Source organism: Sphingobacterium tenebrionis (assembly GCF_037126265.1).
Lineage (GTDB): Bacteria > Bacteroidota > Bacteroidia > Sphingobacteriales > Sphingobacteriaceae > Sphingobacterium > Sphingobacterium tenebrionis.
Genome location: NZ_JAYLLN010000013.1, coordinates 1 through 57,671 on the forward strand (window position 1 = coordinate 1; position 57,671 = coordinate 57,671).

The window sequence follows — 57,671 nt, forward strand, 5'->3', positions numbered from 1 at the left end:
TGCCATATTGTTTTTTGGTTGCACCTTAAGATACAAAATCTTGAGGACAAAAAACAGAAAAACCCCGCCATTTTTTAATGACGGGGTTCTCTTTTAAGAGACCTTTTTAGACAGCCTCTTTCTTCTTAATTGGCCATGACCAACAAGGATAAAATAAACAAAATGTTATTCGAAATATTCCTTGATTCGCTCAAAGAATGATTTTTCGCTTTTTCCTGGTTGAGGTTTGAAATTCGCAGAATTCTTCAATTTCTCCAATAATTCCTTTTCCTCTTTATTCACGGTTTTTGGTGTCCAAACATTCACATACACCAATTGGTCTCCTTTATGGTAAGAATTCACTTCAGGAAGACCTTTTCCTTTTAAACGCAATATCTTTCCTCCCTGCGTTCCAGCATCGATCTTGATCTTGGCTTTACCATCGATTGTTGGGATCTCCACACTAGTTCCTAAAGCTGCATCAGCGAAATTGATATACAGATCATAGATCACATTGATACCATCTCTTTTTAGGGTCTCATGTGGTACTTCTTCAATCAGAATGATCAAATCTCCAGGAATACCACCTCTAGGAGCAGCATTTCCTTTCCCACTCATCGACAATTGCATTCCCTCGCTAACACCTGCAGGAATATTGATAGCAATGGTTTCTTCACCACGCTCTAGTCCTTCACCCTTACAGGTGGTACATTTTGCAGTGATTTCTACCCCTTCGCCATTACAGGTCGGACAAGTACTAGTTGTCTGCATTTGTCCCAATATGGTATTGGTCACTCTTCTTACCGAACCACTACCACCACAGGTATTACAGGTGTGGTAAGAACCTTTGTCCTTTGCACCAGTTCCTGTACAGGTATGACAAACTACCTGTTTATTAACTTTTACTTTTTTCTCAACCCCTTTGGCAATCTCTTCTAAGGTCAATTTTACTTTGATACGTAAATTTGTTCCCCGTTGAACCCGACGGCCGCCACGCGTGCCTCCGCCGCCACCAAAGAAACTTTCAAATGGATTTCCTCCACCAAATATATCACCGAATTGGCTGAAAATGTCATCCATATTCATGCCGCCAGCACCATAACCAGAAGCAGAATTTCCTGCATGACCAAATTGGTCATAACGTCTGCGTTTTTCTGCATTACTCAAAACCTCATAGGCTTCGGCTGCTTCCTTAAATTTATCTTCGGCTTCTTGATCACCCGGGTTTTTATCCGGATGATATTTGATGGCAAGCTTACGATATGCCGTTTTTATTTCTGTTACTTCAGCAGTCCGTTGGACACCAAGCACATCATAATAATCTCTTTTTGACATTGTTTTATTCTTATTGTCCTATTACTACCTTTGCAAAACGAATAACATTATCGTTCAATAGATAACCTTTTTCTGTTACATCGATTACTTTATCCTTCAGATCAGGAGTAGGTGCAGGGATCATGGTGATCGCCTCTTGATATTCAGGATCAAATGGTTGTCCAATGACATCCATTTCCTTCACACCCAATTGTTCCATGGTTTTACGGAATTTCGTATTCACCAATTCAACGCCTTGTTTGATAGGATCTTCGTTGGAAACATTTTTCATATGGTTTAGCGCTCTGTCAAAATCATCCATCACAGGAAGCAATTTGATGATTACATCCTTTCCGGCAGACTGCATGAGCTCTATTTTCTCTTTGGAAGTACGTTTTTTGTAGTTGTCAAATTCAGCCACCAATCGTGCATAACGATCATTGGACTCGGCTAATTTTTGGTTCAGGTCTTCAGCTTCAGCTCCTGTATTCTCCACGTTCTCCTCGAATTGATTCAATTCTTGGTCTTGAATATTTTCATTTTCGTTCATCATCAGCTTATTTTAACGTATTAGTAGGCGTGTCAACAATTATGTTGCCAACGCAAAAAATCCGACATGCTGTCAGTAAAAACTGGTTTTTACTGGCAATAATGTCGGATTTGAAATGGCTTGTCAGCCTTTATATCGATACATTGTCATGCAAAGAACCATCCGCGGTACGAAGGATTCTTGCAGGCATATTTCTTATGATCTGGTAATCATGGGTAGCCATCAAAACCGCAGTTCCGGAAGAGGCGATGTCTCTTAATAATAGAACGATCTCTTCGGAGGTTGACGGGTCTAAGTTACCTGTCGGCTCATCGGCTAGGATGATTTCTGGGTTGTTCAGAAGTGCGCGTGCAATAACTACACGTTGCTGCTCACCACCGGAAAGCTCATGCGGCATCTTCTTAAGTTTTGATCGCAATCCTACTTTTTCCAACACATCCAAAATCCTGTTTTCAATCAGACCTTTTTCTTTCCAACCTGTTGCTCTCAAAGCAAATTCAAGGTTTTTTTCAACGGTCCTATCATTCAACAAATGGAAATCCTGGAATACAATCCCTAATTTTCGACGTAAATATGGTACATCATTTTCATGAAGTTTTCTCAAATCAAAACCTGCTACCATACCTTCACCGCTAGCGATGTAGAGGTCGCCATAGATTATCTTCAACAAACTACTCTTTCCTGATCCCGATTGACCGATCAGATACAGAAATTCACCTTGTGCAATATCCAAATTCACATTGGACAATACCAGGTGCTTCTGCTGATAGATCTCGACATTCTTTAATTTGATAACCGTATTTGTTTCTTTCATATTGCTTATACGTCTATTTTCTTTATTTGGCCAAACGGCAGTTCCCGAACGATCTCCATGATGTATTCTGCTTTATCACCAAGGCCTATTTTATCTAATGATTTATCAGGTCGATCCACGCGGAAATAGGCAAGAAGGGTAAATGCATCATCTCGTAACTGAACATAATCCGGAATTTTTGCTACTCCTTTTACCTTAATAACATACATAATCGAACAAAAATATAATTTTTTATGAATTCATAACCATATAACGCCACAAAAACCAATTTATTGGTTTGCTTTCAAAAAAGCTAAGGTATCCACGCCGTCAGCATAATCATCCAAGGCAGGGTGTTGGCTTGCTCCAAATGGGAATACCGCAGCATCAACTTTTAAGTCTGTTTCTGCAGTCACACACTGAATCTCTTCTAAGTGATTTTGGATAAAGGATTCCACCTCCTTCAACTCTTTATAGCGTTCATAATGGATAACGGCCAGGGGAGAGGCCATAGCCTCATCTTCCTTGATCAACAAAAACCCGTTATCAAAATGTTCGTTACGATTGATCAGGTAGATGGATTTATTGAAATCATAGTTGTTGTTGTACTTAAAATGATCTTTAATCGGGGAGAAGCTCTCCAGCGATTCATATAATCGAGCAATATCATAATCCTCGGGAATAAAGATCTTGGAAACCGATCGACATCCTAAACCAAAATAATCGAAAATATCATTTCCGAGCTGGTTCAGTTGTTCTTTAGTCTCCCGACCCGTAATCACCGCAACAGAATTCCTGTTCTTACGGATGATATGTGGTTTTTTACCAAAATAATGTTCAAAATAACGAGAAGAATTGTTACTTCCAGTAGCAATGATCAGGTCATAGTTTTCCAAACGCTCCACCAGTTGAAAACGATTGGAGAAATCCGGTTCGATAGAAACCAAGATATCCAAAACAGCTTTCGTAATACCTGCATCTTCCGAAGAAGTTTTGATTTCAGCTTTAAAACCAGTGATCAGTACAGATAAGATATCATGGAAACCCACAAGCGGTAAATTTCCGGCCAACACCAACCCAACTACCTTATCGTTCTCATGATCTGGAAAACCTTGCAGCCATAAAGTCAATTTTTCCTCGGTCAGATTCTGTCCGATAGCCTTAGCCTGTTTCAAGACATTTTCTTTGCTATACCAAGGGTTCCTATTGGCTACTGAAAAGAGGAAAGGGGAGTTTTCAAAATCACTGGAAAGAAGATAATCGCCGAGTTTTACAAATGCTTGGATTCTTTGTTTTAATGTCAAAATCTTATTATTTAGAATTATTCTGTTATTATTTTGCCGTATATTTGCCATTAGTTTGTAAATAACTACCAATGTTATATACTTTTTGTTCAAAGTAAGTAGCTGAAGTAGTACCTTTGAAGACACAAAATTAGTTTATTATTTTATTGTAAGGACATAAATGGCAATTAAAATTACAGATGAATGTATAAATTGTGGAGCATGCGAACCAGAATGCCCGAACAACGCAATTTATGATGCAGGGGTTTCATGGAAGTTTTCTGATGGAACAGCTTTAGACGGAGTTATTGATTTTGGAGATGGTGTTACAATCGATGCTAACGAGTCGCAAGATGCTATTTCTAATGAAGTATATTATATTGTTTCAGATAAGTGTACAGAGTGTAAAGGTTTTCACGATGAACCTCAATGTGCAGCAGTATGTCCGGTTGATTGTTGTGTAGAAGACGAAGAAGTAGTGGAAACAGAAGAAGAATTATTAGCGAAGAAAGCCTGGTTACACGCTGAATAAGCTAGCTTATAATATTAAAAAAGAGCTGTTAATTAAAATAACAGCTCTTTTTTTTTATTTTAGATAAGGAAGAACATCTACTTCATGATATTTTGGAGATCGTTCCAGCCATTGTCTGAAAAACGCAGAATGGGTACCACCCATCAACAAAAACACGCGATCATCAGCTGACAAGGGAATCTTATTGAAATTAGAAAACATGATCAGGTTCCGTTCATAAAATTTAGCCGCTTCGAAAGCCCCTTCATTTCCTTCTGGGCTTGATGCATACAATAGCATATCAGCATTCACATTCATTAAAAAATCAAGATAAACCTTCGAATTGTTCATTTGAAAATGATCCATAACCGTAGGTTCCCTATTCAATTTCTCCATGTAATTCTTGGTGTTCTTTTCCACCAATTTCCAGTAGGCATTATAGGTGATGGAATCCGCTTTCGTTTCTAATTCCCCATATATCCTGTAATTATATCCCTTTTTATAATCTATACCATAGACTTTTTTTACACCGGACAACCTTCCGACCTCAAACGCTAATAATTCAATTTCACTAGGATGCTCGAATGTCATTTGGGGGTTTTTCAAGTACGCATCATACATGGCCTGCAAAGCCTCCGTTCGCGATGGAACATTTTCTAAAACTAGAACAGTTGGTTTAAAGGCAGCGAAGCGTTTAGCCAAAGCATGTACTTCTTTCACACGTTCAGGATCCTTCGGATTGAACGCTGTCCGAGTAGCATCACTGGTAAATCCCATATGAAAAGTGGCGACATTTAAAACCGGAATGGTTTTCTCAAATTTTGTTTGGAATGGAACCAATTGGGCATGAACCAATTGCTGGACAGTTAATAGCAAGATAATTAATAAGTATTTTTTCATTTGTAATGGATTAATGATCCAATTTTAATACAAACCTCCAGCTTATACAATTTATATCGACAAACCCCTTAGAAAAATCGACCAAGCGGATATTTTATGAAATATTGAATAGCTATCTTTATGAACTCAAAAGCCATCCATAAAGAAAGAGCAAAACAACTTGATAAATCAAAAGAATAAATACCAACCAGGCATTACTTTAAGAAAGGAAATTGTTATCAATATCCTTTTTTGGTTGATTTGGGCATATTTCAGTCTTTTGAAATGGACTGGAGACGGAATTGAACTCAAGTCGGTTGGGTTATTCCTAGCCACTTACTTTTTGGTGTTTTCCTCCACATTTTATCTCCACTACCTTATCGGCCTTCCGTGGGCATTTCGAACGTGGAGGGCATGGAAAATCATAGCGGCTATATTTGTTGGTATTATCTACTTCATGACCAGTAGATATCTACTTGAAGAAATCCTTATGCCGATTTTTGCTGGGATGAGGAATTATCATCCAAACACCACCTTTGGTTTTTATGCTATCGATAATCTCTATTATGCATTCCAGCCTATCATTTTAAGTACAGCGCTTTGGTTGATTCTTTATACCATCCGATTAATTTCCAAACAATCCAATTTGATTGAAGAAAATAAAAATACGGAGATTAAATTCCTGCGATCACAGCTAAATCCCCATTTCATCTTCAACAGTCTCAACAATATTTACTCCTTAGTTTATTTCAAATCCGAAAAATCCTTGCCTGCCATTGAAGAGCTCGGGAAACTTATGCGATATAATACCTACAACAGTGATAAGGAATGGATGGACATCGAGGAGGAGCTCCATTATATACACTCCTTTATCAGTCTGGAGACCCTAAGAATCTCCTCTGAAGATTGCATAGACCTGCAAGTAGAATTGAACAATAAGCAAATTAAACTACCAACCTTCACATTGATCACGTTTATTGAAAACGCCTTTAAGCACGGAGAAATCACCAACACAAGTCCATTAGTAATAAGCTTATTTACTGATGATAAAAGCTTACTATATAAAGTAAAAAATAAAATAAAAGATGGGGGCAAAGATCAGCAAAAAGGAATCGGCATTCAAAATTTAAAGAAACGGTTAGACCATTACTATCCTAATCAATACCATTTGATTGAAACCATCACAAATGGAGAATTTGAGGCTACACTAACAATAACATTCAGATGATGAAACCGATTCCATGTATTATTTTAGATGATGAACCAATGGCATATAAGCTTCTTGCTGATTATGCTGAAAAGCGACCTGAACTAAATCTTGTATACGCTGGTGATGATATTACCCATGCACTTTCTCTACTAAAACAAAATCCCGATCCTCATCATGGACAAGCCCACCCCTTAATTATACTGGATATTCAGATGCCTGCCATGAATGGCTTGGATATCATGAAATTATTGGGAAAGGATTATGATTTCATCATCAGTTCCGCTTATGCAGAATTTGCACTTCAGAGCTATGCTTTTACGGTGATAGATTATTTATTAAAACCCATTTCCCAGCAACGGTTTAATCAGGCGATTGACAAGCACCTCGCTTGGAAAACGCCTAAAACAATTCAAACCAAAGCATATATCCAATTCAGAGCCGACAGAAAGGACCATCGGATCGAACTATCCAAAATTGACTATATAGAAGGATTAAAAGATTACTTGATTATCCATTTTGAAGGACAAAAGTTGATGACCTTAGAAACGATGAAAGAAATGATGAACCGCTTGCCGGCAGAAGAATTCATCCGAATCCACCGATCTATTATTTTGCCGAAGAAAAAAATCAAGGCAATTGATGCCCATCAAGTCCAACATCATAATGGGGATTTCTTTCCTGTAGGGGAAACTTTCAAGGAAGAACTTTTCCGTTGGTTTAAATCCCTATAATCGGGAATAAAAGGCTTCGAAATTTGGTATGCCCACCAATTTTTTTATTTTTGTTCGTCTTTAAAACAAAATTTTAACAAAAGTAACCCCCATAAACCGCATGTCAAAAAAAGCAACGGGATATTTAATGCTAGTTACCATAGCATTAGCTTCAATTATTACCTTATTATACGAATTTAACATCGTAGCCGTTCCAGCAAGTGTTATGATGCTCGTCAGATGGATTACAGCTGCTGTATTGATTCTAAACGCAATTGTCCGTAAAGGATTAACCACCTGGATCTTAACCTGTATGGTCCTTGGTATATTTGTCGGATTAGATTTCCCAAATGTTGCTAAAGCGCTTCAACCCTTAAGCCAAGGCTTTATAAAACTGGTGAAGACCATTGTAGGACCAATCTTGTTTGCTACGTTAGTTTTTGGTATTGCGGGACATTCCGACTTAAAACAAGTTGGTCGTATGGCTTGGAAGTCCATGCTATATTTCTTCTGTGCCACCACCTGTGCTATTTTTATTGGTTTGGCGGCGATCAATCTTACCAAAGCTGGTGTCGGTATCGACATTGAACATATGCCACATGAGGAGCTACCTCAGACCTCCGGTATGTCTGAAGGCGATAAATTAGCCTTAAGCCATATCGACGAGAGTGCTCATGGCCTTTATAAATTCACATCCTTCTTCAGGGATACCTTTCCTGAAAACATCGTAAAGTCGGTTTATGAGAATAAGGTCCTACAAATTGTTGTTTTCGCCGTTATTTTCGGTATCGGATTGGCCATGGTGGAAGAGAAGAAACGAAAACCTTTTGTCGACTTTGCAGAAAGTCTCTCGGAAGCGATGTTTAAGTTCACCAATTTGGTCATGCTATTTGCACCAATTGGGGTTGGTGCGGCAATGGCCTATACCGTTGGACATCTCGGCGTGGATATCCTCAAAAACTTATTCATGCTCTTGGCGACCCTTTATTTAGCTTTAATATTTTTCCTGCTTATCATTTTGTTACCCGTGGCCTTATATCTCAAGGTACCGATCAAGCAATTTGTAAATGCCATCAAAGAGCCGGTTTCCATCGCTTTTGCTACCACAAGTTCGGATGCTGCCTTACCAAAGGCGATGAGCGCGATGGAGAAATTCGGGGTTCCAAGAAAGATCGTTTCTTTCGTAATTCCTACGGGGTATAGCTTTAACCTGGATGGAACATCCTTATACCTCTCTTTAGCTTCTATTTTTGTGGCTCAAGCAGCGGGGATCGATTTATCTTTTGGACAACAATTGATGATCGCCTTCACCTTGATGATCACTTCCAAAGGTGTTGCGGCCGTTCCTAGAGCCTCCTTGATCATTTTGATCGCTACGGCAGATCAATTCGGTTTACCGGTATTTGTTATTGCAGCCATTTTGGGTATTGATGAATTAATGGATATGGCCAGAACATCGGTCAACGTAATTGGTAACTGTTTGGCAACAGTTGTTGTCGCCAAATGGGAAGGTGAATTTGATGAAGCTGCTCCATTCCGAATGGACACTGACCCGGATGGTGTAGCAGAAATTGCCGAAACCATTGAGGAAGGTCCTGAAGGCGAAACAAGGACTTAATGAAAACATACTCATGAAATAAATCCTTTCACATACTGTTTGGTGATTTCATGCTTAGGATGGAGAAGTAATTCTTCGGTTTTACCGAACTCAATTACTTCTCCTTGATATAAAAACAGGATATAATCCGAGACCCTTCGGGCTTGCCGAAGGATATGGGTCACCAGAACAATTGTATACCGCTGTTTAAGATCCATCAGCAGGTTTTCAATGATCTGAGTGGAAATAGGATCCAGTGCCGAAGTAGATTCATCGCCCAGGATGATCTCTGGCTCAACCGCCAATCCTCTAGCCAAACACAGCCTTTGCTGCTGCCCAATAGAAAGCCTTGTCGCCGAAGAATCCAAACGGTCTTTCACCTCTTCCCAAAGTCCTACATTCCGCAATTGCTGCTCTACGATAGCTTTAAGCTTACCTTTATCCTTTTCGCCATGGATCTTGGGACCATAAGCAATATTTTCAAATATCGACATCGGAAGCGTAAAAGGTTTCTGCGATAGCAAACCCATCTTTTTCCGGATATGTGTCACTTCCGCATTCTTGGCATATATATCCTCTCCATTGACCAAAACAGAACCACTGATCTCCACATCCTTACTATCATCCAGCAGTCTGTTCAAGGTTTTCAATAAGGTGGTCTTACCACATCCAGAAGGCCCTATGATCGAAGTCACCGAGTTATTGGGGATGCTCAGGTTGATGTTTTTCAGGATTTCTTGCCCTTCCACCACAACATGCAGATCCTTGATCTGTATATGGGGTTGTTTCAGGCTGATTATGTTTGGTGTTTCTTCTGCTTGGAGGATAGGAAATGAGTACATAGCACAATAATTAAAATTAAAAATGTAAGGATCAACGCGGAGGCATAAGCCCGACCTTGCACCTCTGGGATAGGACTGCTCAGTTGGAAGAATATCGCCAAGGGCAGCGTGGCTGTTGGCTCATCTAAGTATTTGGGGATATTATCGGAATAGCCGGTGGTCAACATCACGCCGGCCACATCGCCAATAGCGCGACCAAATGCCAATAATAAAGCCGTGAACAAACCTGGTCTGATGTATTTGAGCATCACCTTAGCCGATTCCCAGCGGGTAGCTCCCAAGGATGCTGTCACATGTTTCAGATCTTGGGGGATGGTACGCAAAAGCTCGTCCAATGTTCTTACCACAATTGGAATGGTCAATAAGGTTATGGTGATTACTCCACCAAGAAGGGAAGCCCTGATCCCAAAGAAAACCATAATGCTAAAAGCAATTGCTCCATATACGATAGAAGGTATACCAAATAATACATCAAAGAGCAATTTGGAAAACCTGGAGATGGCTGTGCCTTGTCGCACATACACATGGAGGTATATCGCTATGGGAATCCCGATCAATGTTGCCAATATTGTAGATAATCCAGCCAGGTATAATGAACCGATAATCGCATTCAATACACCCCCAGATTTTCCCAGGTAAAATCCTCCCTTAGGTGTTTGAGAAATCATCTCCCAGGTCATATGCGGCAAACCCTTGTACAGGATCGTCCCTAAGATCAGAAATAAGGATCCGGTGATCAAAATGCCCGAAAGCTGCATGAGCAATTTGGCAATCTTTTCTTTTTGAAGTCTTTTCGAAATATTAGCCATAATTAATGTGGAGCTTCTAATTTATTTAATATCAACCTGGAAAGGAGGTTGAACCCAAAAATGATGATGAAAAGCAACAGCGCTGCAAACATCAATGCAGCATCGTATAGCGGGATAGACATCATCTCTCCAAAATTATTGGCAATAAGTGCTGGAATCGGATAACCAGCGTCGAATAAACTGTTCGGAACTTTAGGGATGTTCCCACAAACCATCAATACCGCAATGGTTTCTCCAAAAGCACGGGATATTGCCAATACAACGGCGGCAATGATGCCTGGCCTAGCTTTCTTAAGGATGACATGCTGGATGGTTTCCCATTTCGTTGCGCCTAAAGAGAGGGAAACCGCCTTCAGTTCTTGAGGAATAGTCTGTATCACTTCCACCATGATGCTCATCATGATTGGGAATATCATCACCGCTAATACCATCCCCCCAGCAAAAACCGAATAGCCAGATATCTGCAGCCCAAAAAGTGGGGCTATAACGTCCCTGATCACCGGCACGACAAAAAGGACTCCCCACACGCCATACAAAACAGGAGGAATTGCGGCCAGCACATTGACCAAGGGCAGCACCATATTCCTTAATCGGTCTTCTGCATACTCAACCAAATACACAGCAGCCAAAATACATAAAGGAACAGCGATCAATAGGGCGATAAGTGTTACCCAAACCGTACCTAATATAAAAGGCAGAAAACCAAATTCTCCCTTCATGGGCGCCCAAACACTCTTAGAAAGAATGTCCCCTAAGGGATGAGATTCCAATAAAGGTTGCGATTTGAGTATAAGTCCAATAAAAATCAACAATACTACCAAGAGCATAAATCCCAATAATAAGGCTGAACTGTTTTTGACTAATTTATCCTTAACTATTCTTCTATCCATGAATACTTACGCTTTTAAGCTTATAATTCATTCAATTTTTCTAATTGCCCACCTAACGTAGCACTATCCAATGGCACATAGCCATGTGCTAATAAATATCCTTGTTCTTTTGCTTGAAGGATAAATCCAAAAAATTCCTTCAGCAGTTTTGATTGCTTTCCTTGTTGAACAACAAACATCAGGTCTCGTGCCGGAGGCGATGGATAAGAACCGTTGCCAATGGCTTTGGTTAGCGAATCCAGATGCCCATAAAAATCTTCCTGTTCATCTATTCTTCCGTTTGCATTAATATCTATCGGCAAGGCTCTTATATTATCCGATGTATTCTTTGTATGTAGATCAAAAACATAATTGATATTATTGAATCCAACAGCCAATTCGTTTTCTTTCACCACTTGAGCTAGACCAGGATCACCAAAAATCCCAATGCCTTTCAGGTCTTCCTGCGACGATTTGAAAAACTTGGCCCAGGTTTCTGCTGCTCCTGCAGCATCCGACCGACTATAAACCAAAATCGGCTCATCAACCATCCGAGAATCAATATCCTTCCAACGTGTATAGGAACCATGGATGAATATATTTTCCAATTCTTTGATCGTTAAACCTCTTTTCTTTAGAAGCTCCATATTTGGATGTCGGCTATTGATGGTTGCAATGACAGCATCTTTCGCCACGATAATAGGAAAGGCTCCTCGATCAGTTTCCTGTGGATGAAGGTCACGAGAAACCAATCCAATATCCACCATATCGGTCAACACATCCGCAATACCTTTTCCCGCTCCGCCTGCCGAGATGTTAAACCGTACATGGGGATGAATCTTCTTAAAATCCTCTGACCATAAAACCGCCAAAGGATATAATGCAAAGGCTCCTGAAATGGAAATGGAACCCGAATAACCTCTGTCTGCATGATAGCTTTCCGATTCTTTTGGAGCACAACCTTGCGTTAAAAACATCGATAACAACATGAAATACAAGGATTTAAATCTATTCATCCGTCTGAGTTAAACCATCAAAAAAATCAATAACGCTACAAATATATACTAATTTGGTAGATTTAATATACTATCTAAAAAAATAATTTATACATTTGTCCACGGAGATTACAAATTCCATAATGAAAGGGTAATAATGTTATACAATTAATAAACATCAAAGGAATATCATGCAGAGTTTTCGAACAGAATTAGAGAATCCTATTGTAGAAAAGGAAATCATTGAGTTGGAACAAAAGATTCGGGCATATCAGAAAGGGGAGGTACCAGAGGAAAAATTCCGATCGCTTAGACTGGCGCGTGGAGTATACGGGCAAAGGCAGGCAGGGGTCCAGATGGTCCGGATCAAATTACCATTTGGAAAGGTCACTTTTAAACAAATATTGAAGATTGCTGATATTTCGGATGAATATGCAAGTAGCAACCTGCATCTGACCACCCGCCAGGATATTCAGATACACTATGTAAGTTTAGACAGAACACCGGAGTTATGGGCTAAACTTGCGGAAGACGACATGACCTTGCGAGAAGCATGTGGAAATACAGTCAGAAACGTAACGGCCTCTGCAACGGCAGGAATTGATCCGCTTGAACCATTTGATGTATCTCCGTATGCACATAAAACCTTCAGCTATTTCCTACGAAATCCCATCTGCGCCGAAATGGGGCGAAAATTTAAGATATCCTTTTCCTCGAGTGAAAAAGACACCGCCTTTTCCTATATCCATGATTTCGGATTCATACCCAAAATCAAAACTATCAATGGTAAAGAATTAAGAGGTTTCAAAGTCCTTTTGGCAGGCGGATTGGGCGCACAACCGATCTTGGGTCAAGTGGTATCTGAATTTCTACATGAGGATGAAATCATCCCTTATATGGAAGCCACCCTCCGGGTATTCGATCGTTATGGCGAAAGGAACAACCGCAATAAGGCCAGGTTCAAGTACCTCGTTCAAAAACTTGGTTTTGAAGAAGTTTTAGCGCTTATCGAACAGGAAAAAATAGCCATAAAAAACCAAAAGGTAGCCATCGATGCCTGGGTAGAGGAGCCTTTAGAATTACCTAATCATCCAATAAAAGAAGTTAAACCTGTGGATGAACCAGCTTTCTTCCTGTGGAAAAGCACGAATACCTTTGAACAGAAACAATCAGGTTTTTTCGGCGTATATGTCCAAGTGCAAACAGGAGACCTCTCCACAGATAAGGCTAGAAAACTGATCGAAGGCGTGAAGGATCATATTGCGGATGATATACGGATCACTCAGGACCAAAATCTACTGTTCAAATATGTAAGACCATCGTCCCTGCCGCATTTATTCAATGTATTGCATGATTTGGGGCTGGCAAAAGCAGGTTATAACAGTACTGCAGATATCACTACCTGCCCAGGTACGGACACCTGTAACCTAGGCATTTCCAATTCTACGGAAATGGCAAGGGTCTTGGAAAACTATATTCATGAGTTTCATCCTGATTTCATCCGGGAACAGGAATTGAAGATCAAGATTTCTGGCTGCATGAACAGCTGTGGACAACATGGATTGGCACATATTGGTTTTCATGGCAGTTCGGTGAAGGCTGGAGGCGCTGTTGTTCCTGCTGCGCAGGTAATGCTTGGAGGCGGAACAGTAGGCGATGGCATAGGCAGGGTAGCCGAACGGGTGATCAAAGTTCCTACCAAACGCGTGCTTCAAGTAATAGATCTCCTTTTGAATGATTTTAAAAGCAATAAAAGAAACGACCAGAATTTCCACCGTTATTACGATGCGCATGGAAAGGATCATTTCTACCGTTTGTTGAAACCTTTAGCTGACCTGAGCAACCTGACAGCCGATGAAATGCTCGATTGGGGTCATGAAGAGACTTTTGCCACCGCTATTGGCGTTGGTGAATGTGCTGGGGTGATGATCGACCTGGTGGCGACTCTCTTATTGGAAGCCGAGGAAAAATTGGACCTGGCCACGTTGGCCTTAAATCAAGAGCAATTCGCCGATGCGATCTACCATGCCTATTCAGCATTTGTATGGACTGCCAAAGCCCTGTTGCTGGATCGGGGGATCAATGTCTCTACCCAATCGGCCGTTATCCAGGAGTTTGATCAACAGTACATCAATGATGGCAGCTTCAACTTGCCTAACACATTTGAACAGCGGGTGTTACAGATCAACAAATATGCACCGTCCAAAGAATTTGCAGCGACTTATATCCTTCAAGCTCAAGCATTCTATCTGGAAGCGGCAGCCCGAAGAGAAGAATTAAAATCATTAGTAAACCATTAATATACAGCAAACAACATGACACAAGTGAAAGCAAAGGTTACTTTAGTTGGAGCAGGGCCAGGCGACCCAGATCTAATTACGTTAAAGGGAATGAAAGCCATAGCGTCTGCTGATGTTATTCTTTACGATGCCCTAGTCAATGAATGCTTATTAGCAGAAGCACCAGCCCACTGTACTAAAATATATGTAGGAAAAAGGGCGGAAAGGCTCTCTACTTCACAGGATTATATCAATCAATTGATGGTCGAATATGCATTGACCCATGGGCATGTAGTTCGTTTAAAGGGGGGCGACCCTTTTGTATTCGGTAGAGGTGGCGAGGAACTCGATTTCGTTAGAACCTTTGGTATTGAAACCGCTGTAGTTCCAGGTATATCGTCTTCCGTAGGTTTAACAGCATTGCAGGAAATCCCCTTGACCTATCGAGGAATAGCCGAATCTTTTTGGGTGATTACCGGCTCCACATCTGATGGAAGGATCTCAGAAGATTTATTTGCTGCCGTAAAAACCAATGCAACCGTGGTGGTATTGATGGGATTTGCAAAGCTTAAGCAAATCGTCAAGCTTTATCAGGATGCTGGAAAAGGAGAATTGCCGATCGCACTCATCCAAAATGGTTCCTTGGAAAATGAAAAAGTGGTTTTAGGACGAATAGACTCTATTATCGAAGCCGTTGAAGAAAATAAGATAGGCGTTCCTGCCATTATCGTGCTTGGTGAGGTAGTCGCTAAACATCAACAATTTGAACAGGTAAAAAAAGAACTTTTAAGCTCCGTTGCATCATGAACGAGTTATTCCCCATATACCTGAAATTGGATCAGTTACAGACTTTGCTGGTAGGAGCAGGACCTGTCGGATTGGAGAAATTACAGGCAATATTAAGCAATTCGCCACATGCTCAAGTCATGGTGGTAGCAAAGGAGATCACTCCAGCATTTCGGGAATTCGCAAATGGGAAACCAAATGTGGACATCCATGAAAGAGCCTTTCAGGATAATGATGTGGAGAATAAGCATATCATCATCCTGGCCAGCAATAACCCAACTTTCAATGAGCAAGTAAGAGAATTGGCCAAGAGTAGGCATATTCTATTAAATGTGGCAGACAAACCGGCTTTATGTGATTTTTACCTGGGATCGGTTGTTCAAAAAGGCAACCTAAAGATCGGCATATCCAGCAATGGGAAGTCACCCACCATCAGCAAAAGATTAAAGGAATTCTTGCAGGATATCTTACCGGAGGAAATTGATGAGAGCCTGGAGTTATTATCCAGCTATCGCAATCAGCTTAGAGGCAATCTAAAAGAAAAAATAAAGGTGTTGAATGAACATACCAAAGGATTAATTGCAGATTATGAACAGGGTAGCAGAAATTAAACAGGAGATTCAAGGGCTTGATGCGATCGGAATTCTAACCTATGTGGATACTAAGTTTGGGAGCAATGCTGTGTTCACAACCTCCTTTGGTATAGAGGATCAAGTGATCACCCATTTATTGGCTTCCATCAGAAGTCAAGCCCAATTGATCACCTTAGATACTGGTCGACTTTTTCCAGAGACCTATTATGTATGGAACCGGACCTTGGAAACCTACCGAATGCCCATTCGGGCATATTATCCAAATACATCAGCTGTAGAAGAACTTGTTAACAAAAAAGGCCCTTCCAGTTTTTATCAATCCATAGAGGATCGAAAGGAATGTTGTTATATCCGAAAGATTGAACCCTTAAAAAGGGCTATCCACGGATATGAGGTATGGATCACGGGAATCCGAAGAGAGCAATCCGATAACCGCGATCAAATGGAGCCAGTGGAATGGGATGCATCCAATCAAATCATCAAAATACATCCGTTATTTGATTGGACATTGGCAGAAGTTGAACTTCAACTAAAGAATAACTTCATACCTTATAATCCATTACACGACAAAGGTTTTCCAAGTATTGGATGCCAACCTTGTACACGAGCTATACAGGCAGGCGAAGACTTTAGGGCAGGACGTTGGTGGTGGGAAGATAAAAGCAAAAAGGAGTGTGGATTACATCAGATTACGAAATAAGAACATAAGCATGGATTATTTAGATCATTTAGAGGCGGAAGCCATTTATATATTAAGAGAAGTTGCCGGGCAATTTGAAAAGCCAGCCTTATTATTCTCTGGGGGAAAAGATTCCATCACCTTGGTGCACTTGGCTAAGAAAGCCTTTCGGCCTGGAAAATTCCCTTTTCCTTTAGTGCATATCGATACAGGGCATAATTTCCAGGAAACATTAGATTTTAGGGATCAATTGGTTAAAGAAACTGGCGAGCAATTGATCGTTGCCTATGTTCAGGATAGCATAGATCAAGGGAAGGCGATTGAGCAAAAAGGCAAAAACGCCAGTCGAAACGCGCTGCAGACCATTACGCTGTTGGATACCATCGAACAACATGGATTTGATGCTTGTATTGGTGGGGCAAGGAGGGATGAGGAAAAAGCTCGGGCAAAGGAAAGGATATTTTCGGTTAGGGATGATTTTGGACAATGGGATCCAAAGAGGCAAAGACCTGAACTGTGGAATATCTTCAATGGGAAGATTCAGAAAGGTGAGAATGTCCGCGTATTTCCCATTTCCAATTGGACGGAAATGGATGTATGGAACTATATAAAAAGAGAGCAGATAGCCATTCCGTCCATCTATTTCAGTCACGAAAGAGAGGTGGTTTTTAGGAATGGGCAATGGATGGCTGCACATCCTGTCCTACAATTAGATCAAGAAGATAATATTAAAAATAAATCCGTAAGATTCAGAACAATAGGAGATATTACCTGTACAGCTGCAGTAGATTCAGAAGCGAATACCTTGGATGACATTATCGCAGAAATAAAAGCTTCTACGGTAAGCGAAAGAGGAGCAAGAATGGACGATAAGGTATCGGAAGCCGCGATGGAAGAGCGCAAGAAACAAGGTTATTTTTAAACTTAGTATAGCATCATCATGAACATTATAAAATTTATTACAGCTGGATCTGTTGACGATGGAAAAAGCACCTTAATCGGGAGATTGCTCTATGATACGAATTCCATATTGGATGACCAGTTGGAGGCCATAAAACGGGCTAATAGAAAAAATGACGATGGAACTGTAGATCTTGCCATATTGACCGATGGGCTCAAGGCAGAACGTGAACAGGGAATTACCATCGATGTAGCTTACAAGTATTTCCAAACCGAAAAAAGGAAGTTTATCATAGCCGACGCGCCCGGGCATATACAGTATACCCGAAACATGGTAACCGGTGCATCCAATTCTGATCTGATCATTATTTTGATCGATGCGAGGAAAGGGGTTATCGAACAAACCAAAAGACATTCATTTTTAGCCAAATTATTAGGGCTAAAAAAGGTATTGGTTTGTATCAATAAAATGGATATGATGGATTATGAATTGGCTGTATATGAGAATATTAAAACGGATTACCTTCGTTTAGCTGAAAACCTCGAGTTAAAAGATGTAGACTTTATTCCGGTATCAGCCTTAAAAGGTGATAATATTGTTTCAAAATCGAATGAAATGAGTTGGTATTCAGGACCCTCCTTATTGGAATATCTTGAAAATGTGGAAATTGATAGTTCGGAAAATAAAGGCTGGCGATTGCCTGTACAATGGGTAATCAGACCACAAAGCGCTGATTTACATGATTATAGGGGATATGCTGGTAAAGTGCTAGGAGAGGGGCTGAAGATAGGAGAAGAGGTTGTAATCCTTCCAAGCGGACAACGATCTAGGGTTTCAGCCATAGAATTCGACCAGAAACCATTAGATATCGCTGAGAATGGTGCATCTGTAATTTTGCATTTGGAGGATGAATTGGATATTTCCAGGGGTGATTTTATAGTTAGTGCAGCATATCCAGCAAGATCCGAAAAAATAGTAGAGGCGAATTTGGCTTGGTTTGAAAATCAAGCTTTGGAAATTGGTCAAATCTATCTTTTACAAAATCACAGTAAACTGACCAAAATTAAGGTAGCTGAAATTGAGTATAAATACGATGTGCACAATCAGGAAAAAATTGTTGGAGAGAATATCGGTTTGAATGATATTGCCAAAGTGAAAATTAAAGCAGCGGAGAATATCATCTTTGATGACCAACTGGATTTTCCTGAAAATTCAAGGGGTATATTAATAGATCCTAGAAGCAACTTAACGGTAGCAGCAGTGATATTACATTCAGCCTAATCGGATACATTATATTTTAAAACAACGCAAGGATTCTCTATAAGGGGAGTCTTTGTAATATTCTATTTAACATAATATAAATTATAGGATTACTATAAGTAAAATTTAAATAATTAGTAGTTGCCTTAAATTAATACTATTGATTGAAGTTCTTTTGCAAGCTTGTGTAAGCCATCTTCAATTTTTTTAAGCTGTGGTTGTCGTGGTTTTTTTAAACCTGATGAATAATGTTGTAACTGACGCTGATTAATGCCTGTTATTTTTTCGAGTGCAGCATTGGTAAAGATTCCTTTGTAATAGTTAAGAAAACTTTCAGCATCGAAATGATAGACAATATTATAATCACCTTTTAATACGTTTGGAATATTTTCTGCAGTATTATACTCTTTTAACAGTTCAATACTATCAAGGATGGATTGTTTTGTCTCTTCAACTGTATTTCCTGTCCCATAAACTCCTTTAATTCTCTCTGCATACGCTCCAAACATTTCTTCTCCGCGTTCAATTATAATTTCTAAAGTTTTCATATCCTTTAATTTTAAGAAATCATCCTTGGGATCATTCAGTCTTAAATTTACCCATAAAATTCCATCAAAAAGATTATTATATTTACTTGTCTCAGCAAATTCTGAATATCAACGTATATTATCTATTTCCTAAGCCTGCTTTCTAACCTAACACTTCAAAATATGTTTGATTTAGGGTTAGAATCGTACTTTAAGCATGTTTAAACCAAGATTAAAGCAAGTAATAAATATATAAAGCATACATTTTACTTACTTTCAGTATGCTTTCAGTATACTATTACTTCGAAGCCAAACATAAAAGCTAATCCACGAAAATGATTATTAGTTTTATTTTTACTTAAAGATAATTTTCCAAAGGATTTAATTGGAACTATTTAAAAAACTATTTATGCCCATGAATAACTTTTACAAAAACATAAGATTAAGACCAACAGAATCCTCAGATCTAGAAACCTTATTTCAATTCCAACTGGATCAAGAAGCTCGGCATTTAGCGGCATTTATGTCAAAAGATTCTAAGAACAAATCCGCATATCTTAATAAATACACTAAAATATTAGCAGATCCTTCCACCAACAACCAAACGATCTTGATTGACAATGAAATCGTAGGAAGCATTTCCAAATTTATCCTCGAATCAGATGCAGAAATCACCTATTGGATTGACAGAAAATTTTGGGGACAAGGAATTGCTTCAAAAGCATTGGAAAATTTCCTTGACATTGAAAAAACAAGACCATTATATGGACGTACTGCATTTGATAACCTAGGCTCACAAAAGGTCCTGGAAAACTGTGGATTTATAAAAATCGGTTCAGATAAAGGATTTTCAACGATCAGACAAATCGAAATTGAAGAATATATTTACAAGAAAATTTAATCAGAAACAGCTTATAACTTCAAATCAATCCTGGCCGGGAATAATCTTTCTGGATCTGCAAAAATCGCACAGCTCGCTATAATATTCGCCTCTGAAAGCTGCAATTTTTTATTTTGTACAAGTTTTCCCTGATAATATACCTTGATCTTTTTAGACAAATCAACCATGTCCTCCGCTAGATAGATACTGATTTCTCCCGAATCGACTGGTTTGCTTTTGACACTCATTTTATCCTTCAAACTTGTTTCTAAATAGATGGCATTATCCTTTTTATCTACCCTAAATTTAAATGATGCCCGATCAAATTCATCCGCCTCTGAAATATTCAAGGGTTTCCGCACAAAAACGTTATAAAAACTTCTACGATATCGGCCATCCATCGGAAACAGTATCCATTCATAATCTATTGGACGTGGCTTTCTAGAATAATTTACCAACCAAGGTGTAGTTACACGATAATCAATACTATGACCTTTTCCTTCTTGCAGATTGATTTTATGGATAAAATCTCCTGGATACATCTTACTTAAGCTATCGAATTGCTGCTTAGCCGCTAATGTCAGTTTATTCCTTCCAAAACCCGTATCCTTTTCCCCAGTTTCCAACGAAAAGGCGATATGCCTAAAATTTAATGGTGGCGCATTTTCTAGAGGCTCCCCTCCTGCCATTGGCCCTGCTCCTGCTAGATAATCCGCATAAAATGCCGCCAAGCGTTGGCTTCCATATCCTCCTTCCGAAATACCCATTACATAGAGTTTATTTGGGTTAAAGGTATTATCTATCATTGCCAATCGAAATAACTTTTCCCAGGCATATTGCTTGGATTTAAACCACCAGCGGTATCTTTTCTCATTGGGAATCTGGGGAATAAAATAAACAGAGGGACCGTCCTGATAAACTAAACTCCATTTTAGCGTAGCGAGGAACTCCGAAGATTTTGGCCCTGAACCATGGGTATTTAGGAACAATGGATAACCTCCCGCAGGTTTTTCCTGTTTCTTGAAATAATAGAAAGGCATGGGGTTCTCTTCAATCATTTTCCAAGAATATATCGGATAATCATATTTCTCTTTTGGGGCTTCCGATGAAACTATCGGTAACTGCTCAAAAGTGGTATTTGCATTTTTCCAAAGTTCCCAAATCCTTTCTTTAGCTGAAGCAACCTGGTTTATCGGAAGCTTTTTTCCCTTCTGGTAAGCATAATCTCCAGATTTTTCATAATCCTTGATCCTAGCCCTGAAATATTCCACTATACTGCTATCCCCATTCGCAGCAAAAGACGTAATTGGTAATAAGGTGATTGGTAACAGCAATAATAAATAATGAAAAAATAATCGCGAAACTGATTTCATGCAGCTTTAAGTTAAAGTGGTATTAAAAATAATGTGGTATTAATGGCTTTAATTTAAAAAAAAATAGCTTGTCAAAAAACAAGCTATTCTTATATTTTAAAATTTATCGCTTAACGTACTGATATCTAAACTAGGTTTTTTATAGTTCATCGCCTTAATGGCTTTCTTGCATTCATCAACCATTTCTTGCGTCATATTATAATTATATTTTCCATAATCATCATATTCCATAGTACCTACATAAAAGAAGCCATATTTATCAAAGAATTCGGTCAGGTCAGTTTTGGAAACTTCACAGGCTGTTTTCACGAAATTCAGTTGATGTACAGCTGGATTACGTTCCATTGGAGCTCCTGCCCTGCCCCAATTTGCCTGGATTCGCTGCCTGTTCGGGGTATTGTTTTTATTCTGATTACGGAAAGCCTCAAAAAGATCAGGATAAAAGTCAGGATTATTACCAGCCCCTTCAAAATACAACTGCAATTGCCAGAATGGAACCAATCTATTAAATACATCAGGATCCTGCAGGAAGGAAATCTTTTTATCGATGATATTGGTCTTTGCCAAATTGAAATTGTTCTGTCCCAATATCCGGGATTTATTTCCGAAGGAACGCATCACATATAAGGAAAATAGGTTATTACTCACTTCACCCAAACCTCCCCAATTGAACATGGGTCTGGTTTGGTGCACATGCCCTACTTCATGGCTGAATCCCCAACATGGATCCCCTTTGATCACCGATGCCGGATTTACCACCATCCCCATGGCATATCCCTTCTTATCACCCATATAAGCTACCCCATCCCCATCACGGAACATGTAATAGTTATAGTTTACCCGAGCCAGGATTTTATTTTCCGGCACTCGGTTGTGTTTGATCAGTCCCATGATCCGGTGTTGGCGATATACCAGGGAATCATAATTACTGATCAGCTCTACCCCTTTACCTGCCGCATATTTTTTAAGGGATTCCACCGGATAAGCAATCTGAATATGCTTTCCTTTGGCATCCAGAATAGGAAATACCGCTTGGGATAACATGCGGTCCCAATCTGCATCCTTATGTTTATTGATATCAAAATATCCGTTTACCTGTCCAGTAAGGAAATTGACTGTAATCGGTTTTTCTTTTTCAGGTTCATAGGAGAAATAACTGATGTAGGCCAAACTTCCAAAATCCTTTAATTCGATGATATTGACACCATTTTTCAACTCAAATTCCTTCTTCTCGATTCCCCATCCTTTCGGATCTTTGGTAGGTTCTTCCGGATTGGGAGCTTTTCGCATCCAATTGGGAACCAATAACTTCACATCTTTACCTTCCTCAATTCCATCTACGATGATGATATGTTTACCTTTTGGAAGATAAACACCCGTAACATTCTCATATTTACTATATCCATCGCCAATGCTCAACATATTTCCCAGAACATTTGGGGATAAATAGGCCTTATAACTTGCCAATTTATATTGGTTATCGTTTTTACCATTCAATAAGTCCAATGCCAGTTGTTTTAAAGCTGGATCCTTTAATTGTTCAATCTGTTTTTTCTTGATGCCTGGCTTAAGTTTGGTCGCCATGGCATCCTGGAAAATAGATAGGTTCTCATAGGCGTCCTTAAAATCTTGGGCGCTTTGTCCCAAAGCAGAACCGGTCAACAAACAGGAAATGGCTAAGGTCAAAAAGGTTTTATTCATAATAAAATTCATAATGTTTGAACCTAATATAAGTATTAGATTTCGATAAAAACCCGTTTTTAAGGGGTTGAAAGGGATGCTAAGGGCATATTATGCTAATCAATCGATTGCTTAGATTGTAATATTTATGTGATTTGGCTATGCCATTAAAATTTGATAAAAAGTTTGGAATTCTAATTTTAATATCTACATTTGTAGAGTAACATAAACAATTGTAGACATGAGCCTTTCAAAATCCGAAGAACAAGTAATGGAAATCATCTGGAACCTAGAAAAAGCCTTTATGAAAGAAATTATGGATCAGTTCGAACCTCCTCTTCCGTCCAATTCTACGGTATTGACCTTATTGAAAAGGATGCAGGAGAAAGGATTTGTAGGTTATAAGATGTTGGGAAATTCTCGGCAGTACTATCCCTTGATCGACAAGGAAGCGTATTTTGGGAAACAGGTAAACAGTATGATCAAGGATTTTTTCGGAAATTCTCCTTTGCAATTTGCCTCCTTTTTTACCAAATCAAGTGATCTGAATGAAGAACAGTTGCAAGAACTGAAACGAATGATCGATTCGGAAATAGAAAAGAAAAAATCATGATGGCTTATATTATAAATTATCTGCTTTGCTCTGCCTGTTTGTATTTCCCATATAAACTATGGTTTGAAAACATGAATTATCATGTAGCGAAGAGAATATACCTCATCGCCTGTATCCTATTTCCCTTTGTAATTCCTTTCCTAAGTTTTTCCGTGATGGATGCACCGGAATTGCTTCATCAGATTCCAAATATACAGCAGACTGTTATTAACCAAGGGTCAGTTGGACCTTCCATTCTTACCGAACCGAACTTAGTTGAGCAGGAAAAGATTGATTGGGTTTTTGTGCTTGTCATCCTTGGGATAGGTATATCGGTTTTGTTATTGATCAGGTTTCTCAAAAACCTCCTTCAATTATACAGATTGATTAGAAGAAATAAAGGAATTCCGCAATCAAATTTTACCTTGATTGTATTAAACGGGAAAAACGATCCTTTCAGCTTTTTCAAGTATGTATTTGTTTCTAAGAAAGATTATGGAAAGGATATTTCGAAAATGGTCTTAGATCATGAATTAGCGCATGTCAGACAGGTTCATAGTTTAGATGTGTTATTGGCTGAAATCATCTTGATCTTTGCTTATTGGAATCCTTTTAATTGGTTGATCAAAAATTCAATACAATTAAATCATGAATATTTAGCGGATGAAGCGGTATTAAATAAAAGCAATTCATTAAAAGCCTATCAATACCTCTTGATCGGACTGGAATATCAAGAGAAAAATCCAATTCTGAGTAGTCAATTAAATTTTAAACAATTAAAAACCCGATTAAACATGATGAACAAAAAAGAAAAATGGAGGAACAAAGCAGGTATGCTTGTTTTCTCTGGCTTGTTGCTGGCAGGGTCTGCCCTATTGTTCAGTAACAAGACTGCTGGAAGTCTTCCAATGGAAACAATTTCTGAAATGGAAGATGTGGTTTCTGCGAATAAGGCATTTCAGGCTACGGATACTGTGCCACAAAAAGGTGCAAGTAAAGCCATGTTGGAGGAGTATGATAAAGTGATTAGAGAATTGTCTGTTGGTAAAAATAGGAATAATGTGGATTTTAGCTCCATTGATCAAAAACGGATGGCGTATATTGCTTCCAAAATGACGAAGGAACAGAGAGCTGCGAGATCTGGGGAAGGTAATATGTTTTTGAGTCCTGGTGTATTTATTACATTGGAAACAAAACCAACAAAGAAATCACCAGATATGAATACGTTTTCTGCCTGGAAAAACCCCTCGGTTTATGGAGTTTGGATTGATGGTAAAAAATCAAGTAATAAGGATTTGGATAATTTTTCGAATGATGATATTGTGTATTATTCAGTGAGTAAATTGCACGGAAAGGCCAAGGAAGGAAGGATTTATACACATCAGATCGATGTTTATACCTTGTCTTATTATAATAAGGTTTTTGGGAATAGGTTATTTGATAGTAATTAACTTTTGAGAGGTTTTACGTCATTGCGAGGCCATACGTCATTGCAGGTTGACGTCATTGCGAGGAACGAAGCAATCTTTCAGCGTCATTGCGAGGAACGAAGCAATCTTCCCTGCATGTCATGCTGAGCGAAGTCGAAGTATCTACATTTGGTACACGTGCAGATCCTTCGACTACGCTCAGGAGGACATGGAAAGAAAGATTGCTTCGTCGTACCTCCTCGCAATGACGCAAACCTCCTCGCAATGACGCAAACCTCCTCGCAATGACGAAAAAACACTAAAATTACTTCCCAAACTTCCTTGGCATATAGCTCAAAGAAACCATATAATACTGCGTTAGAATATTCCTCGTTCCTGAAGTAAACTCCGTTACACTATCATAAAAATAAAAGCCTTTATTCTGCTTCAATAAATCCAGCGCTGCTACCTTCACTTCTAAATTATTACCTTTCAACATTCTATACGTCATATTCGCATTCCAGATCAAAGCCTTATTATCCTGAAACTTTGAAAAGTTGGTCCTGTTATCCAAACTAGTATTAATTGTCCATCTTTTCGTCAACATATATGCCGTAGCAAGACCCAAAGTCCAATTCTTTGACGTATAATCATTATTACTGTTCTCCGCTTTTTTATCTGTTCTCGAATAAATTCCAAAATTATTCTTCATCGCCACCTGCAGCTTATTCAAGAATGTATAATTCATATTCATTTGAAAAGAAAGGTTTCTATTGATCATTTCCTGCATAAAGTCATCCACATATTGATATTTATTACCCCAACTTCCATTATTGGAAACATTAAGGGTTAAGGTATGATCTTTCTTTAACAAAAATGGTTTATCAAAACTAAGATAATAAGACACGAGATGTTGAGATTGAGGAACCTGACTCGTATATACCTGTTGTTCGGGTCCTTCAAAAACCAAACTATCCGTAAGACCATCCTTATAAATTCTATAATTAACATTATAATTAAACCTAGCAGAATATTGCTTCATTTCATTATAATTTCCATTCAAACTAAAAGCATGAACACCAGTAGCTTTTAATAGATATCTTGAACCATAATACCGTATTCCTGGATTGATATCATCATATATCGGCCTCAGCCTATCCAAAGAAGGATACTCTTCATTATAATTATAACTTAAAGCATTGCTGAGGTAATATTTACCCATACGGCTAAAGCTTTGGTTTAGGGAAATATTAGGCTTAAATGTGGTGAAATTTTGAAGTAAATTCCGATAATCCAATGTAGAGGTCTGATCATCCCTAAAAAATCTTGCCCCCATAGACAGGTTAAGACTGATGCTTTTACTATACCTACCATTTAGGTATTTACTCTGTAAACTGGTATTATAGGTTAAAGTTGGTTCATATTCTAACTGATTTGATGAAGAAACATGTGTCAATGAACCATTCTCAATCATATCTCCCGCAAACAGTTCATTTACAACTTGGTCAAAATCTGATTTTTTATAATTTAACCGCTGTTTCAAACCAAATTTATCATATGATAAATTCATATCTGCAGATATATCTTTAGAATCATTTGAACTATTATAACTCCTATTACTTTCTTTGTTCAATTCAGGATCAGTAAAGTTCTCATAATTACCAAGCATAAAGTTTTCTCCATTTGAGGAACCTACTGATCCCCATAATCCAAAATCAAAACCAATTAAATCAAACGTTTTATTCAAACTTTTCCCATCCCCATCCTTTACTTTCCATTTCTGATTTAAATTATACCGTAAATTGAAATCCATAGCTGAATTTAATGAGGTATTTGAGTTTTCAAGGCTATTGGAAGATTGGTTTTCCAAATAATCATATAGGTACAGGTTACTTGAAATACTTTCTGAGTGGCTATTTCTCAAATTGATATCTGCACTGTAATTAAAGCTACGTTCTTCACCATTGCTTGAATTTTTTCTCCGGGAATATTTAAAATTTCCAGTCTGATGTCTAGAATCATATTCCGCATTGGATTTGGATGAGCGGCTATTATGGTCTGTACTTTCCGAGGTCAATAGAATGGTTTGCGATTCGTTTTCCTGCAAATTCTTTTCCCATCTCGCATTTACATTTCCCTGAAAATTGTGTTGATTATTGGTTTGGTTGTTACCACTAAGGTCGTATTGATAACGAGCGCCAATCACATGCTGATTCAGGATCCCCTGTCGCTGAAAATCGGATTCAAAATCCGCATTTACCCCTATCCCTTTGAATGTTGTATTCCTCAAGAGTTGGTCCACACTGCTCAGGTTTTTATTGATATTATTGACAGAATACGCAACTGTTGCCTGTGATTTGCCAAAGCTTTTATTCAGGTTCATATTTCCTTGATACCTATCGTCTGTACCATATCCAGCACCAATACTACCAAACATCATGTTCTCCTTCCCCCTTTTCAGCACCACATTCATTTCCATCTGTTTATTTTCAGGCTCTTTCTGTTTTTCTTCAAAGGTTCGCTTATCATATACCTGAAGCTTATCCACCGCTTTTTTATCAATATTCTGAAGCGCAATAGCCATATCCGATCCAAAGAAAGGCTTGCCATTCACTAGAATAGTGGGAACCGTTCTACCATTATACGTCACTTCACCATCGCCCCAGACAACCATCCCAGGCAATTTTTGTAACAGATCTTCAACAACCGCATTGGAATCCAATTGGAAAGCATCAGCATTGAATTCGATGGTATCCCCATTCATGCGAACAGGAGGAATCAGATCCACCACTTCAATCTCATTCTCTACTTGGATCATATTGATTTTGCCAAAATCCTTGCTTTCATTGGTGGCCAATTGATAATCGATCTTTACTTTTTTATAACCCTGAAGACTGAACTCAATATACATGGGTTTTCCAACCGTAGGTTTTTCGATTAGGAATTTCCCATACCGGTCAGTAAGGGAAACTTGATCTACCGATTTCTTGCCGTTTTCATAAATGGAAACCGTAGCTGCTTCCAACACCCTATTGTAGGTGGAATCAATAAGAGTACCTTGAATTTTTGTTTGGGCATGGATAGTACCAATCATGCCCATGATGAACATGAGGAATAGTATAATTTTTTGGCGCATGTTATTTAAGCTTAAAACGGACAAGGATTGGGTTTAGGGACTTTTCTAATTGGAGATATTCCTTTCGCATACTATGCCCTTCAATTTTAGACTTCTCCTTTGCACGGGCTATATCATTTGGAAATATAATGGTATAAATGTATTCTCCATCCGTTGTCAATAAATTATAGCCTAAAAATTCCAGATAATCGTTGGATTTATCGGGAAGTATTTTATTGAGGCTAATTATTTCATTGTTCGATAAATTTAGGGCAATACGAGTCTGGTTTGAACCAATTACTTGAAATAAAAGATATTGTTTATAGCGTTTTGCTGCCGCAATGCTTACTATTTTATCCCTATTATTTTCAATATATTTCATATATGATTGTACGGATTTATACAAATCATAATTACTGGTATCCACCGTATTTTTAAATGGGAATACTAATTGGATAATTTTACTTACTCCCGTAGGATTGAGCTGGGCAATTCGATAGGTATTTGGGAATACGGCAAAACCAATTTCTTCGGAGGTTTTAATGATTGTTTCAGTTCCAAACATAAATCCTATGGTATCTCTTGGGTCATAACGAACCAATATACTATCATTCATTTTTAGAGCATATTCCGGCAAGGAATCTTTTTTTCCAGAAGCAGGAGAACCATAATAAAATTTGGTGTCCTGTAAGGAAATAAAAGACTTTGTCCCCTTGTATTTATAATCTAAGTCCTTTTCCAGGATTTCTCCTTTTTCGTTAAAAACAACCTTTAATTTATCGCCATATGCAACAATTTTTCCTTTTTCCTGTTGGATGTAATAGAATAAGACTTTATTTTTTGGTTTAAATCCTTCGATTTCTGAAATACGTTTTATTAAATTCCCTTTCAGATCGTATATGAATAGATTTTGATTACTGTTGTTGATGATGCCTATATTAGTAGAGGTAGTAATGATATTTGATATGTAATCAATAATGTCGTTTTTACCACCTCCTAAAGGGATATATTCAAGATCAGTTAAGTTTTCAGATACTGTGCCCCCGCGCAATTGTTCCAGGATAATACGGATTTTTTCTACAGGATAATCGGAAGAATAAATCAAACGCTGGGAATAAGCAGAAAGAAAGGTTGAAAGGAATAGGAATAATAATAGGATTTTTCTCATAAATAAGGTGTTGATAATTGGTATTTATATTTGGTATTGATAATTGGTGTTGTTAATTGGTGTTAATCCTACGTCATTGCGAGGAACGAAGCAATCTTCCCTGCATGTCATGCTGAGCGAAGTCGAAGCATCTACATTTGGTACCCGTGCAGATCCTTCGACTACGCTCAGGATGACATGGAAACTCAGGATGACATGGAAAGAAAGATTGCTTCGTCGTACCTCCTCGCAATGACGTAAACATTACCCAAGTTTTAAAATCTCATCAAACTGCTGGGATAATTTTCTCAAATGATTCCGATCCCCGTGACCTACTTCCAACGTCATCCACTCTCCCTTATAATTACTCTTCCGAATCGTTTCCATTACCCTCTTCCAGTTCACATCCCCCTTCCCTAATTCCACCCCAAATCCCTTTCCTAAGCCTTGATTATTCATGATATCCTTACTAAACTCCTTCACATGCAATTTCACGATATGCGAATCCAAGCTTTCCAGCCAATGCTCCGGCCAGCCGTACCTAAGAATATTTCCTAAATCAAAATACCATCCCACTAAAGGATGATTGATTTCCTTCAGATACATTTTAGCCTCTATAGGACTTAAAATAAAGTTATTCCACACATTCTCAATCCCAATCTTCACCCCAAATTGTTCCACCTGTGGTAATATCCTCTTGATAGAATCAATGGAATTCTTCCAGGCAGTCTCATAAGAAACTTTATCATTAACCACTCCAGGCACCACCAGAACAGTATCTCCACCCAATGCCTTTGTTTCCTTAACAGTCTTTACCACCGAATCAATCGTAAATTTCCTTACAGAAGCATCAGGATCCGAAAGCGGCTTCGACCAATGATCCCGATTCACCAAACTCGGAATTTCTATCCCCGATTTTTCCTTTGCATCCAACAACTCATCAACAGTAAAATCTATAGGTCCATTAAACTCTACCCCATCAAAGCCCAAATCCTTTACCAACTTCAATTTATCCACCAAACTCAGGTTCTCTTGGATCATACTAAATCCCAATCCCTTTTTTATCTTTTTAGCAAACAAATACGATTCGGTCTTTGAAAATACAGGCGATGCAAGGCTAGCCCCCGCAAGAATGGATAAGCTTTTAATGAAATCTTTTCTTAACATGATTAATTAAATTGGGTTCAGGAATCTTAAAAAAGTGTCATTTTCATAATTCAACGGGAAAATACAAAAAAGAATACCTATTGCAAAACAATAGGTATTTTATATTAAACCGCCTTTTTTTCCTTTCTGATTTTGGGCTCACCCAATATCCAGCTTGGTTTTGGCTCTTTCAGTTTGATTATCTTATTGGTATCGGCATATTTCCGGATATGTTCCACAGCCTCCTGCACATCATCCGTAAACAATAACAGATCCTGATCTTCCGGACTAATGGTCTTCTCCTGAATCATCAGCTCCACATGTTCTTTGATAAATCGGTGATAATCAAGCCCCATAATAACAATTGGAAATTGGGAAATCTTTTTGGTTTGAATCAAGGTCAAGGTTTCAAAGAATTCATCCAATGTTCCAAAACCTCCCGGCATGATCACAAATGCAAAGGAATATTTCCTTAAAAGTTCTTTGCGAACAAAAAAGTAATCGATATTCACGAACTTATCCATATAGGGATTATGCATCTGCTCGTGGGGAAGTACGATATTACAGCCTACTGAAGGACCACCTACATCCTTAGCACCTCGATTTGCAGCCTCCATTATCCCAGGTCCTCCTCCGGTCATGATCGTAAATCCGATATTGGCCAATTCAGCCGATACTGCTCTTGCCTGCTTATAATACCGATGATCTTCGCCAAAGCGGGCAGATCCAAACACCGTAACACAAGGTCCTACAAAATGTAGCGTCCTAAATCCTTTCATAAACTGAAAGAAAACGCCAAAAACATACTTCAGCTCGATTAACCTATTTCTAGCTCCTTTAAAAAAGCTGATCTCTTCTCTAACAAATTTATTACTCATGTTCCAAAGGGCTAGCTAACAATTCTTGGGCTTCCTGTAAAATCTGCTGCTTTTTAGGTTGGGGAATCTGAATCCGATCCAATACGGCAGCATCTCGTATCAAGTCCTTTACCAGAATACATTGATTTTTCAATAACATGGACTTGTCCTGTTGGGTCAAGGTCGTTAAACAAGTTACCGGATACTCCCCATTATTATCCACCCGAGCTTTGATGGAACTTCCGCGCGGATAATCCCATGAAAGCAGGTTCATTTTATAATATTCGCCGAAGGCAATGGAATCGGTGGTTAGGTAGGCATTGGTCACCAACCACCCATCCGTAAATTCCTTTTTCTGGCCGAAGAAACTATACGGAATACCCGATACATCCTCTACCCTAGACTTGAAATACATAGGCGTAGTGACCGAAATCTTCGCGTCAGCATCGTTTCTGAATTTACATTCAATTGCCAGTAAAGTTTCCCCATGGAGAGCCACCACATCAATTTCATGTGATACGGCATGGCCTTGAACGGTTTGTCCGGTTACAGCTTGATACCCGTCTTCTTGAAACATCCTGGCCACCCACTTTTCAAAATAGAAACCCTCTGGTCCTAATTCACGTAAGGCTTTCTTCAGGCTATAACGCGCAGCGTAGGAACTTTTCTTAGCTTTTAAGGCTTTAAATGCCGCATCATAAAGCTCTCTTGTGCTGATTCCATCATAAAGACAATCCTTGATATCTTTATAAACCTGATCCACCTCCTGATCAGTAGCGCCGGAACGTGTCAGTGATTTTCTTAAAGCAGATTCATCAAAAGGCACCAATTCGCCAGAATACTTCTTTACTAGCATAGATAAATTTATTTTAAATGTGAAAGTACAAATTTTGCAGGTTATCCTGAAAATTCTAATTTCTCTCAAAACAAAAGCCTCGCCAAAACGTTTATAACATAACGATTAATAGAGACAATTATGAGCGGAATATTAAATTTAGCATTCGACAAGTTAAAATCTACCATGGACGATTCTTGTACAGATGGAAATATCGGCAAATCGGAACGCGTATTATCTGTTGTTGCAGGTGGATTCATTTTAGCGATGGGTATCAAATCCGTTTTGAAAAGCCCGTTAACATCCGTATCTGGAATCACTCTGGGTGGAGCATTGATCTACCGAGGAGTAACTGGTTATTGTGCTGTTAAAGATACATTTGACAGCAAAAAAGCAGAAGCTACAGTAGTTGAACACAGGTATTTTGTAAAATAACAAAATAGCCCATAAGAAGATCCGATTCCTATCCGTAGGAATCGGATTTTTTTATCTTTGAAAATGAAAAAAGTTGTCGTATTTACCGGAGCTGGGATCTCCGTAGAGAGTGGATTACCTACTTTTCGTGGAACAGATGGACTATGGGAGGGTCATCGCGTAGAAGATGTGGCCACTCCGGAGGCTTGGCAAAGAAACCCAGCATTGATGCAGGATTTTTATAACAAGCGTCGGAAGAACTGTATAGAAGCCACTCCAAACGAAGCACATTTAAAATTGGCTGAGTTGGAGCAGGATTTTGATGTACACATCATCACTCAGAATATCGACGACCTACATGAACGAGCCGGTAGCAGCAAGGTACTTCATCTCCATGGTGAAATCCGAAAGTCCCAATCCTCCATCAATCCCAATTTGGTATATGAAATCAAAGGCGATGAAATAATTTCTGGAAGTGTGTGTGAGTTAGGTTCTCCATTAAGACCACATGTGGTTTGGTTTGGGGAAGCTGTCCCGAATATGATCCCGGCATCCAAGCTTGCCTCCCAGGCTGATGTATTTGTAGTGATCGGCACATCCCTTCAGGTTTACCCTGCAGCAAACCTATTATATGAAACTTCCCCCTTATGTAAACTCATTCTGATTGACCCTAATGCGGAAGAATATCGGGTTCCACCCAACGTGATCAAGATTTCCGAAAAAGCCTCCAAAGGTGTTAGATATTTGGCAGATTTAATAGCCAAATAAAATTTTTTTACCACATAAAAACAACTATAATTCAACATTTTAGATATATTACATAAATTAATAATTTACTTTCCTATTTTTATGACAACAAAAAGAAAACCCCAAAACAAAATATAATTTTGTTTTGGGGTTTATTTATTAAATACCTATTGTTTTTCAAGCATTTATAAAATTTATATAAACCTATTATTGATATTTATTATAGGTTTCGATTATTGCCCCTCTCATCTGGGTAAAGATAGAAAGCACCTGTTGAATAAAGTGTTCATCCAACATTTCAAAAACTCCATTTATACCACCTACTACATCCACTTCAGCCAATTTATAGGATTGCTCTAAAGTACCTTGCTCAAACTTGATGATAAACTTCTGATTCATGCCGAAGATGCTAATCTTACATTCCGGATGAGGTAATTCTGCTAATACACGCATATAGATCACTAAAAAAATTCCAAGCCTGAATTGGACTTGGAATTTCAAAAATATAAAATTTAAATTGCTTAAACGACCCCTTGCGCTTTCATGGCTTCGGCTACTTTTATGAACCCACCAATATTAGCTCCTTTGAGGTAATTGATATAGCCGTTTGGCTCTTTACCATAGCGCACACAGGTTTTATGTATATTTTCCATGATCAATTTCAGGCGGTGGTCCACTTTTTCCCGTGCCCATTGCTGTCCGATCGCATTCTGGGACATTTCTAAGCCGGAAACAGCGACACCTCCAGCGTTGGCCGCTTTTCCAGGACCAAAATGGATCTTAGCTTGCAGATATACTTTAATGGCTTCTGCTGAGGATGGCATATTTGCCCCTTCAGCCACAATCTTACATCCATTTTTCACCAATCTTTTGGCATCTGCCTCATTGATCTCGTTCTGGGTGGCACATGGAAGGGCAATATCGCATGCAAACTGCCATGGATTTTCCTTGGCATGATAACTTGCAGAAGGATATTTCTTCGTGTATTTGGCCAGATCTCGCCCTAAGGTTCCTAGATAATTCAATTTATCCAGACTAAAGCCTTCCTTATCATAAATCGCTCCTTGACTATTGGACAAGGTGAGTACTTTTGCGCCCATTTGAATAGCTTTTTCAGCAGCGTAAAAGGCTACATTCCCTGCTCCGGAAATACAGACAGTCTTTCCTTCTATCTTTTCGTTATTGTAATCCAAAATACATTGAACAAAATAAAGCAGACCATAACCAGTAGCCTCTGGACGGATGTACGAACCACCCCAAGCAGTACCTTTTCCGGTCAATACACCTGAAAAATTGTTCTGCAAGCGCTTATATTGCCCGAACAGATAGCCTATTTCACGTCCTCCAACACCAATATCCCCCGCAGGAACATCGGTTTCCGACCCAATATGTCTTTGTAATTCGGTCATGAAGCTTTGGCAAAAACGCATGATTTCCATATCTGACTTTCCTTTGGGATCAAAATCAGAACCTCCCTTTCCACCACCAATAGGCAAACTGGTCAGGCTGTTCTTGAACACCTGCTCAAATGCCAAAAACTTAAGAATGCTCAGATTTACATCTGGGGCAAATCGCAAACCTCCCTTGTAAGGTCCGATGGCCGAATTCATTTGAACACGATAACCTCGATTTACCTGGATCTGATTCTGATCATCTGTCCAAGCCACCCGAAAAGAAACAATTCGTTCAGGTTCAACCATCCGTTCTAAAATTTTAAGGTCAATAAGATCAGGACGATGCTCATTTACATAGGGAATAAGATCTTCGACAACCTCCGTGACAGCCTGTAAAAATTCAGGTTCATTTGGGTTTCGCAAATCAACTTGTTTGATGAAATTCTTAAGATTTAGGGACATTTATTGTTAATTATTTATTTTTTCACCACAATACTAATGAAAATATTGAAAAAACGCTAATTATTTACGCATTTTATCAATACAATTAAAAGCCCTAAATAACTGGAAAGGATTATAAATTAGTAGGCAAAAACAGTTGACCGTAATGCTTTAAATCTTCCAATCCATCGGTGGTATCAAAAATACCGTAGACAGAAGATCCAGATCCGCTCATGGATGCATAAATAGCCCCCAATTCATACATCTTATTCTTGATATCACCTATCAGCGGATATTTTTCGAAAAGAGAAAATTCAAAATCATTCTTAATGGTATATTTCCATTCCTGAATGGGAAGATTTATCGCTTGCCGTAAATCCAGTTCGGATGGTTTCGGAAGGACCTGACTATATGCTTCTGCCGTAGAGATATGGATATCCGGCTTGACCAGTACGATCTGATAGGAAGATAGATCAAGAGCAATCTCTTCGAGATCTGTTCCTATACCTACAGCATACATCGCTTTATTCTCTACAAAGAATGGACAATCGGCACCAAGTTTTGCAGCTAATTGCTTCAATTCTTCTGTAGAAATATTTAAGGAAAATTGTTCGTTCAATAACAGTAATACAGCTGTTGCATCGGAAGAACCTCCCCCTAAGCCAGCACCAATCGGAATATTTTTCAGCAAATGAATGGTTACTGGAGGTAAATCATATATGGAACTTAACAACCTATATGCCCTTAAACACAAGTTATTATCATCAGCTATTAAATCTGAATTCCAAATCTGCAAGGCTACTTCCTGGCTAGGTGTGATTTCGACAGCATCATAAATCTTCACTGGATAAAACACAGTTTCCAGGTTATGGTATCCGTCGGAACGCTTTTCTGTAATATGCAAGCCTATATTGATTTTAGCATTTGCGAATTTGAGCATAGTTGATTTTTAATGTGGATGATATAATAAACGCACTCTCTTCCTACAAATATGCTATTTTTTAAGGATTAAATGGATTTATTATCTTTGGATAAGTTTGAACCTTATGTCTATAAAATCTGGCTTTATTGGCTTTTTCCTATTATTCATTAGTGTCAGCATCCTAGGGCAGAACATCCCTAGGGTCGGAACCCCTTTTGTGCAGCAATATACCAAATCGATGTATGCTGCTGGAAACCAAAATTGGGGACTTGCCATCAGTCATGACGGATTTGTATATGCAGCCAATACGGAAGGTTTATTGGTATTTGATGGACAGGAATGGAAGCTTTTCCCTATGAAGAACCACGCCAGCCTACGCAGCGTCAATATCGATAAAGAAGGAAGAGTTTTTGTTGGTGGGTCGGGTGAATTTGGCTATTGGACCAGAGGAAGCTATGGGAAAATGAACTACACCAGCTTGTCGGACTCAATCAAAGATAAAGAAACCTTACGCAATGATGATATCTGGCGGATCCTCATCCAAGAAGACCAGGTATTCTTCCACAGCTTTTCAAAAAGTTACCGCTATCAAAAAGGGAGCATTGATTTGCTAAGAGCACAGGGCGAGCCTTTCCTATTCGGCCATCAGGTTGGTTACAACCTGTATTTTGAACAGATACCTTCGGGTTTACACCGCTTGAGCAATAATCGTCTAGAAAGGATTCCAGACGCAGCCAAGCTCCAGGGCATGAATATTTTAAGCATGCTCCCCTTCCATGATCATCAAACCTTAATCGCAACCGCCAATCATGGTTTGTTCTTAATGAGCCCCACAGGCTCCATCAAACCTTTTCCAACGGCGGCTGATGATGCCCTCAAAAGATATCAGATCAATAATGGGGTTAAACTTTTTGCAGATCAGTACGCCTTTGGAACCATACAGAATGGGGTGTATATCGTGAATAAATCGGGTGAAATCGTTCAGCATATCAGCAAGAACAATGGATTACAGAACAATACCGTATTAAGTTTAGCCGTGGATAAACAATCCAATCTTTGGGTGGGCTTAGATAATGGGATCGACCGCATTGATATCAATTCACCCTTATATTATTATTCAGACTTTACAGGCAATATCGGTACAGTATACAGTTCGATCCTGTTCAATAATAAGATCTACCTGGGCACCAACCAAGGTTTGTTCGTAAGTGATTGGAAAGGGGTTTCCTCTTATAATTCATTGAAATTTCAACTCATCCCCAATTCCCAAGGCCAAGTATGGCAATTGGCGAATATTGCGGGAAAACTGGTTATAGGCCATAATAATGGCACTTTTATCTTAGAGGACCAAGTGCTTAAAAAAATCTCTTCTGTAACCGGAGCTTGGAAATTTCTACCTGTTGCCAATAGTAATTATTGGCTGCAAGGAAATTACACTGGAATCGGATTGATGACCACAGATCCAACCGTGTCATTTGTCAAACAGTTGGAAGGCAGGAACGACCTAACGCGCGACATTTACCAAGAGCAAGCGGAAACTTTTTGGATAAGTAACCAACAGCAAGTTCAACAGGTAAAATTCAATCCCGGATACCAATCCGTAAAAGAATGGAAAACCATGGATAAAGGACTGCCGAAGAATGCCCGGATCCATGGAATATATAACTTGGCCAATAACGCTGTATTTGCTACCGACTCAGGCTTCTACCGTTTTGACCATGTATTGAATGAATTTAAAGCCTATGCGGAACTCAACGGACAGCTGGGTTCTTTTTACAATGCCAACAAGGTCATTCCGATCAGCAACAACCAATACTGGCTAATCAAAAAATCTCATATTGCCCGGGTGGAATTTCCCGCCGATGAACAAATCCGAATTGACTCTTCCTCCTGGAATTCGTTAAAAGGGAGAATGATGAATAATTACGAACATATATTACAGGTTAACAGCGAACTATCCCTGTTTGGTTTAGATAATGGTTTTGCACTTTACTTCAACAAATTCCCCGTAAAGCAACAGATTCCCAAACCCATTATCACCAATATCTGGAACATCACCAAGGACCAGAAACCTTTATATGACGACTTAAGCATTCCCAATGCCGAAAACAATTTAAGGATTTCATTCGCGTCGCCTTGGTATTCCTCATCGCCCATTCGATACCAATATGTCTTGGAAGGTTATACCGATGATTGGTCCAACTGGGATGTGGTAGCTTATAGGGATTTCACGAATCTGCCCTTTGGAAATTATACCTTTAAGGTTCGAGCGATATCAGCAAACGGGATACAATCTGATATCACATCGATTAACTTTCGAATCAAGGCTCCTTGGTACCTGAGTTGGCCAATGATCCTGCTATACGTATTAGCGGCTATCTTTCTGTTCTTTTGGAGCAAGAAAGCTTATGAAAAGCGGCTAAAGGAAGACCAACGTAAGCTGAAGGAAAACATGTTAGCAGATCAAGAAAAACGTTTGGCCCGAGAAGCCGAAGAGAACGAAAAGAAATTGATGGCCATAAAGAACGAACAACTCGAACAGGAACTTGCCATCAAAAACAGGGAATTGGCCAATTCGGCCATGAATATTGTCTATAAAAATGAAATGCTCAACAACCTGCATCATGAACTGACCAACCTGAATGATTCTAATGGTAACAAGTTGAGTAACGAGCAATTACGAAAGGTAAATAAACTGATTGATGAAGCACATAGTGATGATCGGGACTGGGATCTTTTTGAAAAAAGCTTCAATGAAGCCCATGAGAATTTCTTCAAAAAACTGAAAGCTGATTATCCGAGCTTGGTGCCCAATGATCTTAAACTCTGTGCCTACCTAAGGCTGAACATGTCGAGTAAGGAGATTGCCTCCTTATTGAATATCAGTACCAGAGGTGTGGAGATCCGTAGGTACCGATTGCGGAAAAAACTGGAATTGCCAACGAATAAAAATCTTACCGAATTTTTATTGGAACTGTAATTACCATCGCCCGCCGGCACCCCCACCACCGGAAGAACCACCACCAAAACTTCCACTGCTGGATGAGGAACCACCGCCAGAAGATCCTCCAGAAGAACTACTGCTGCTGGAGCGGGTCTTCTTGGCAATGGTGTAGAATTCAATATGCTTTTTATAATTACAAAACTGACATTTATCGAATTTCTCTCCAGAACCTGCACTGGAATAATTCGCAGCAACTACCGTTTTGGTCTGGTTTTTCAATAAGGTATGATACCCACATGCCGGACAGACATCAAATTTTTTACTTACTTCCCAAGGGACCAATTCATACTTCCCGGTCTTACTATGCTGCCAGATTTCATATTTCCGGGATCCTTTCTGCTCTTCGGCACGTTGGCCATCATCAAGGATCGTCTTGATCTTTTTGGCGTCCTTATTTCGATTCAAGCGCGTCCATTCCGGATCATTGTTCGGTGGAAGAAAACGACCTCTGTTTTTGAACATCCGATTTGAAAGCCAAATCAAATCGAATAGCGCCAATGGTGAAAGCAACATAGGTACCAGAAGGTAATTCCTAAACTTCTTGAGTGCAATTTGTTTTTCTTCCTCATCCTTGCCACCCTTAACGATACTTTCCCTACCAGTAGTAATCCGCATGGCCAAAATAACCCCTCCCAATGCAAATAATATATAAGGGGTATTGTTCTTATTATACAAGGGGCTGAGATCCTCATATAAAATGATCAGTGGGAAAACTGATACAAACATCAATAATACACCACATCCAAGCCCATAAAATATTGGCTTTACAAACGAGACTTTGTTCGCTTTTTTTAATAGCGATTTAATGACTAGATGGGTATAGATGTATAATGCAATAAAAAAGAGGATCACCAATAAGCTATTTTTAAAAATAGCATTATCCCAACTGAAGAAAGGCTGTGCTTCGGGCATCATCTCCTTCAGCTCTTTTACGGAATCTGGTGATTTAAGCACATGTTCAATAAAACGCACCGCTTGAAAAACACCAGCGCTGTAATACCCCTGTTGAAAATTAGGTACAAGGTATAATTCGCCCACCCGCTTTAAATAGGCATCCGGAAAGAGCCGTTCCATTCCATAGCCAGAAATAAAACGATATTCCCGCCTATCCTTTGCGATAAAGAGCAACAATCCATTGTTGGACTCTTTTTTCCCAATCCCCCATTTATTGAATAAAGATAAAGCAAATTCAAAATCATCTTCACCATCGTAATCATTGACCAGCACAATGGCAAACTCCGCCCCTGTTTCCTGTTCTATGCTTTTACATATACTATCAAGTTCCTGCACGGAATACCAATCCAAAATACCATCGGGATTGGAAACATAATAATCTTGTCCTTTACTTTTAGGATTGGGGATCTGCGCATGTAAAGCTGGGATACAAAAGAATAGAACCAGCCAAAGTTTTAGAATAGTGTGAAAAATACCTTTCAAAAGCATAATTGGATTTAAATCATACCCCCATGTACTTGGGGAGAATTATCATTCGAATATAATCATTTAAAAAATACCCTTACAAGAACTTGACATTTTATCCCTATTATGGTCTATTATTTGAGCAATATATATTATGGGAAAAATTTTAAAAGTACTTTTAACACTGGCCATCATCATCGGGGTCACCTGGTTTGTATGGGACCGTATAAAGCCAAGCACGAAAACCGAAAGCAATCATCAGGTGCTATTGGAAAGAATCGAAGCCATGGGCAAACTCGAGTTGGTAAAATATAGATATAGCGACGTGGTTGAACATAAAAGCATCAGTGCCTATCTTCCTGATGCGAGTGTACTATTGATCATCAAAGCAGATGCAGTAGGTTGTATTGACCTCACTAAACTCGATTCAACGGACATTCAGGTTACTGGTGATTCTGTTACCATCCATCTTCCAAAACCTGAAATATGTTACGTCAAAATCGACCATAAAGATTCGAAGGTATATGATACCAAAATGGCGTTTTTTAGGGAAGCAGACCTGGTAGATGAAGCCTATAAATATGCAGAAGAGGAAATCCACAAACAGGTTAAGGCATCTGATATCCTTTCACAGACTCAAAAAAATGCCATGTCGGTGTTCCAGCCTTTGATCGAAGCTTTGGAATTCAAAAAAGTAACCCTTACATTCGATTAAAATCGAAATCATGAAGGAAAGTAAAGATGTCTACAAGATCTATGACAAAATAGCCGGTTGGTTCCATCAGAACCGTGGGCAAGACCTCATGGAGAAGGCTTATCTGGATTTTGTCCTGGAAAAAATCCCCCAAGATGGAAAGATACTGGATTTAGGTTGCGGAACTGGAAAGCCCATCTTAGCCTATCTACTATCTTTGGGAAGATCAGTCGTTGCGGTTGATGCCAGTAGGGAGATCCTTAAGATTGCAGCCCAGAATTTCCCCGAACAAGCTTTTATCCTTCAGGATATGAGGAATTTGGATCTACCGGAAAAATTCGACGCCATCATAGCTTGGCATAGCTTTTTTCATCTGCCTGCTGCAGATCAGCAATCGATGTTCCCTATATTCAAACAATACTTGAACCCCGGTGGTATGTTGGTTTTTACCTCCGGCCCGGATGAGGGTGAAGCTTGGAGTAGGTTAAACCAGGAAGATGTATACCATGCCTCCTTATCCCCAACGGATTATGAGCATCTATTAAAAGCAAACGAGTTTATTGTCCTTAAGAAAGCGTTGGAAGACCCAACTGTTGGTAATGCTTCCGTTTGGGTCTGCCAAAGAATCTAAACTGTCTTAAATCCGATCTTTTTCATGTTTGGCAAGAAGTAAGCAATAATACCAATCAAAGGCAGGAATGAACATACATGATAGATATTATCTAATGAGGTATGATCGGCCCACCAACCCAGGAATGCGGCTCCTATCCCACCCATTCCAAAGGCAAAACCATAGAATAAACCCGATACCATGCCGATTTTCTTCGGCAGCAGTTCTTGTGCATAAACCAAAATGGAAGGAAAGGCAGAAGCCATAATAAATCCAATAACCGAAACCAGAATGGCCGTCCAGAAGGGATTGGCGTAAGGTAATAACAATGTGAAAGGTGCACAACCTAGCACAGAAAGCCAAATAATATATTTCCTACCTAAAATATCGCCCAAGGATCCGCCAATCAAAGTTCCTAAAGCAATGGCAATCAAGAAATAGAACAGGTATAACTGCGCTCCAACTTCAGATATCCCGAACTTCTGCATCAGGTAGAATTGCAGGTAACTCGTAATGCTGGCGATATAGATGTATTTGGAAAAAATCAATAGCAATAATATACCAATTGACCAAGCAATGCGTTGGGAAGACAGATCTGGGATTTTGAGCAGTTTCTTGCCATTTCCTTTTTGTGCCAACAAGACTTTCTGGTACCATTTTGCAATATAGGTCAACACCACCTGGGCAAGAACAATTACAGCGACAAACCAAATAATATACCGTTGTCCATTGGGGATGACAAACCAGGCCAATAGCAATGGTCCTAAGGCTGTCCCGGTATTACCACCGATCTGGAAAATAGATTGGGCAAGACTTCTTTTTCCTCCGGAGGACATAAAGGCCACCCTGGAAGATTCAGGATGGAAGATAGATGACCCGATACCCACCATGATCACGGAAAACAAGATGGAACCATAATTATTGGAATAGGCCAGAGAGATCACCCCTACAAAACTGAACATCATCCCAACGATCTGTGAATAAGGTTTTGGATGTTTATCCGTATAAGCGCCTATAACGGGCTGTAGTAAGGAAGAAGCCAATTGGAAGCAGAGGGTAATAACACCAATCTGGGCATAATTCAAATGGAAATTTTCTTTTAGCATCGGATAGGATGCTGGTATGATAGCCTGGATCAGGTCATTCAGTAAATGTGCAATACAGATTGCAAATAATATGGGATAGGTAGTTTTTTGAGGATTATAAACAAAGGAAGCCTTCTGCATGATATATACGAAAATTAACAGCCGGATGTTAAATTCATCCGGCTGTCAAATCTAATAAGTTTACTTCTCTAATTCAAGCGAAGGTTTAATATCTTCATAGAGGGCTTTGTATTCTTCTCCGCTACTTTGCGTATCCGGAAAAACTTTTCCTTCAACCATGACCTGCACGGAACCATCCTCTTGTGGGATTTCAAATACCTTCGAGATATGCACATGTGCTCTTACCGGAATCTCCTTAATGAGTTCGGCAGATGGCATCTGTGGTTGGGAGGATAAGAAATATCCTTCTTTACCATCCGGTCGCTGTTGTTTGTAATGATAGTAATAGGTCGGCTGTTTGGTGAAAAAGATATTGTTTGCAATATCCGCATACCTTGGGTCTTTGGTTACTTCGTCCTTTTGTCCGGAATTACAGCCAATAAAAAAAATGCTGGAGCAAAACAATGCAAGCATTGTCAAAAAAAATCTATTCATGGTTAGTGTGTTTTAAAAATTGACACAAATATCCTTAATTATGATTAGAAATTATCCCTAATCTAAAAGCAAAATACCTGCTTTCATTCAAATAAATACATTATCCATAAAATTGTAAGTTTTCGTCTATACCAAGCAATGGGCTTTATACCTCATAGGAATGTTTTATGAGTTAAATCTTGAGATACTTGGCGACCTCATCTAAATTTGCATCCTTTAAAAGAACATTTTTATGTTGATCGAGCAGGTAAATCGTGGGGGTTGCTTTGATCTGATAGATGCCTTTGTTCACAATATATTGCTCCTCATCTAAGCCGTTGATCCAATTCTCAGGAATTTCCGCTTTATAATCATCCCAAAGGTCACGGTTTCCATCGGGATAAATCGCTAGTACCTTTAATTTTCCAGAGTCAATCAGCGCATTGAATGGCTGATAATCTTTTAATGCCTCAATGGCATCTGCGCAGGAACTACAACCCGGTTCATAGAAAAAGAGAAAGATCCAATCTGCTTTTTCTTCATAGAGACTAGAAAACGTTGCATCATCTTTCAAGAACTTAAAATCAGCTGCCTTAGTTCCCGGTTTATTTTTCTGCACCATCGGAAGTAAGGTTTTGTACTTTATCGTTAGAGCTTCCGTTAATTTATCTGTTTTTAGCAGGTTAAGTATAAAACCTTCATAAAGGATATCGTTCCTTAATGGTGAATTTGGATCACCCAAGTAACGATCCATGGTAGTTGTTAGGTATTGAAAGGTTTTGGGTTCTATTTTCGCTTGGTTGAAAAGATCCTCCAGCCCATCATTAAACTTCTTTTCATCTACGAATTTCATCATATTGATATAATTCACAATTGCTTGCTCACTGTATTCCGGATTCAAGGATAATAAGGTGTCCTGAAAATTATAATTATCCCAATAATGGTCAAATACATAGGTATTTTGATCTTCAGGGCTGGTTAAAACAGTAGGCGCTTGTGGTGGACTATAGACCTTCGCCGTTGTTGTTTCCGTAGGAGTTGATGTTTTTTTATTTTGTTGACAAGATACAATGACCATTAAGCCGAAAAGGATACCTAAATATTTCATGTGTTCATTTTTTTGTAAGGTATGGATTATCACCATATATTTCAAAAGGACAAATATCAAACCATAAAAGCAAAAGAGGCTATATCAAGCATTTGATAAAGCCTCTTTTTATATTCTTAAAGAATTGATAGTTATCAAATTCTCATTTAGTTTTCTTCGATTTTTTCATTTAAAAGAAGATCAGCAATCGTAATAACTGCCCTGCTCAATCTAGGGTCGTTATAGAACATATTCGCAACACCACCTTTATGGTCTTTCTTCAACTGGTTAGGATTAACCTTAAATTCGTTGACCAATACATTGTAAATAGCATCTGCACGTTCTCTACTCAAACGTTCGTTAATCGCTGGAGTACCTGTACCCTCATCCGCATAACCCGTGATACTGTATACAAAATTAGGATTGGTTTCTTTGATCAACTTCGCGAAGAAGCCTAGGTTTACACGAGCTTCATTACTAACCGTACTTTTATTGATTGGGAAAGTAACAAGAATTGGTGCAGCCAACATGTTTCTCTTCACGTTAATATTCGTAATGGTCGTATCCTTAGCTTGAGCCAACAATTTACGTAAGGCATCGTTGTCTGATTCCAGTTGCTTTAAGCGATCTAGGATAGCTTGCAGTTGTGCTTCATCGTAAGATTCCGTTACTTTAATTTGGGTTGGCTTATCCCAATCGCGTTTGTTGAAACGGTAAACAAGACCTAAACTTGCGGATAGGATACCATCATTTCTCCGGTTACCTTCATCCCCATCAAAACGGTCATGAACCATTGCTCCTCTTACATCAAGTGTTAGGTCCAAGGCATTTGCTAAACGAAATGTATTATAAACACCAATGTTTGCACTTACTTCACGCTCATTTGGCGTTTCGGTAGTCACCATCCAACCTAAACCAGCATAAGGGCTAACGTTGTAAAAACGGTTTGGTTTAAAACCATCTAAGATATTCGTTAAATTGAACAATACATCTCCACGAAGATGCCAATATCCAAACTCTTCATTATATAACCAGTATCCATCCCATGGTTTTCCATCATATTGTACACCTGTTGAATGCGGACCAAATTGGGTTAATCCTTTAACCTTTAATCCATCAACACCTACGCGCACCCCAATACCTGGTGAGAACCATTTCCCAATATAGCCATGGAAATATGGTGTTAAACGTTCGCCAAATTTTGCTTGTTTATTGTGGTCACCAAAATACATTTGCGCACCAGCACCAGCACCAAAAAACCAGTTATCAAAAAAGCGGTTGGTAACAACTTTGTATTGATCGTCGCTTACAGTAACTACTGAATCGCGTTTGATGGTTAGGGTTTGCCCGTAACTTGCTGCACTAATGGACAGACCAAGGGCTATAGAAAGTAATGTTTTATTCATTTCTTAACGATAAGAATTGATTTAATAAATTTTTAAATTGATTTGTTGGATAAAAATTAATAGTTAGTGTGATCTTAATTTTATACTCCCCTATTCAAATCTGAAACAAAGATATAATTGAAAATCTTTTTTAGGAAAATAGATGACCGACAATATTGTGTAAAATATTTCTTTATAGTGTAATATATCTCAAATAATCAAAATTGAATTTTTCAAATCAAACGTTTGTTTTAAATATTTATTATCAAAATTAATTTTATAATAAATTTTTAATCGAAAAACGGAAATCCTATTGAGTAATATTTAAAATGGGTTAAATTTTATTTGTAAACAAACATCTACATAGGAAAGCCTGCAATAAATCATGCTTAAAACTTGTTTAAACCCATTATTTAATTTGTCTTTCACTAAATTTTCTTTCCTAGCCTAAAAACCCTGATCGGATTTCATGCTTCTTCCATGTTGCTCTGTTTTTACAATATGAATCGTATTTTGGGTCTTGGTGAAAGTGAGCTGGAAGTGACATGTAAGTGAGGTGTAAGTGCCTTTATGCACTTAAACCTTACTTACAAGGTGCTTACAATATACCTTCATTGTGAACCAAAAAAGGCCGTATCAAACACGAATGTGCTGATACGGCCTTCTGCTACTTTAAAAAAATATTGATTTAGATCACGATATTAATGATCTTCCCTTTTACAAAAATGATCTTCTTAACTGGTTTCCCATCCAAATACTTCTGTACATCTTGGTTTTCCATAAGAATTGCCTCTACCGCCTTTTGATCCAGATCTAATGCCAAAGGTAGATTCATACGCATTTTACCATTGATAGATACAGGATATGCAAATTCGCTTTCCACCAAGTATTCTGGATTAAAGACTGGATATGGTGCATAGGATATGGTTCCTGGTTCATTGCCCAATAAGGACCAAAGCTCTTCCGTAATATGTGGTGCATAAGGTTCCAAACAGATGATCAGATCCTGTAAGATCTTACGCTTATTACATTTAAGATCAGTCAACTCATTGGCACAGATCATAAAAGCAGAAACGGAAGTATTGAAGGAAAATCTTTCAATGTCCTCTTCCACTTTCTTGATGATCTTATGCAATGCTTTGTATTCGGCTTTGCTAGGCTCGTCATCTGACACCAGGAAGTTCCCTTCTGCATCATGGAACAGACGCCATACCTTACGTAAAAATTTATATACCCCTTCAATACCGTTTGTATTCCAAGGTTTTGCCTGCTCTAAAGGACCCAGGAACATTTCGTACAAACGTAGGGTATCTGCACCATATTGACTGATGATATCATCTGGGTTAACCACATTGAACTTAGATTTGGACATCTTCTCCACCTCAGTTCCACAGATATATTTGCCATTTTCCAAAATAAATTCAGCATTGGCAAAGTCCGGACGGAATGATTTGAATTTCTCCAGATCCAACACATCGTTATGAACAATATTTACATCAACGTGCAATGGAATCGTTGGATACTCATTCTTTAAGCCTAAGGATACAAACTTGTTGGTTCCTCTACCTTCCGCATCCAAAATACGGTAAACAAAATTCGACCTTCCTTGGATCATCCCTTGGTTGATCAATTTTTTGAATGGCTCTTCTTCATTATGGTATCCAATGTCCTTCAGGAATTTGTTCCAGAAGCGAGAATACAATAAGTGGCCGGTGGCATGTTCTGAACCACCAATATATAAATCTACGGCTTTCCAATAATCAACCGCTTCAGAAGAAGCAAATTGCGTTTTATTTTTCGGATCCATGTATCGGAACCAATACCAAGACGAACCTGCCCAACCTGGCATGGTGCTCAACTCATACTCGTATTCATCCTGATATTTCCAGTCTTCAGCGCGTCCCAATGGTGGTTCGCCCGATTCGGTCGGCAAATATTTATCAACCTCTGGTAATAATAGAGGCAACTCCTCCTCTTTGATCAGATAAGGCAACCCTTCCTTAAAATATACAGGAACTGGTTCGCCCCAATAGCGTTGTCTACCAAATATGGCATCCCGCATACGGAAGTTTACTTTTGCTTTACCCAATTTCAAAGATTCCAAACGCTCCACCAAAGCAGGCACTGCCTCTTGGTAGGTCATTCCATTGATAAAATCAGAGTTGATGTATTTTCCGTCTTTGTTTGGATCTGCTGCTTCTGAAATATCCTGGGTATCAGAAATTGCGATGATCGGCAATCCAAAATGCTTAGCAAAGACGTAATCTCTTTGATCTCCGGATGGAACGGCCATTACTGCACCAGTTCCATAACTTGCCAATACATAATCAGCAATCCAGATCTGTACATCTTCTCCCGTAATCGGATGTTTTGCATAAGATCCGGTAAATGCACCTGAAACAGTTTTTGTATCTGCCATCCGATCTAATTCGGATTTTTTGGATGTCTTATCGATATATGCCTCTACTTGTGCCTTTTGGTCGGCTGTAGTCAATGCATCCACCAATTCATGTTCTGGCGCCAAGACTACGAAACTTACTCCAAAGATGGTATCTAAACGGGTAGTGAAGACTTCAATCTCGCTGTTCAATTGTGGAACTGGAAATTTCACACTTGCTCCTACCGACTTGCCTATCCAATTGCGTTGCATTTCCACTAAGGGTTCTGGCCAATCGATCGTTTCCAAACCACGCAATAACCGGTCTGCATAGGCGGTGATACGCATCGACCATTGCATCATTTTCTTTTGTTCTACCGGGAATCCTCCGCGTTCGGATACACCATTGATCACCTCGTCATTCGCCAATACAGTGCCTAATGCAGCACACCAGTTCACCGTACTTTCGCGTAGGTAGGCCAAACGGTATTTCAACAATTCTTCTTGTTGTTCTTTATCAGAAAAATCTTTCCACTCCGCTGCGGTGAATTCACGGATATCATCATCTGCTTCGGCCTGTATACCTGCTGAACCTTGGCTTTCAAAATGTTGGATCAGCGCTTGGATGGTCTCCGCCTTATCGCTGGTTTTGTTGTACCAGGCATCGAACAATTTCATGAAAATCCATTGGGTCCAATGGTAATATTCAGGTTCAGAGGTTCTGATCTCCCTACTCCAATCGTAAGAGAAACCGATATTATCCATCTGCTCCCTATAGCGATTGATATTAGCTTCGGTAGTGATTGCAGGGTGTTGGCCAGTTTGAATGGCATATTGTTCTGCCGGAAGGCCAAACGAATCGTATCCCATGGGATGCAATACATTAAAACCCTTCAGCCTTTTATATCTTGAGAAAATGTCAGAAGCGATATATCCGAGTGGGTGGCCGACGTGCAGACCTGCGCCCGATGGATAGGGAAACATGTCTAACACATAATATTTTGGTTTATCGGATGCCGTTTCTGTTTTAAAGGTCTGATGATCAGCCCAAAACTTTTGCCACTTTTGCTCGATGGAAAGATGATTGTACTCCATTATTATTGATAAAAGAAATGTTGTAAGAATTGCGAAAATAGCTATTTTAAGGCAATTTTAGCACAAAACTTTTTTATTCTATACAATAATTTCTGATATTCGTTGTTAGATGTTTAGTGAAAATACTTACTTTCGCACATAATATTAAGGAAATCATATGTCAGTGATCGAACAGGGTTCGCCAAGAAAAAAAACTAAATCGGTATACATTTCTACAGTGATCAGTATTGCACTGGTACTATTAATGACAGGCTTATTGGGATTGATCCTCGTGCATGCCAAAAACCTATCTCGGTATGTGAAGGAAAATATCGTGCTGAATGTCATTGTCAACGACAATGTCAATGAAGGCGATGTGCTTTCTTTGCAGAAGGACCTTGAAAAAGATCCATATGTGCTCCGTTCAGAATATGTGAGTAAAGAATTAGCAGCCAAGAATCTGAAAGAAGATCTTGGTGAAGATTTCGTAGAATACCTGGGCCATAACCCCCTATTACCATCTGTTGATATCTACATGAAAGAACAGTATGCCAATACCGATAGCATCAAAATGTTCATTGATAAGGTTGGCAAGAACAGTAAGGTAAAAGAAGTGGTTTACCAAGAGTCATTGATTGATATGGTCAACCAGAACATCCGTATCATTGGAATTGTTATTTTGGCATTCACGGTAATCCTATTGATCATTGCCGTTGCTTTGATCAACAACACCATCCGTTTAGCGATCTACTCGCAGCGTTTCTTGATCAAGAGTATGCAATTGATCGGTGCGACCAAGAATTTCATCAGACGCCCATATATCATGTATGGCATTGCTCATGGCCTAATTGGTTCCTTGATCGCTATTCTATTATTGGTATTGACCCTTCAATTTGCTCAAAAACAGGTTCCTGAATTGGTGTTCCTTCGTGATTGGGTGGAGTTTGCGATTATTTTTGCGATCGTTATCGGATTGGGGATCCTGATTTCAGGTTTGAGTACCTATTTTGCTGTTACCAAATATTTACGCGCTAAATCCGCGAGTTTATACCGTTAATCAATTATTATTAAAATGAGTCAGACTGTAAAAAACACGAAAACGCAGGCTAAAACGGCTAACCAAGGCCAATTTATCTTTCATAAAATAAATTATCAATTATTTATATTAAGCATCATTGTGGTTGCTGTAGGTTTTTTATTGATGATGGGTACTGAAGATATCTATAGTTTCACCAAGATCACGCTTGCTCCTTTAGTGGTAGTAGCTGGTTTTGCATTAGGATTCGTAGCCATTTTATATAAACCAAAGACAAAAGAAAAATAATAGATGAGTATTTTTGAGGCCATAATCCTAGCAATTGTTGAAGGATTAACCGAATATTTACCCATATCTTCTACTGCCCATATGGGATTCACAGCTGCCCTGATGGGTATGCAAGAAAGTGAATATCTGAAAATGTTTCAAGTGTCGATCCAGTTCGGTGCCATCCTTTCCATCGTCGTGCTCTATTGGAGAAAGTTCTTCGATTTTAAAAACCTGAATTTCTATTTCAAACTGGCCATCGCTGTTATTCCAGCTTTGGTTTTAGGTAAATTATTAGACGATAAGATTGAGGCAGTTCTAGGGAACCAGATTGCTATTTCGGCAGTTCTTGTCTTAGGTGGAGTTGTTCTTTTGTTCGTTGATAAATGGTTCAAGAATCCAAAGATCACAGACGAAAAGCAGATTCCAATTAAAAAAGCATTTATTATTGGTTTTTGGCAGTGTTTAGCCATGATGCCAGGGACATCGCGTTCTGCGGCATCCATCATTGGGGGTTTAACCCAAGGATTGGACCGTAAAGCTGCAGCTGAATTTTCCTTTTTCTTGGCGGTTCCTACCATGTTGGCCGTTACGGTCTATTCTATTTTCGTAAAGACTTGGGGCGAAGGAACAGCGCATGCACAGAAAGGATATGAAATGATCATGGCGAGCAATGAAACCATTATGGTGTTCATCATAGGAAATATCGTTGCCTTTATTGTGGCCATGATCGCTGTAAAATCATTTATCACTGTATTGACAAAATACGGCTTCAAGTTTTGGGGCTGGTATAGAATTGTAATCGGTATTGCTTTATTGGTTTTCTTTTATAACCAATAATCGTACGCTATAATAGGTAATGAACGGTCAAGGTGTGGTAAAACCCTTGACCGTTTTTATTTATAGCAAGGGCAATGCTAAATATTATTACTATTTTTGCAGAAAATTGGAATGAACAACATACAAGAAGATAAATCCATTGCCGACCTCAATTTTGCTGAAGGTGCCGTTTTGTTGATTGACAAACCGTTGACCTGGACGAGTTTTGATGTGGTGGGAAAATTAAGAAATACCCTAAAACCTTTAAAATTAAAGGTGGGACATGCGGGCACCTTGGATCCATTGGCAACGGGATTATTGATTGTATGTACAGGTAAAATGACCAAACAGATCGACGGCTTTCAGGCTGAAGACAAGGAATATACCGGGACCATTACTTTAGGTGCTACTACCCCTACGTATGACCTGGAAAGTGAAATTGACCAAACCTTCGAAACCCAACATATCACAGAAGAAATGATCCAGCAAACGGCTGCGGATTTCCTCGGCGAACAGGATCAATTCCCTCCTGCCCATTCAGCGATTAAAATTGGCGGTGAAAGGGTTTATGAAAAAGCAAGGCGTGGTGAAGAAGTGGAGCTGAAAGCGAGAAGGATAAACATTACTGCCTTTGACATTGAAAAAATTGAAATGCCATTGGTTTATTTCCGGATTCGATGTACTAAGGGAACCTATATCCGTTCTATTGCCAATGATTTCGGGAAAAGGCTACAATCTGGAAGTCACCTATCTTCATTGAGAAGAACAAAAAGTGGTGATTTTGATGTGCAGGATGCCTGGGATCTTACCACTTTAATTAATCAGATAAAAGAAACCAAAGAGCAATCTTTGTTAAAATAACCTTCAACAATAAGGAATGAAAATATACAGAAATCTTGATGAGTTTCAACCATTAGACTTTGCCATTGTCACCATCGGAACGTTTGACGGTGTACATGTTGGTCATCAGAAAATACTGAACAAATTGGTTGAGCTTGCCAAAGATAATACTGGTGAAACCGTGTTACTAACCTTCTACCCACATCCAAGATTGATCATCAATCCAGACGATGATTCACTGCGATTGATCAATGATATCGAGGAAAAAGTAGAAAGATTGGCTTTAGCCGGAATCGATCATTTAATCATAACTCCTTTTACCCGCGATTTTTCTAACCAAACAGCAGAGGAATACATCTCGAATGTATTGGTCAATAAAATTGGCTGTAAGAAGATTGTCATCGGATATGACCATCATTTTGGCAAGAATCGGGAAGGTACGATCAAGGATTTGATCCATAATTCGCAGATATTTGATTATACCGTGGAAGAAATTCCGGAGCAGGATATTGAGGATGTGGCTGTATCGTCTACCCGCGTTCGGGAATCACTTATCAAAGGGGATATCATTACGGCAAATAAATACTTGGGCTATCCATTTGAATTGACTGGAACGGTTATCCGAGGCGATCAAATTGGCCGGGAGATCGGTTTTCCAACGGCTAATCTTCATATTCATGAAGCCCATAAACTGATTCCAGCCTATGGAATTTATGCGGTGGAAGTGGAGATCTATCCTAGATCAAGTGAAATTAAAACTGGACACTATTATCAACCTGAGCCAGAGCGTGTAGCACAGGGAATGTGTTATATAGGCACCAGGCCAACTGTTGATGGTATGAACAGAAAGATTGAAGTGAATCTTTTGGATTTCAATGATGATCTATATACCAAGACCGTGAGGGTTAAATTCCTACAGTTTATCCGCCACGACCAATGGTTTGAAAGTTTAGAATTGATGCAGGAACAAATCAAAAAAGACGAAAAGGATATTCGAGCTTTCTTTGAAAATTGATAAAAACAAAAGGCCTAATTTTTTTTAGGCCTTTTGTTTTATATTGATCTTTTTATTTTAATTTTCGGAATTTAAGTTCATAACTACTATTCCTTTTATCTTCATCTTTAAGTTTTTGGACTTGTGCATTGGTTAACCATTTGATCTCTACGTTGACCACAAGCCTATTTTTTCCGATATCGACTTTTATTTCTCCATTATCATCATGGGGCATCGTGGATGACCAGGTTTCCGTAATCTCCCACTGATATAAAGTAGGGTCATCTAAATCCAGGTCATTTTTCTTACAAGCGCCCAATATAAACAGTACGAAGAGGATTGGAATTAAGCCATTCCCAATGTTATGTTTCCATGATTTCAGATAATTTCTCATTGGGATTTGGTTTGTAATAATTACTAAATAATTGACTAAACCAAATATAAAAAATTAAATCAATTCAAACAAATCACTGATTCCCAATAGTTTTCGTGATGTGAAGCCTTCCGCATATTTAACCTGGATAGAGCGGCCCAATTCCTGCGCACGAGCTCTCGTGGAATTCATGAAATCAGGGTTTGAAATATAGGTTTCTGGTTCATCATCCGAATCCGAAACATTGAATTGTGTTCCATAAGCCAATATAGATTTCTCTTTCACATCCCAATATTCCGTGATATCGATCAATATATCTGGTTGTATGTATTTATCCTGGATCAATTGCAATTGCAGTCTAGGTCTAAATGCTTCTTGTTCCTTTCCATCCAATTGAGTCTCTACCCTTCTCAGCCCCGCCAAAAACAGCGCATCATTGACCAATTTACTTGCTCTACCATGGTCAGGATGACGATCATCCAAAGCATTGGTGATCACAATTTCGGGTTGATATTTACGGATCGCTTTAATAATGGTCAATTGGCATTCTTCATTATTCTGGAAGAATCCATCCCTCAATTTAAGGTTTTCACGGACTGCGACTCCTAAAATCCTGGCTGCCTCTGCGGCTTCGGCTTCTCGTGTTTCAGCAGTACCTCTGGTCCCCAATTCTCCTTGTGTGAGATCAATGATTCCAACCTTCCTGCCTTCTGCTACATACTTAGCAATAACTCCACCTGCACCTAACTCCGCATCATCAGGATGAACGGTCATAACCAATAAATCTAACTTCATATTTTCTTATTTTTTTGGATGAATTCCAAATTTAACCAAAATATATGGTTAAACTTTTAACGAGAGCAGCTCTTCGATGCGATTGTGGACTTTCTTTGACATTGGGCTCGTCAAACTATAGAAATAATCGACAACCTCCCCTTTCCTGTTCACCAGGTATTTATGGAAATTCCAAAGTGGAACAGAATCCACCTTTCCGTTGATGTTACTATTGGATAGATATTGATATAAAGGGTCGGTAAATTCCCCTCTTACATGGATTCTTTTGAATACGGGAAAAGATACTTGTTTTGCGATCCTGCAATAGGTTTCCAGCGTTCTACCGGTCAGGGGCTCCTGCTTTCTAAAATCATTGGATGGAAAGGCCAGCACTTCAAAACCCAACTGTTTATATTTGCGATAAAGGCTTTCTAAGGTTTCGAATTGTTTATTGAAGAAACATTTACTGGCTGTATTGACAATAAGCACTACTTTACCTTCAAAATCTCGTAAAGACCGCTTATTACCGCTAAACTCCAGTGCTGAAAAATCATAGATCGTCTTGTTCATAATCGCTGGTTTTATTGGTTTATATGTTGTTGGAACCGATATCCCTTTATTGGGTCGTCATCGGACGCGAACGTTCGTATTCACGCAAAATGTTCTCTATTTCATAATCCTCTGTAGGATCATAGGTGCTTTTTAAGTTGTGACCGAAGATTTTAGCCACCCCTTGGTATAAAAACGCAGAAATATTACCCTTCATATCCTTCACAAGTTCATAACTCGTACTTCCTGTTTGTCTTTCAATCAGTTTAATGAGGATCTTTCCTTGGGAAACACTCAGGTTTTTCACTTCAGAAGTGATCTTCTTCTTGATTTCCTTTTCACATTCCTTGATCAATCTTTTTTCCTCACGATTGGAATTCGCCATTGCCAGATCACGATCCAATTGCTCATATCTCCTCTGCGCATAAATGGCATAAGGTAATACCCGAATAACATTACGTTTTAGACGTAAATATTTTTGTCTTTCTTCTTCCGTTTTAAATCTCCTGACCGCTACGATAACAATTTCTTCAATGGGAAACCATGGAACGACTTCTCCATTCTCCAATTTATCGGTGGCATACTTTTCCACTACGGGCGGTTTACCTCCTCCATACTGGGGCATAATCAAGGTTTGTGCTTGACCCCAGAAAGGGAAAAACAACCCGATTAAACATATCCCTAACCACTTTTTCATCCTTTTCGCTATTCTAAATAATTATGCCTGAAACCTAAATTATCATTTTTTTTGCGTATATTTATACGTTAAACGCTATACAAAAATACATAGTTTTTTGACCACTAAATATAATAAAAATTTTAAATATTATTTTATTACTCAGGAAGTTTTATGGAAGAATACGTGATTGATATTGAGGCAGAAAATAAGGAAATCCGTAAAAGATACCGCGCATTATTACGAGCTTGTAAACCGACCTTGCAGAAAGGCGACAAGCAACAGATCCGAAATGCTTTCGATCTTGCATTGGAAAGCCATAAGGACATGCGCCGAAAATCTGGAGAGCCCTATATCTATCATCCCATAGCGGTAGCACAAATTGCTGCCGAAGAAATAGGTTTAGGAACAACTTCCATTGTCTGTGCCCTCCTACATGATGTGGTGGAAGACACCAGTGTCACTTTACAGGATATTGAAGAACAGTTTGGTAAAAAGGTGGTTCGTATTATCGATGGACTGACCAAGATCTCTGGGATCTTTGATCCAAATAGCTCCATGCAGGCGGAGAATTTCCGTAAGATGTTGTTGACTCTTGCGGATGATGTCCGTGTGATCTTGATCAAACTGGCCGATAGACTTCACAACATGCGGACCATGGAGTTCATGGCACGCCATAAACAGTTGAAGATCGCATCAGAAACCAGTTACCTGTATGCCCCTCTGGCCCATCGCTTAGGTTTATACGCGATAAAATCCGAATTGGAAGATCTTTCCATGAAGTATACCGATCCGGATACTTATAAATTCATCGCCAAGAAACTGAACGAGAAAAAGGCCGAAAGGGAGAAGTTTATTGCCGACTTTATTGGTCCTATTAAAGAGATTCTAGGAGAAGAGGGAATTACGGCTTCGGTTTTCGGAAGACCTAAATCCATCCATTCCATCTGGAACAAAATGCGTAAAAAATCCATCCCTTTTGAAGAGGTTTATGATCTTTTTGCGATCCGGATCATCATAGATACGGTGGATGAGAAGGAAAAAACAGAATGTTGGAAGGTATATTCCATCGTAACTGACCTTTATCGCCCAAATCCAGATCGTTTGAGAGATTGGGTTTCCTCTCCAAAAGCCAATGGCTATGAATCATTACATACAACCGTAATGGGCCCAAGAGGTCAATGGGTGGAAGTACAGATCCGTACAAAACGCATGAACGAAATTGCGGAAAAAGGTTTTGCAGCACATTGGAAGTACAAAGAGTCTAATTCGGATAATGGATTAGATCTATGGATACAGAAGATCAGGGATATTTTGAGTAATCCTGAGCAGAATGCCATGGACTTTGTGGATGACTTCAAGATGAACCTGTTCTCGGACGAGATTTTCATCTTCACGCCAAAAGGTACGTTGATCCAATTACCAAACGGTGCCACTGCACTTGATTTTGCTTTTGAGATCCATACGGATATTGGGGCCACTTGTATCGGCGCGAAGGTCAATCATAAATTGGTGCCTTTAAGCCATGAGCTCCAGAATGGTGATCAGGTGGAGATCATCACCTCCAGCAAACAGACTCCAAAAGAGGATTGGTTGAATTTCGTGGTGACGGCGAAAGCTAAGTCCAAGATCAAATCATCCTTAAAAGAAGAAAAAAGAAGGGTTGCTGAAGATGGTAAGGAGATTTTAGAGCGTA

Annotated in this window: 55 protein-coding genes (1 of these 55 running past the window's edge); 24 read left to right on the top strand and 31 right to left on the bottom strand. The window is 39.0% G+C overall.

The window, feature by feature from the left end:
• Positions 1-165: 165 nt before the first annotated feature.
• From dnaJ to VJ786_RS06980, 5 genes are all read right to left on the bottom strand, one after another.
• Entirely contained in the window at positions 166-1,314 is a 1,149-nt protein-coding gene (gene dnaJ, locus VJ786_RS06960; protein ID WP_134776433.1) for a molecular chaperone DnaJ, read from the bottom strand.
• A 10-nt stretch (positions 1,315-1,324) separates the two neighbouring features.
• Complete coding sequence (locus VJ786_RS06965) at positions 1,325-1,846, bottom strand: nucleotide exchange factor GrpE (protein ID WP_245153278.1); 522 nt, start codon at positions 1,844-1,846, stop codon at positions 1,325-1,327.
• 127 nt (positions 1,847-1,973) lie between these two features.
• On the bottom strand, positions 1,974-2,657 hold the full coding sequence (locus VJ786_RS06970; RefSeq protein WP_099366755.1) for a cell division ATP-binding protein FtsE: 684 nt from the start codon (positions 2,655-2,657) through the stop codon (positions 1,974-1,976).
• A 5-nt stretch (positions 2,658-2,662) separates the two neighbouring features.
• A complete protein-coding gene (locus VJ786_RS06975; protein WP_099366756.1) occupies positions 2,663-2,866 on the bottom strand; it encodes a fructose-6-phosphate aldolase in 204 nt (67 codons plus the stop codon).
• 60 nt (positions 2,867-2,926) lie between these two features.
• Positions 2,927-3,940 (bottom strand): aldehyde dehydrogenase family protein, encoded by a 1,014-nt coding sequence (locus VJ786_RS06980; RefSeq protein ID WP_134776434.1) that lies wholly within the window; start codon positions 3,938-3,940, stop codon positions 2,927-2,929.
• A 160-nt stretch (positions 3,941-4,100) separates the two neighbouring features.
• On the opposite strand from VJ786_RS06980, the gene VJ786_RS06985 reads away from it, so the two are divergent.
• Positions 4,101-4,451: a 4Fe-4S dicluster domain-containing protein gene (locus VJ786_RS06985; RefSeq protein ID WP_099366757.1), complete on the top strand. Its 351-nt coding sequence runs from the start codon at positions 4,101-4,103 to the stop codon at positions 4,449-4,451.
• A gap of 54 nt (positions 4,452-4,505) precedes the next feature.
• On the opposite strand, the gene VJ786_RS06990 is transcribed toward VJ786_RS06985, so the two are convergent.
• A complete protein-coding gene (locus tag VJ786_RS06990) occupies positions 4,506-5,330 on the bottom strand; it encodes a DUF5694 domain-containing protein (protein WP_209023098.1) in 825 nt (274 codons plus the stop codon).
• Positions 5,331-5,490: 160 nt separating this feature from the next.
• Between VJ786_RS06990 and VJ786_RS06995 the strand changes: the two genes are divergently transcribed.
• From VJ786_RS06995 to VJ786_RS07005, 3 genes are all read left to right on the top strand, one after another.
• Positions 5,491-6,537, top strand: a complete 1,047-nt coding sequence (locus tag VJ786_RS06995) for a sensor histidine kinase (protein WP_134776435.1) — start codon at positions 5,491-5,493, stop codon at positions 6,535-6,537.
• Positions 6,534-7,250 (top strand): LytR/AlgR family response regulator transcription factor, encoded by a 717-nt coding sequence (locus VJ786_RS07000; RefSeq protein WP_134776436.1) that lies wholly within the window; start codon positions 6,534-6,536, stop codon positions 7,248-7,250. The genes VJ786_RS06995 and VJ786_RS07000 overlap by 4 nt, the downstream gene beginning before the upstream one ends.
• 100 nt (positions 7,251-7,350) lie before the next feature.
• Positions 7,351-8,847: a dicarboxylate/amino acid:cation symporter gene (locus VJ786_RS07005; RefSeq protein WP_134776437.1), complete on the top strand. Its 1,497-nt coding sequence runs from the start codon at positions 7,351-7,353 to the stop codon at positions 8,845-8,847.
• A gap of 11 nt (positions 8,848-8,858) precedes the next feature.
• Here VJ786_RS07005 and VJ786_RS07010 read toward each other — a convergent pair whose 3' ends face one another.
• From VJ786_RS07010 to VJ786_RS07025, 4 genes are read right to left on the bottom strand one after another with little or no spacing between them, the layout of a single operon-like run.
• Positions 8,859-9,668 (bottom strand): phosphate ABC transporter ATP-binding protein, encoded by an 810-nt coding sequence (locus VJ786_RS07010; RefSeq protein WP_134776438.1) that lies wholly within the window; start codon positions 9,666-9,668, stop codon positions 8,859-8,861.
• On the bottom strand, positions 9,623-10,477 hold the full coding sequence (locus tag VJ786_RS07015) for a PstA family ABC transporter permease (protein WP_134776439.1): 855 nt from the start codon (positions 10,475-10,477) through the stop codon (positions 9,623-9,625). The genes VJ786_RS07010 and VJ786_RS07015 overlap by 46 nt, the downstream gene beginning before the upstream one ends.
• A gap of 2 nt (positions 10,478-10,479) precedes the next feature.
• Positions 10,480-11,367, bottom strand: coding sequence for a phosphate ABC transporter permease subunit PstC (gene pstC, locus VJ786_RS07020; protein WP_134776440.1), 888 nt, complete (start codon positions 11,365-11,367; stop codon positions 10,480-10,482).
• 20 nt (positions 11,368-11,387) lie between these two features.
• A complete protein-coding gene (locus VJ786_RS07025; protein WP_336557485.1) occupies positions 11,388-12,362 on the bottom strand; it encodes a PstS family phosphate ABC transporter substrate-binding protein in 975 nt (324 codons plus the stop codon).
• Between the two features lie 170 nt (positions 12,363-12,532).
• Here VJ786_RS07025 and VJ786_RS07030 point away from each other — a divergent pair, with 170 nt between their 5' ends.
• Genes VJ786_RS07030 through VJ786_RS07055 form a run of 6 tightly spaced genes read left to right on the top strand, consistent with a single transcriptional unit; the run spans position 12,533 to position 18,860 of the window.
• Positions 12,533-14,641, top strand: coding sequence for a ferredoxin-like domain-containing protein (locus VJ786_RS07030; protein ID WP_134776442.1), 2,109 nt, complete (start codon positions 12,533-12,535; stop codon positions 14,639-14,641).
• A 15-nt stretch (positions 14,642-14,656) separates the two neighbouring features.
• A complete protein-coding gene (gene cobA, locus VJ786_RS07035; RefSeq protein WP_134776443.1) occupies positions 14,657-15,427 on the top strand; it encodes a uroporphyrinogen-III C-methyltransferase in 771 nt (256 codons plus the stop codon).
• Positions 15,424-16,017 carry a precorrin-2 dehydrogenase/sirohydrochlorin ferrochelatase family protein gene (locus VJ786_RS07040; RefSeq protein WP_134776444.1) on the top strand — a complete coding sequence of 198 codons (594 nt, stop codon included), beginning with the start codon at positions 15,424-15,426 and terminating at the stop codon, positions 16,015-16,017. The genes cobA and VJ786_RS07040 overlap by 4 nt, the downstream gene beginning before the upstream one ends.
• Complete coding sequence (locus tag VJ786_RS07045) at positions 15,995-16,699, top strand: phosphoadenylyl-sulfate reductase (protein ID WP_134776445.1); 705 nt, start codon at positions 15,995-15,997, stop codon at positions 16,697-16,699. Before VJ786_RS07040 ends, VJ786_RS07045 begins: the two co-directional genes overlap by 23 nt.
• 10 nt (positions 16,700-16,709) lie before the next feature.
• Positions 16,710-17,600, top strand: coding sequence for a sulfate adenylyltransferase subunit CysD (cysD, locus tag VJ786_RS07050; protein ID WP_134776446.1), 891 nt, complete (start codon positions 16,710-16,712; stop codon positions 17,598-17,600).
• A gap of 18 nt (positions 17,601-17,618) precedes the next feature.
• The gene (locus tag VJ786_RS07055) at positions 17,619-18,860 is read left to right on the top strand and encodes a sulfate adenylyltransferase subunit 1 (protein ID WP_134776447.1); all 1,242 of its coding nucleotides are present in this window, start codon (positions 17,619-17,621) and stop codon (positions 18,858-18,860) included.
• A 125-nt stretch (positions 18,861-18,985) separates the two neighbouring features.
• Here the strand turns inward: VJ786_RS07055 and VJ786_RS07060 are convergent, their stop codons facing one another.
• Positions 18,986-19,387, bottom strand: a complete 402-nt coding sequence (locus VJ786_RS07060; RefSeq protein WP_134776448.1) for a type II toxin-antitoxin system HicB family antitoxin — start codon at positions 19,385-19,387, stop codon at positions 18,986-18,988.
• A 394-nt stretch (positions 19,388-19,781) separates the two neighbouring features.
• Between VJ786_RS07060 and VJ786_RS07065 the strand changes: the two genes are divergently transcribed.
• On the top strand, positions 19,782-20,267 hold the full coding sequence (locus VJ786_RS07065) for a GNAT family N-acetyltransferase (RefSeq protein ID WP_134776449.1): 486 nt from the start codon (positions 19,782-19,784) through the stop codon (positions 20,265-20,267).
• Positions 20,268-20,278: 11 nt separating this feature from the next.
• Here the strand turns inward: VJ786_RS07065 and VJ786_RS07070 are convergent, their stop codons facing one another.
• Together VJ786_RS07070 and VJ786_RS07075 are read right to left on the bottom strand one after the other, a co-directional pair.
• The gene (locus VJ786_RS07070) at positions 20,279-21,619 is read right to left on the bottom strand and encodes a hypothetical protein (RefSeq protein WP_134776450.1); all 1,341 of its coding nucleotides are present in this window, start codon (positions 21,617-21,619) and stop codon (positions 20,279-20,281) included.
• 96 nt (positions 21,620-21,715) lie between these two features.
• Positions 21,716-23,320 (bottom strand): M60 family metallopeptidase, encoded by a 1,605-nt coding sequence (locus VJ786_RS07075; RefSeq protein WP_134776451.1) that lies wholly within the window; start codon positions 23,318-23,320, stop codon positions 21,716-21,718.
• A 220-nt stretch (positions 23,321-23,540) separates the two neighbouring features.
• Between VJ786_RS07075 and VJ786_RS07080 the strand changes: the two genes are divergently transcribed.
• Both VJ786_RS07080 and VJ786_RS07085 read left to right on the top strand, forming a co-directional pair.
• On the top strand, positions 23,541-23,912 hold the full coding sequence (locus tag VJ786_RS07080; protein ID WP_134776452.1) for a BlaI/MecI/CopY family transcriptional regulator: 372 nt from the start codon (positions 23,541-23,543) through the stop codon (positions 23,910-23,912).
• Between the two features lie 71 nt (positions 23,913-23,983).
• Positions 23,984-25,342, top strand: coding sequence for a M56 family metallopeptidase (locus VJ786_RS07085; protein WP_167554222.1), 1,359 nt, complete (start codon positions 23,984-23,986; stop codon positions 25,340-25,342).
• Between the two features lie 283 nt (positions 25,343-25,625).
• Here VJ786_RS07085 and VJ786_RS07090 read toward each other — a convergent pair whose 3' ends face one another.
• From VJ786_RS07090 to VJ786_RS07110, 5 genes are all read right to left on the bottom strand, one after another.
• Positions 25,626-28,436 carry a peptidase associated domain and porin domain-containing protein gene (locus VJ786_RS07090; protein ID WP_134776456.1) on the bottom strand — a complete coding sequence of 937 codons (2,811 nt, stop codon included), beginning with the start codon at positions 28,434-28,436 and terminating at the stop codon, positions 25,626-25,628.
• A gap of 1 nt (position 28,437) precedes the next feature.
• Positions 28,438-29,583 carry a hypothetical protein gene (locus tag VJ786_RS07095; RefSeq protein WP_134776457.1) on the bottom strand — a complete coding sequence of 382 codons (1,146 nt, stop codon included), beginning with the start codon at positions 29,581-29,583 and terminating at the stop codon, positions 28,438-28,440.
• Between the two features lie 243 nt (positions 29,584-29,826).
• The gene (locus tag VJ786_RS07100; RefSeq protein WP_134776458.1) at positions 29,827-30,729 is read right to left on the bottom strand and encodes a sugar phosphate isomerase/epimerase family protein; all 903 of its coding nucleotides are present in this window, start codon (positions 30,727-30,729) and stop codon (positions 29,827-29,829) included.
• 104 nt (positions 30,730-30,833) lie between these two features.
• The gene (locus VJ786_RS07105; protein WP_134776459.1) at positions 30,834-31,586 is read right to left on the bottom strand and encodes an LOG family protein; all 753 of its coding nucleotides are present in this window, start codon (positions 31,584-31,586) and stop codon (positions 30,834-30,836) included.
• On the bottom strand, positions 31,579-32,421 hold the full coding sequence (locus tag VJ786_RS07110) for an ATP cone domain-containing protein (protein WP_134776460.1): 843 nt from the start codon (positions 32,419-32,421) through the stop codon (positions 31,579-31,581). Before VJ786_RS07110 ends, VJ786_RS07105 begins: the two co-directional genes overlap by 8 nt.
• 120 nt (positions 32,422-32,541) lie before the next feature.
• Here VJ786_RS07110 and VJ786_RS07115 point away from each other — a divergent pair, with 120 nt between their 5' ends.
• Both VJ786_RS07115 and VJ786_RS07120 read left to right on the top strand, forming a co-directional pair.
• Positions 32,542-32,835, top strand: a complete 294-nt coding sequence (locus tag VJ786_RS07115; RefSeq protein ID WP_099366277.1) for a YgaP family membrane protein — start codon at positions 32,542-32,544, stop codon at positions 32,833-32,835.
• Between the two features lie 63 nt (positions 32,836-32,898).
• Positions 32,899-33,582 (top strand): SIR2 family NAD-dependent protein deacylase, encoded by a 684-nt coding sequence (locus VJ786_RS07120; RefSeq protein ID WP_134776461.1) that lies wholly within the window; start codon positions 32,899-32,901, stop codon positions 33,580-33,582.
• 186 nt (positions 33,583-33,768) lie between these two features.
• Here the strand turns inward: VJ786_RS07120 and VJ786_RS07125 are convergent, their stop codons facing one another.
• The 3 genes from VJ786_RS07125 to ispE all read right to left on the bottom strand — a co-directional run bounded on the left by VJ786_RS07125 (position 33,769) and on the right by ispE (position 36,336).
• Positions 33,769-34,014 carry a hypothetical protein gene (locus tag VJ786_RS07125; protein ID WP_134778376.1) on the bottom strand — a complete coding sequence of 82 codons (246 nt, stop codon included), beginning with the start codon at positions 34,012-34,014 and terminating at the stop codon, positions 33,769-33,771.
• Positions 34,015-34,082: 68 nt separating this feature from the next.
• Positions 34,083-35,417, bottom strand: a complete 1,335-nt coding sequence (gene gdhA / locus VJ786_RS07130) for an NADP-specific glutamate dehydrogenase (protein ID WP_134776462.1) — start codon at positions 35,415-35,417, stop codon at positions 34,083-34,085.
• Positions 35,418-35,529: 112 nt separating this feature from the next.
• On the bottom strand, positions 35,530-36,336 hold the full coding sequence (ispE, locus tag VJ786_RS07135) for a 4-(cytidine 5'-diphospho)-2-C-methyl-D-erythritol kinase (RefSeq protein ID WP_134776463.1): 807 nt from the start codon (positions 36,334-36,336) through the stop codon (positions 35,530-35,532).
• A 106-nt stretch (positions 36,337-36,442) separates the two neighbouring features.
• On the opposite strand from ispE, the gene VJ786_RS07140 reads away from it, so the two are divergent.
• On the top strand, positions 36,443-39,298 hold the full coding sequence (locus VJ786_RS07140; RefSeq protein WP_134776464.1) for a triple tyrosine motif-containing protein: 2,856 nt from the start codon (positions 36,443-36,445) through the stop codon (positions 39,296-39,298).
• Here the strand turns inward: VJ786_RS07140 and VJ786_RS07145 are convergent, their stop codons facing one another.
• Positions 39,299-40,759: a TPM domain-containing protein gene (locus VJ786_RS07145; RefSeq protein WP_336557488.1), complete on the bottom strand. Its 1,461-nt coding sequence runs from the start codon at positions 40,757-40,759 to the stop codon at positions 39,299-39,301. It lies immediately after the preceding gene.
• Between the two features lie 136 nt (positions 40,760-40,895).
• On the opposite strand from VJ786_RS07145, the gene VJ786_RS07150 reads away from it, so the two are divergent.
• Both VJ786_RS07150 and VJ786_RS07155 read left to right on the top strand, forming a co-directional pair.
• Entirely contained in the window at positions 40,896-41,456 is a 561-nt protein-coding gene (locus VJ786_RS07150) for a DUF4230 domain-containing protein (protein ID WP_134776466.1), read from the top strand.
• A gap of 10 nt (positions 41,457-41,466) precedes the next feature.
• Positions 41,467-42,066, top strand: coding sequence for a class I SAM-dependent DNA methyltransferase (locus VJ786_RS07155; protein ID WP_134776467.1), 600 nt, complete (start codon positions 41,467-41,469; stop codon positions 42,064-42,066).
• Here the strand turns inward: VJ786_RS07155 and VJ786_RS07160 are convergent.
• The 5 genes from VJ786_RS07160 to leuS form a co-directional block, all read right to left on the bottom strand.
• Positions 42,063-43,271 (bottom strand): MFS transporter, encoded by a 1,209-nt coding sequence (locus VJ786_RS07160; protein WP_134776468.1) that lies wholly within the window; start codon positions 43,269-43,271, stop codon positions 42,063-42,065. The genes VJ786_RS07155 and VJ786_RS07160 overlap by 4 nt on opposite strands.
• A gap of 60 nt (positions 43,272-43,331) precedes the next feature.
• Positions 43,332-43,745 (bottom strand): hypothetical protein, encoded by a 414-nt coding sequence (locus VJ786_RS07165; protein ID WP_134776469.1) that lies wholly within the window; start codon positions 43,743-43,745, stop codon positions 43,332-43,334.
• Between the two features lie 172 nt (positions 43,746-43,917).
• Positions 43,918-44,832, bottom strand: coding sequence for a DUF5106 domain-containing protein (locus tag VJ786_RS07170; RefSeq protein ID WP_167554223.1), 915 nt, complete (start codon positions 44,830-44,832; stop codon positions 43,918-43,920).
• Between the two features lie 146 nt (positions 44,833-44,978).
• On the bottom strand, positions 44,979-46,217 hold the full coding sequence (locus tag VJ786_RS07175; protein WP_134776471.1) for an OmpA family protein: 1,239 nt from the start codon (positions 46,215-46,217) through the stop codon (positions 44,979-44,981).
• 667 nt (positions 46,218-46,884) lie between these two features.
• Positions 46,885-49,668, bottom strand: coding sequence for a leucine--tRNA ligase (gene leuS, locus VJ786_RS07180; RefSeq protein WP_336557489.1), 2,784 nt, complete (start codon positions 49,666-49,668; stop codon positions 46,885-46,887).
• 157 nt (positions 49,669-49,825) lie between these two features.
• On the opposite strand from leuS, the gene VJ786_RS07185 reads away from it, so the two are divergent.
• The 5 genes from VJ786_RS07185 to VJ786_RS07205 all read left to right on the top strand — a co-directional run bounded on the left by VJ786_RS07185 (position 49,826) and on the right by VJ786_RS07205 (position 53,624).
• Complete coding sequence (locus VJ786_RS07185) at positions 49,826-50,704, top strand: cell division protein FtsX (protein WP_099366291.1); 879 nt, start codon at positions 49,826-49,828, stop codon at positions 50,702-50,704.
• Between the two features lie 15 nt (positions 50,705-50,719).
• Complete coding sequence (locus VJ786_RS07190) at positions 50,720-50,971, top strand: DUF3098 domain-containing protein (RefSeq protein ID WP_134776473.1); 252 nt, start codon at positions 50,720-50,722, stop codon at positions 50,969-50,971.
• Between the two features lie 3 nt (positions 50,972-50,974).
• Complete coding sequence (locus tag VJ786_RS07195; RefSeq protein WP_099366293.1) at positions 50,975-51,790, top strand: undecaprenyl-diphosphate phosphatase; 816 nt, start codon at positions 50,975-50,977, stop codon at positions 51,788-51,790.
• A 111-nt stretch (positions 51,791-51,901) separates the two neighbouring features.
• Positions 51,902-52,630 (top strand): tRNA pseudouridine(55) synthase TruB, encoded by a 729-nt coding sequence (gene truB / locus VJ786_RS07200; RefSeq protein ID WP_134776474.1) that lies wholly within the window; start codon positions 51,902-51,904, stop codon positions 52,628-52,630.
• A gap of 16 nt (positions 52,631-52,646) precedes the next feature.
• Positions 52,647-53,624: a bifunctional riboflavin kinase/FAD synthetase gene (locus VJ786_RS07205; RefSeq protein WP_134776475.1), complete on the top strand. Its 978-nt coding sequence runs from the start codon at positions 52,647-52,649 to the stop codon at positions 53,622-53,624.
• A 52-nt stretch (positions 53,625-53,676) separates the two neighbouring features.
• On the opposite strand, the gene VJ786_RS07210 is transcribed toward VJ786_RS07205, so the two are convergent.
• From VJ786_RS07210 to VJ786_RS07225, 4 genes are read right to left on the bottom strand one after another with little or no spacing between them, the layout of a single operon-like run.
• Positions 53,677-53,997, bottom strand: a complete 321-nt coding sequence (locus VJ786_RS07210; RefSeq protein ID WP_134776476.1) for a hypothetical protein — start codon at positions 53,995-53,997, stop codon at positions 53,677-53,679.
• Between the two features lie 54 nt (positions 53,998-54,051).
• On the bottom strand, positions 54,052-54,771 hold the full coding sequence (gene bshB1 / locus VJ786_RS07215; protein WP_134776477.1) for a bacillithiol biosynthesis deacetylase BshB1: 720 nt from the start codon (positions 54,769-54,771) through the stop codon (positions 54,052-54,054).
• A gap of 48 nt (positions 54,772-54,819) precedes the next feature.
• Positions 54,820-55,320: a glutathione peroxidase gene (locus VJ786_RS07220; RefSeq protein ID WP_099366298.1), complete on the bottom strand. Its 501-nt coding sequence runs from the start codon at positions 55,318-55,320 to the stop codon at positions 54,820-54,822.
• 46 nt (positions 55,321-55,366) lie between these two features.
• Positions 55,367-55,996 carry a DUF4294 domain-containing protein gene (locus VJ786_RS07225; protein ID WP_134776478.1) on the bottom strand — a complete coding sequence of 210 codons (630 nt, stop codon included), beginning with the start codon at positions 55,994-55,996 and terminating at the stop codon, positions 55,367-55,369.
• Between the two features lie 153 nt (positions 55,997-56,149).
• Here VJ786_RS07225 and VJ786_RS07230 point away from each other — a divergent pair, with 153 nt between their 5' ends.
• Positions 56,150-57,671, top strand: the 5' portion of a protein-coding gene (locus VJ786_RS07230) for a RelA/SpoT family protein (RefSeq protein ID WP_099366300.1). Its footprint extends 683 nt past the window's final position; 1,522 of the gene's 2,205 nt are visible here — the first part of the coding sequence; the start codon lies at positions 56,150-56,152; its stop codon lies beyond the right edge, outside the window.

Coding starts and splice junctions, on each gene's coding strand:
- dnaJ (WP_134776433.1), bottom strand. CDS start 1,314: ATGTCAAAAAGAGATTATTATGATGTGCTTGGTGTCCAACGGACTGCT.
- VJ786_RS06965 (WP_245153278.1), bottom strand. CDS start 1,846: ATGATGAACGAAAATGAAAATATTCAAGACCAAGAATTGAATCAATTC.
- VJ786_RS06970 (WP_099366755.1), bottom strand. CDS start 2,657: ATGAAAGAAACAAATACGGTTATCAAATTAAAGAATGTCGAGATCTAT.
- VJ786_RS06975 (WP_099366756.1), bottom strand. CDS start 2,866: ATGTATGTTATTAAGGTAAAAGGAGTAGCAAAAATTCCGGATTATGTT.
- VJ786_RS06985 (WP_099366757.1), top strand. CDS start 4,101: ATGGCAATTAAAATTACAGATGAATGTATAAATTGTGGAGCATGCGAA.
- VJ786_RS06990 (WP_209023098.1), bottom strand. CDS start 5,330: ATGAAAAAATACTTATTAATTATCTTGCTATTAACTGTCCAGCAATTG.
- VJ786_RS07000 (WP_134776436.1), top strand. CDS start 6,534: ATGATGAAACCGATTCCATGTATTATTTTAGATGATGAACCAATGGCA.
- VJ786_RS07005 (WP_134776437.1), top strand. CDS start 7,351: ATGTCAAAAAAAGCAACGGGATATTTAATGCTAGTTACCATAGCATTA.
- VJ786_RS07010 (WP_134776438.1), bottom strand. CDS start 9,668: ATGTACTCATTTCCTATCCTCCAAGCAGAAGAAACACCAAACATAATC.
- VJ786_RS07015 (WP_134776439.1), bottom strand. CDS start 10,477: ATGGCTAATATTTCGAAAAGACTTCAAAAAGAAAAGATTGCCAAATTG.
- pstC (WP_134776440.1), bottom strand. CDS start 11,367: ATGGATAGAAGAATAGTTAAGGATAAATTAGTCAAAAACAGTTCAGCC.
- VJ786_RS07025 (WP_336557485.1), bottom strand. CDS start 12,362: ATGAATAGATTTAAATCCTTGTATTTCATGTTGTTATCGATGTTTTTA.
- VJ786_RS07030 (WP_134776442.1), top strand. CDS start 12,533: ATGCAGAGTTTTCGAACAGAATTAGAGAATCCTATTGTAGAAAAGGAA.
- cobA (WP_134776443.1), top strand. CDS start 14,657: ATGACACAAGTGAAAGCAAAGGTTACTTTAGTTGGAGCAGGGCCAGGC.
- VJ786_RS07040 (WP_134776444.1), top strand. CDS start 15,424: ATGAACGAGTTATTCCCCATATACCTGAAATTGGATCAGTTACAGACT.
- VJ786_RS07045 (WP_134776445.1), top strand. CDS start 15,995: ATGAACAGGGTAGCAGAAATTAAACAGGAGATTCAAGGGCTTGATGCG.
- cysD (WP_134776446.1), top strand. CDS start 16,710: ATGGATTATTTAGATCATTTAGAGGCGGAAGCCATTTATATATTAAGA.
- VJ786_RS07055 (WP_134776447.1), top strand. CDS start 17,619: ATGAACATTATAAAATTTATTACAGCTGGATCTGTTGACGATGGAAAA.
- VJ786_RS07060 (WP_134776448.1), bottom strand. CDS start 19,387: ATGAAAACTTTAGAAATTATAATTGAACGCGGAGAAGAAATGTTTGGA.
- VJ786_RS07065 (WP_134776449.1), top strand. CDS start 19,782: ATGAATAACTTTTACAAAAACATAAGATTAAGACCAACAGAATCCTCA.
- VJ786_RS07070 (WP_134776450.1), bottom strand. CDS start 21,619: ATGAAATCAGTTTCGCGATTATTTTTTCATTATTTATTATTGCTGTTA.
- VJ786_RS07075 (WP_134776451.1), bottom strand. CDS start 23,320: ATGAATAAAACCTTTTTGACCTTAGCCATTTCCTGTTTGTTGACCGGT.
- VJ786_RS07080 (WP_134776452.1), top strand. CDS start 23,541: ATGAGCCTTTCAAAATCCGAAGAACAAGTAATGGAAATCATCTGGAAC.
- VJ786_RS07085 (WP_167554222.1), top strand. CDS start 23,984: ATGAATTATCATGTAGCGAAGAGAATATACCTCATCGCCTGTATCCTA.
- VJ786_RS07090 (WP_134776456.1), bottom strand. CDS start 28,436: ATGCGCCAAAAAATTATACTATTCCTCATGTTCATCATGGGCATGATT.
- VJ786_RS07095 (WP_134776457.1), bottom strand. CDS start 29,583: ATGAGAAAAATCCTATTATTATTCCTATTCCTTTCAACCTTTCTTTCT.
- VJ786_RS07100 (WP_134776458.1), bottom strand. CDS start 30,729: ATGTTAAGAAAAGATTTCATTAAAAGCTTATCCATTCTTGCGGGGGCT.
- VJ786_RS07105 (WP_134776459.1), bottom strand. CDS start 31,586: ATGAGTAATAAATTTGTTAGAGAAGAGATCAGCTTTTTTAAAGGAGCT.
- VJ786_RS07110 (WP_134776460.1), bottom strand. CDS start 32,421: ATGCTAGTAAAGAAGTATTCTGGCGAATTGGTGCCTTTTGATGAATCT.
- VJ786_RS07115 (WP_099366277.1), top strand. CDS start 32,542: ATGAGCGGAATATTAAATTTAGCATTCGACAAGTTAAAATCTACCATG.
- VJ786_RS07120 (WP_134776461.1), top strand. CDS start 32,899: ATGAAAAAAGTTGTCGTATTTACCGGAGCTGGGATCTCCGTAGAGAGT.
- VJ786_RS07125 (WP_134778376.1), bottom strand. CDS start 34,014: ATGCGTGTATTAGCAGAATTACCTCATCCGGAATGTAAGATTAGCATC.
- gdhA (WP_134776462.1), bottom strand. CDS start 35,417: ATGTCCCTAAATCTTAAGAATTTCATCAAACAAGTTGATTTGCGAAAC.
- ispE (WP_134776463.1), bottom strand. CDS start 36,336: ATGCTCAAATTCGCAAATGCTAAAATCAATATAGGCTTGCATATTACA.
- VJ786_RS07140 (WP_134776464.1), top strand. CDS start 36,443: ATGTCTATAAAATCTGGCTTTATTGGCTTTTTCCTATTATTCATTAGT.
- VJ786_RS07150 (WP_134776466.1), top strand. CDS start 40,896: ATGGGAAAAATTTTAAAAGTACTTTTAACACTGGCCATCATCATCGGG.
- VJ786_RS07155 (WP_134776467.1), top strand. CDS start 41,467: ATGAAGGAAAGTAAAGATGTCTACAAGATCTATGACAAAATAGCCGGT.
- VJ786_RS07160 (WP_134776468.1), bottom strand. CDS start 43,271: ATGCAGAAGGCTTCCTTTGTTTATAATCCTCAAAAAACTACCTATCCC.
- VJ786_RS07165 (WP_134776469.1), bottom strand. CDS start 43,745: ATGAATAGATTTTTTTTGACAATGCTTGCATTGTTTTGCTCCAGCATT.
- VJ786_RS07170 (WP_167554223.1), bottom strand. CDS start 44,832: ATGAAATATTTAGGTATCCTTTTCGGCTTAATGGTCATTGTATCTTGT.
- VJ786_RS07175 (WP_134776471.1), bottom strand. CDS start 46,217: ATGAATAAAACATTACTTTCTATAGCCCTTGGTCTGTCCATTAGTGCA.
- leuS (WP_336557489.1), bottom strand. CDS start 49,668: ATGGAGTACAATCATCTTTCCATCGAGCAAAAGTGGCAAAAGTTTTGG.
- VJ786_RS07185 (WP_099366291.1), top strand. CDS start 49,826: ATGTCAGTGATCGAACAGGGTTCGCCAAGAAAAAAAACTAAATCGGTA.
- VJ786_RS07190 (WP_134776473.1), top strand. CDS start 50,720: ATGAGTCAGACTGTAAAAAACACGAAAACGCAGGCTAAAACGGCTAAC.
- VJ786_RS07195 (WP_099366293.1), top strand. CDS start 50,975: ATGAGTATTTTTGAGGCCATAATCCTAGCAATTGTTGAAGGATTAACC.
- truB (WP_134776474.1), top strand. CDS start 51,902: ATGAACAACATACAAGAAGATAAATCCATTGCCGACCTCAATTTTGCT.
- VJ786_RS07205 (WP_134776475.1), top strand. CDS start 52,647: ATGAAAATATACAGAAATCTTGATGAGTTTCAACCATTAGACTTTGCC.
- VJ786_RS07210 (WP_134776476.1), bottom strand. CDS start 53,997: ATGAGAAATTATCTGAAATCATGGAAACATAACATTGGGAATGGCTTA.
- bshB1 (WP_134776477.1), bottom strand. CDS start 54,771: ATGAAGTTAGATTTATTGGTTATGACCGTTCATCCTGATGATGCGGAG.
- VJ786_RS07220 (WP_099366298.1), bottom strand. CDS start 55,320: ATGAACAAGACGATCTATGATTTTTCAGCACTGGAGTTTAGCGGTAAT.
- VJ786_RS07225 (WP_134776478.1), bottom strand. CDS start 55,996: ATGAAAAAGTGGTTAGGGATATGTTTAATCGGGTTGTTTTTCCCTTTC.